Origin of the sequence: Bacteroides helcogenes P 36-108, from assembly GCF_000186225.1 — a bacterium.
Taxonomy (GTDB): domain Bacteria; phylum Bacteroidota; class Bacteroidia; order Bacteroidales; family Bacteroidaceae; genus Bacteroides; species Bacteroides helcogenes.
Genome location: NC_014933.1, coordinates 288,358 through 346,028, shown reverse-complemented (window position 1 = coordinate 346,028; position 57,671 = coordinate 288,358). Strand labels below are relative to the sequence as shown.

Below are 57,671 nucleotides of genomic sequence, written 5' to 3'. Positions count from 1 at the left end.
TGGCACAGAAAACGGCGGATTACCTGAAGCTTGAAGAAGGGTGTGATGCCGTCATCTGTTTGTCCCATTTGGGAATCCGCGGCTCCGGTGATGCCTGCGATGAAAATCTGGCAAGTAAGACACGTAACATTGATGCTATTTTAGGCGGGCACTCCCACACATTCATGCAAAAACCGGTGAATTATCTGAATGCCGACGGTAAGGACGTACCTGTATTTCATACCGGTAAGAATGGGGTGTATGTAGGAGAATTGACATTGACATTGACAAAGAAATAATAGTAAGTCGGTCATTATTTAAAAAGTGACAGAATAAATTCATGAAAAAATACACTTTCTTTCTATGGATAACGGGGCTCCTTCTTGTGAGCCCTTTAATTCATGTTCAGGCCTATCCCTCCTTGCTGCCTTCTGCTTCGGATGACCGAGGCTGTCAATGGGCCGACTCGGTTTTGTCTCGCATGAGCATGCAAGAGAAAATAGGGCAGTTGATTGTAGCCACTATTCCGGCAAAGGCTGATAAGGAGAATAAGAAACAGATACAGGAGTTGATCAGGAAATATAAAGTCGGCGGTCTGCTATTTGCGGAAGGCACACCCGAAGAACAAGCTATACTGACAAATATGGCTCAGAAAGCTGCCACTGTGCCTGTCATGGTTGCTTTCGATGGCGAACAGGGCTTGTCTGCATGGTTGAAGGGTGTTCCGGACTATCCTCGTAATGCAGCATTGGGATGTATTGAGGATGATAGCCTGATTGAAGAATATGGGCGTGAAAGAGCGCGCCAGTTTCGGGAATTGGGGATAAATATCAATTTGATTCCCGTTGCAGGTGTCAATGCGGATCCGTTGATTTACGTGCACCCTTTCGGCGAGAATTCCGGAAGTGCTGCCAGAAAGGCGGAGGCGTATGAACGTGGATTAGTAAGTGGCGGTATAATGGTGGGATATTCTTCTTTTCTTTCACCTGCTGTCGGCGAAAAGCGAAAGGAGGAGTCCGCCTCCGGGGAATTGACCTTTGCGAATGTGCAGGAAATGAAAGGGGTGTCGAATGCGGCTCGGATAACCGCTAAAGCATTGCTGGCAGGAAACGATATGCTGTTGACACGGTTTGATACAAAGAATGCCGTAGCCGGGTTGATGGAAGCAGTTCGTTCGGGAGTTCTCAGCAGTGAAATGCTGGATGCCAGATGCCGTAAGGTATTGATGTGTAAATATAAGCTGGGGCTGGCGGTTTGGTCTGGACTGCGTGTCAGTGGAATGAGCTACCGCATCAACACGGAAAGAGCACAATTGCTGGCTACGCGGTTGCGCCATTCGGCTGTGACGCTTCTGAACAATTACTTTGATGTTCTTCCTCTGTCTCCGAACTGCGGGAGCATTGCACTGCTGAGTTTGGGCGACGGGGGTGGGGACACCTCTTTTGGGGAAGCGATGAAGAAGCATGCGGATGTCAGTAACTTCTGTTTGTCTTGGAATGCGGACGAGACGGCGCGTGAAGAAGTGAGGCGCAAATTGATGGCTTACCGCAGGATAGTGATTAGTGTCACCGGTTCGGCTTACATCAGTGACAAGGATGTGAAGTTCTTGAACGAGCTGGAATTACAGGCTCCTTTGGTTTATGCTTTTTTCACCCCTTATCGTACGTTGTTGTCTTTGCTTCCGGCTTTGTCGAAGGCAAGCGCCGTTGTGCTGGCTCATTCTGCCGAAGCCGGTTTGCAGCAGTATGTGGCAGATGTGTTATTTGCCAAAGCCTCTGCCGTGGGAAAGACTTCCATGAGTATCGGCCGGACATTTCCTGCGGGAACAGGTTGTGATATCGTGCCGGGAATGAAGCCCGGAATCGCTGTCCCGGAGGATTACGGAATGAAATCGTATATCTTGCATGGTATTGACAACATCGCTTGCAGTGGAGTGGCGGCAGGTGCTTATCCGGGTTGCCGGATTATGATTCTGAAAGACGGACATACCGTGTATGACAAGGGATTCGGAACCCATTCGGATAAGGATACGACCACGGTACGCCCTGACGATCTTTTCGATCTGGCTTCACTGACCAAGACTACAGCGACTCTGCTGGCCGTAATGAAGCTCTATGATGAGGGAAAATTAAAGCTTGAGGACAAGGTTTCCGAATTCCTGCCTTTTTTGCGTGGTGGCAACAAGAAGGATATCACCATTCGCGAGTTGCTTTTACACGAATCCGGTTTGCCGCCTTACCTTCGCTTCTATGTAGATGCCATTGATCCGAATTCTGTTCATGGACCTTATTCGCAGAGTTGGATAGATGAATGGCATCGTACCCAAGTGAGCGAGCACAGCTATTATTGTTCGGACTTCAAGTTCAGGAAAGGCCTGATGTCAGATAAGCCAAGTGCCGTTTACTCTTTGCATGTGGCGGATGGTATGTGGCTGAATAAGGATTTTAAGAATACCATTCTCCAGCGTATAGCCCGATGTGAACTGGATGGCAAGCGCTATGTTTACAGCGACTTGGGCTTCGTGCTTTTGCAACAGGTAGTGGAGGCAATCGTGCAATTGCCGATGGATCTGTATCTTGCCAGGGAATTTTATGCTCCGATGGGGTTGCAGCGTACCATGTTCCTGCCTTTGCGCCGATTCTCTAAAGAGGAGATTATGCCGACGGCCTCCAATGACTTCCTGCGCCGGCAAGACCTTTGCGGCTACGTGCATGATGAGACGGCTGCCTGCATGGGCGGTATATCCGGCAACGCCGGTCTCTTCTCCACAGCCGATGAAGTGGCGAAAGTCTATCAGATGCTGTTGAATGGAGGTGAGCTGAATGGCAAACGTTTTCTTAGCGAGGCTACCTGTCGCTTGTTCACGACGGAAAGATCCTCTGTCAGCCGTCGCGGATTGGGCTTCGACAGACCGGATGTGTCGGCTGTGCAATACAGCCCCTGTGCGGCTTCGGCATCGGCGGGGGTGTATGGACATACCGGTTTTACCGGGACATGTGTCTGGGTGGATCCTGAAAACAAGACGGTGTACGTGTTTTTGAGTAATCATCTTTGTCCGAATGTATGGAGCACAAAATTGGGCGATATGAATATCCGTACCGATATTCAGGAACTGATATTTAAGAGTTGCACTGAAAATAGGGGACTAAATTGAATATTAAAGATGAAAAGAATATTTCTGTTTGCATCCATTCTTTTGTTTTGTTGCGGGCACATGGCTTTGGATGCGCGCCATATACCCGTGCCTCCTGCTCCCGTTCCAGCAGCGGAGCCTTCGTTGGTGCATGCTTTGCAAGATGATGCCCGCTGCCGTCAATGGGTGGACTCCGTGCTGAAGCGTCTTACTCTGGAAGAGCGCATCGGGCAACTTTTTATTTATACCATCGCTCCCCATCCCAATAAGGCTACCCGGAAGTTGTTGCGTACCGTGGTGGAAGACTATAAAGTGGGCGGACTGCTTTTCTCCGGAGGACTGATGTCGAACCAGGCTGTGCTGACAAATGAGGCGCAACGTATGGCGAATGTCCCTCTGATGATCACCTTCGATGGAGAATGGGGATTGTCCATGCGTTTGAGGGGTACACCCGGTTTTCCCCGGAACATGGTGTTGGGATGCATTCGGAATGACAGCTTGATTTATGAATATGGTCGTGAAATGGCTCGACAATGTCATGAGCTGGGGATACAGGTGAATTTCGCACCTGTAGCCGATGTGAATATCAATCCTCAGAATCCGGTGATTAATACTCGTTCTTTCGGTGAAAATCCCGTCAATGTGGCAAAGAAAGTGATAGCCTATTCCAAAGGGCTGGAAGATGGAGGAGTGCTTTCCGTGTGCAAGCATTTTCCGGGACACGGAGATACGGACGTTGATTCACATAAGGCACTACCTACTTTGCCCTTTACCCGTGAGCGATTGGACAGTGTGGAACTATATCCTTTCAAGGAAGCTATCCGGGCCGGACTTGGAGGTATCATGGTGGGGCATCTTGAGGTTCCTGTCTTCGAGGTGCATGGCGGACTGCCTTCTTCTCTTTCGCGCAGTGTGGTATATGATCTGTTGACGCGTGAACTCAAGTTTCAGGGACTCATCTTTACCGATGCCCTTGCCATGAAAGGGGTGTCCGATAATTCTACCGTCTGTCTTCAGGCATTGAAAGCCGGAAATGACTTGCTGCTTGTGCCACGCCGCATCAAGGAGGAAGTGGAGGCGATACTGGATGCAGTGAAACGGAGGGAGCTAAAGGAAAGCGACATTGAGGAAAAATGCCGTAAAGTGTTGATGTATAAGTATGCTCTGGGGCTGACCCGGAAACCTTTCATTCATATTTCCGGTTTGGGAACCCGCATCAATACCCCCCGCACACGTGAGTTGATACAACGTCTGAATCTGGCCGCAATCACAGTATTGGGCAATCAGGACAAAGTTCTTCCTTTGGATCCTGCCATAAAGGAGGTGGCTGTACTCAATGTCGGAGATTCCAGGGAGATACGACCTTTCATGAAGGAACTCTCCCAATTCACTTGTCCGGCAGAGTTTCAATTGGAGAAAAATCCGGGAGAGCAGTCTTGTAGATACTTGCAAGATACATTGGCACAATATAAGCGTGTTTTGGTATGTATCACGGAACACCGTTTGGCTCCTTACCAGACTTTTTTCGCAACTTTTGCACCGGACGTACCGGTGACTTATTTGTGTTTTATCCCCGGTAAACAGACATTGCAGATTCATCGTGGCATTTCGGCCGGTAAAGCTATGGTGTTGGCACATTCTTCCGATGATGATGTACAAAGGCAGGTCGCCAAGATCTTATATGGAAAAGCGGTGGCCGACGGACGGCTTTCTGCCGACATCGGTGGTTTGTTTGCCGCAGGTACGGGAGTGACTTTAGGCCCGAATAGCACACCGCATTTTATTCCTGAGGAATACGGTATGAACTCACGTATCCTTGCACAGATTGACGGGATAGTGGAGGAAGGACTGCGTGCGGGCGCTTACGCAGATTGTGCGGTAGCGGTGCTGAAGGATGGCAGAGAGATGTATAACAAGGCATTTGGTACGCATACCGGCGATGTATATGATCTCGCTTCTCTGACAAAGACAACGGCTACTCTGTTGGCTGTAATGAAATTATATGATAAGGGGCGACTTAGTTTGACAGACCGTGTATCGGATTATTTGCCTTTCCTGCAAGATACGGACAAGAAGAACATTACAGTGCGCGAGTTGCTGCTACATGAGTCCGGATTGCCCTCCACACTGTTGTTTTATCAGGATGCGATTGATAAAGGCAGTTATTCGGGCTCACTGTTCAAAGGCAAGGCGGACAAGGCCCATCCGGTACGTGTCGGCAGCCAGACATGGGGTAATTCCAAATTCCGTTTCCGTAAAGGGCTGACTTCGAACCTCCGTACGGCAGAGTGCACTTTACAGGTATCGGATAGTTTATGGTTGAACCGTTCTTTCAAACATGAATATTTACGGAAGATTGCAGAGACACCTTTGAAAGACAAGCGCTATCGTTACAGTTGTGTAGGGTTTATCGTATTACAACAGTTGGTTGAGGCGCGTGCAGGAATGCCGATGGATGAGTTTCTTGCTAAGGAGTTTTATATTCCTATGGGACTTAAGAGAACCGGTTTCTTACCATTACGCTTTCTGAAGAAGGAAGATATTATACCTTCTTCCATAGATTCTTTCCTGCGGAAGACAACGCTTCAAGGCTTTGTGCACGATGAAGCTGCCGCTTTTCAGGGAGGTGTTTCCGGCAATGCAGGGCTGTTCTCTACTGCCGGGGAAGTGTCGCGCATATACCAAATGATTCTGAATGACGGTGAGTTGGATGGAAAACGATACTTGAGTAAGGAAACCTGCAAGCTTTTCACTACAACTGTTTCCCGAATCAGTCGCCGTGGTTTGGGATTTGACAAGCCCGATGCCCGAAATCCTCAAAAAAGTCCTTGTGCAATTTCAGCGCCGGCTTCTGTATATGGACATACAGGCTTTACCGGAACTTGTGCTTGGGTGGATCCGGATAACGGGCTGGTTTATGTTTTCTTGAGCAACCGCATCTATCCGAATGTATGGAATAATAAACTGATGAGTCTGGATATACGGAAAAGGATACAGGAGACAATATATAAAGCAATGGAAAGCGGCAAGTGAACGGATTGTAGCTATAAAAACAAAGAGCATTTCCGGTTTATATCGGGTTTGCTCTTTGTTTTATTTAAAAGGTATATTGCAGTCCTACTTGCAGCCTGCGCCAATTGGCATCTATGATTCCTCTTCCCTCTCCAATAAGCGCACCTTCATGTTGCTTGTATGGAATGAGTATTATTGCATCCATGCAGAATATAGACAGCAAGGCTGCAAACATTAATGTTTTAGCTCTCATAATAGTTTTTCTTTTGAATTATTATTTAGATGAAGAAAATCCCTCCCCTCACCACAGATATTTGTAGCGAGAGGGGGGATTTAGGTGAAATGGGAGTCTTGGGACATCCCTGCTCTTATTATTCTATCGCACCTGCGCTGGCTTGTGTTGGCCAGTAAGGATTCTGGTAAATAACAGAGTTTTCGATGGTGTTGTCTGGCGAGGTAAGCTTCATGTCGTCAGTGGAAATAGGATATAAGTAGTGAGCCTTTTTCCAAGTATAACCATCCCAGACAGGATTATTTTCTTTGATGATACGATAAGGACGAAGATATTTGCTGTCTGCATGGTTAGAAACGTTAGCGTCACTCTTACCTGCTGCCTGTTCTATCAATTTAGACGTTCCGTCCTTTTCGTCTATGTAGCTTTCTGATTGATACATAGATGTCCAGAAGTTGACTCCTTCGGGGATGTATGCTCCCATGTTGCCTTCGAACAGTGCATCGTAGGCTCTCCAGCGGTGCAGGTCATCTTCACGGAAACCCTCGCCAATGAATTCGCAACGGCGCTCGCGGCGGATATTATACAGTGTCTTATCCACCAAGCTACTGCCCGAATACTTGGCCCAGTCCGGCTCTTGTGCCAGATCGGTAGCGTCAATCGTCTTTTGGAAATCGGTATCTATACCGGCACGTTCGCGGATGGTTTTCCAGTATGTAGTGGCCTTGCCGTCCAGCGTTCCGTTCTTAACGTATTCTGCTTCGATGTAGTTCAGGTAAGCTTCAACTGCACGGAATAAAACCAAGCCATTGGTTCCTACGACACCATTGCTGATTTGACTTTGGTCATAAGTGAAATGCTTGCGGATACGGAAGCCCGTGCGGTCACGGTGTTCGGTCAAGCCTACTACCAAAGGAGCTTCAAAGGTGGAATAGTTGTCGCCGTTGTTGTAGAGCAAGGTGCTTTCGCCGAACAAAAAGAGTTGCAAGCGTCCATCACGATTAGCCTTTTGCTGGTCGATGGTTGCGTCTCCTTTATAGTCTGAGCTGGCATATATGGGTAGGCCGCTTTCCATCAAGAAGGCATTCACATAGCTTTTGGTCATACCGTTATTTCCACCTTCCTGAATATAGGCATTCCATCCGTTAGTGATGCTTTCTGCAGAGTTATAGTCTCTCCACATCAACACTTCATCCACTGTGCTCGGATCGGGCATGCTGAACATGTTGTAGTACGGATTCCATCCGTCGATAACTCCCTTTTCGGGATTCATCACTCCATTATTCTTTGTCAGTTCGTGTGCGTCGGCTACCGTGGCAGCAGCAGTCATGGCCTTAGTCAGAAAATAATCAATTTCAGAGTCGATGCTGAAGGTTTTTCCACTGTTGTAGCTCATGTTTTTTCCCGGCCAAGTGTCATCACCCGGCACGCGTCCCGTTCCTTTATGATACTTCTCGAAAGTACCTTCATACAATGCCACGCGTGATATCAACAGGTTGGTCATCTCGCGGTTGATGCGTACTTTGTTGAATTTGTCTGTGGGATTGAGGTACGTAAGAGCAGTTTCAAGGTCACTGATAATGAAACGCGCCACTTCGTTGCGGGGGGCACGTTTGCTGGCTTCCATCAACTCTTCGGAATTGTCTTGCAATACCTTTGTGATGATGGGATAGTCACCAAATTGCTTCAACAGGTTGAAGTAGGTGATTGCGCGCATGACGTACATTTCGCCAATGTATTGCTTGATATTGGTTTCGTCACCCGAAATGGTTCCTGCTTCATATTTCGGCAATACTTGCTCGAAGAAATAGTTGCAGACACGAATCATGGAGAAATTTAAATTCTTGGCGGTAGGAACTAACCATCTGCCCTCTGAATAGAGTGATGTATTGGCTTCGCCCACTACCATGTTGTCTGTGTCACCGTCATCGTTGATGGGACCTGCATTGTAGCCTCCGTAATTGGAGAATACAGATGTGTAATATGCGATGGTGTAGGCACTCAACTCAGATTCGGCCTTGAAGTATTGTTCGGGTGTAATACTTGTAATCGGTTCCCGGTCAAGGAAGTCGTTGCAGGATGTTGTCATCAATACGCTTGACAAAGCTATTGCATATAGATGTATCTTTTTGGATTTCATATATCTTTGTATTTTAGAAGTTAACATTTAGTCCGATAGACAAAGTCTTGCACAAGGGGTATAGCTTACCGTCACCATAATCGCCGCCCAAAGTTTCGGGGTCGAATATGCCGGTGATATCAGAGATTGTCAACAAGTTGTCTCCGGACACATAAATACGTACGTTTTGCAAGCCTGCTTTTTTTACCCATGTCTTGGGCAGAGTATATCCCAATTGGATGTTCTTGAGGCGCAGATAAGCTGCGTTTTGCAAGTAGCCTGTCTGTACATATTGGTTTTTGACTCCGTCAAAGCTGGCACGTGGATAGTAAGCGTTAAGGTTGGCTCCCAAAGCATCACCTTCCGGACGCCAGAAATCCCAATGCTGTTTGAATCCGGCTGATTGCCACATACCGCCTGATGCTCCCCAAAAGTACGGGCCACTCAACCAATAGTCTCTCTTAGCAACACCTTGCCAGAACATGGAGAAGTCAAATCCTTTCCATGCGGCATCGAGAGTTACACCGAAATTATAACGGGGGGTAGAATTACCTATAACTCTACGGTCGCCCGGATTCTCTAAGGTATTGGCGCCGGTGCTTACTTTGCCGTCATTGTTTAAGTCGGCATACATGATGTCACCTGCACTCCATCCGGAACCCCAAGTAGGTTTGTTGTTCTTTAAGTGCTCGTCCATCTGGGCTTGAGTTTGTGCTATGCCTACAGTGGTGTATCCCCAAATCTCGTTCATCATTCGTCCGGCATAATACTTGTCTATATCGCCTGTTTCATTCGGATATCTCAGAATTTTGGATTGCCCGTCAGATAATACTAATTTCACGCCGTAGCTGAAGTCCCTGATGCGATCTCTCCAGCCCAATTCCAATTCCCATCCGTAAGCTTTCATGTCGGCGTTGTTCACTTTGGGGGCACTCGTTCCCAAGGCAGAAGCCAGAGTAGGAGCCGGACCTATCATGTCGTAAGTATAACGGGTGTACCAGTCGAATGAACCAGTCAGACGGTTGTTCAATAATGCCCAGTCGAGACCGATATCCCAAGTCTCTACTGTTTCCCAAGTCATGGCCGAACTTACGATGCCCGGAACATAAGCCGTATTTTGTTTGACACCGTTTACAAGCCATCCGCTGTTGGCGTTGCCTGTTTCTAATGTCTGGTAAAAAGGATACCATGCTTTTGTGTTAGTGTTTCCCAACTGTCCCCAAGAAGCACGTAGTTTCAATGTGCTGATTTTGTCAGCAAGCGGACTGAAGAACTCTTCACGCGCAATGTTCCAGCCGGCGGATACTGAAGGGAAGAATCCCCAACGCTTGTCGGCAAGGAAGCGGGATGAACCATCGTAACGGCCGTTCAGTTCCAGCATATAACGGTCTTTATAGTTGTAGTTGATACGTCCGAAGAAACCGGCGATGGCTGTATGCTCGCGGCCTCCGGATACACGGGCTTGGTCAGTTGTTTGGCTCAGCCACGGTGTACTGATGTCCAATAATCCGTCACCTCTGCCATTCATCGTGTCGTATTTTGTCAATTCGGCGTTAAACCCACCCATCACTTTGAAGTTATGGTCACCGAAGCTCTTGGAATAATCAGAATAGATGTTTGTAGTGAAGTAATCTTCTGTATAGCGATATTCATACACACGGCTTTGCCCGGGAGTGTAAGAAGCACCACCGTCCCAGCTTATGGCATAGGGATTTCCGTCCACGTCATGCGCATATACCGGCAACACTTCGTAGTGCTGGTTGTAGTTGTAGGTTCTCATATTACCTTCTACATTGATGTGCCAGTCTTTGAGAGGTTCGAAAACGAAGGCTAATTGCTGTGTATAATAGTTCTTCTTCTGTTGCTGAACACCACCGTCTTCCATCTGTATGAGTTCCATACCTTCCTGAATATAGCCATTGGGGTCGTATGCAGGACAGGTCGGCCAGCGGCGGGCGATGTTGTGGAAGAACAGGCCGGTCATGTAGGTAGGACGGCTGTAATCTTCACGCGTCCACTTACCTGTATAGTTCAAAGTTACCCAATCAGCCAGTTGCGCTGATATTTTGCTGTCTAAAGTGTAGCGTTGGAATTCATCTTTTCCGTGGCGAATCAAACCGTTCTGATCCATGAAACTGCCACTGATACGGTAAGTCAGTTTCTCATTGCCACCGCTGATACTCAGATTATGCTCGTGTGAAGGAACCCAGTCTTTGTAGTTTTCCTTGAACCAATCAGTGTTTGCGTTGGCGCCACTATAGTTAGCCCATTTATTATTGGTTTGATTCTTCACTGTGCCATAGCTGATCTCGCCATTCTGGTATTGCCGGATGCGTTCCATTACCTCGGCGCTGAATACAGCACTTTGTCCTGCATTGGCTGCTGCGGCATTGAAGTATTGAGCAAACTGATACGAGTCCATCATTTCCGGAACTTGAAGTGCGTCAGTGAAGCGTACATTTCCTGTATAGCTTACATTGGTTTTACCTTGTTTGCCACTCTTGGTTTTGATCAGAATGACACCGAAAGAGGCGCGTGCTCCATAGATGGAAGCTGAAGCGGCATCTTTCAGAACAGATACGCTTTCAATATCGTTGGGATTGATGGCATTCATGTTGCCTTCAATGCCATCAATCAGAATCAGCGGACTGGCAGATGAACCGTCACCGATAGAACCCGCACCACGAATGTTTACGTTCATGGTATTGTCCAGTGTACCACCATTGGTGTTTACCGAGAAGTTCAAACCGGGAATAACACCTTGTAAAGCTTGTGAAACATTCTGCACCGGACGGTTTTCGATGACATCGGCTCCTACCATGCTGACAGCACCCGTCAGGTTTGCCTTTTTTTGAGTTCCGAAACCTACAACTACTACTTCATCCAAAACTTTAGAGTCTTCCTTCAGGATGATGTTCAAAGGAGTTCCTTTCCATTGTACCTCTTGTGTAGTGTAACCTACGAATGAGATAACCAATGTACTTCCCTTAGAGACATTGCTTAAAGTGAAATCACCGTCGATTCCTGTGATAGTACCATTACCGGCACTTCCTTTTACTACTACAGATGCCCCGATGATGGTTTCACCTGTCCCGTCTTTTACAATACCGGTACATTTACTGCTTTGCTGTACGGCTTCCACACCCGCTACCTTTTCGCCGGATGATGCGTAAACAAATCCTCCGCACGTTGTCGTGAGGAGCATTAGCATACTAATTGACCTTAGATGTTTTAACATAAAAATACAGTTTAATTATTAGTAAAAAAACACTTAGAGTTTTAAAGAACTAAGTTCTTTGAGAACAGTGTATTGAACTTATATTTTTATGTAAAGGATATTATGGAACGATATATATGGAAATATTAAGTATTGGAGTTACCAATATGCTACTGTTTTGTTCTTGTTTTTTGTGGCAGGTGTTTCGGCAAAACGTAATTACCATTCTTTTCTTGGCATGTTTTATTTGATTCTGTTCAAGCTATTTTTTATTATATAGAGTTTTATTTGTAAAAAATACATTTAATTGTGTACTATTTGATTAAAAAACGTATATTTGCCCCGTCAATCTTAATTTCATTTAAATGAAAGGTTCTCAAAGAACTTGGTTATATGCAGGGATATAGTTTTTATCCATAATGAAAGCATATATTCAAGTCTCATAAAAGTTCTTCAATGAATGTTTTTCACCTCTTTTACAGTGCTTGAATATATGCTTTCATTTCTTCTTGCTTCAGAAAATAGAAATATGGTATTTCATGAATATTTCTGTATCATGTTACTTCTCTTTTATTATCCGTGCCGTCCATCCTCCTCCTGATGCCATGTATATGTCCAGTGTGTCATTTGCCGTAACGTTTCGTACTTCCTTTTTATAATCGGTAGCATCCCGGTCGGCATTGATGCCATCGGAGAATATTTCGGCTTTAAAGTTGCCTTCTCCGAGGAAAGAGAGGCCGATGGTGCAATGGCGTGGAGTCCAGTCTGTCATGGAAGCTATGTACCAGATATTACCTTTACGGCGTGCCAGTGTGATATATTCGCCTACTTCGCCGCCCAATGCTACGGTTTCGTCAAATACGGTGGGTACTTGGGCTATGAAGTCTGTGCATTCCTGTTCCTTCTCATATCTGCTGGGACTGTCTGCCAGCATTTGTAAGGGAGCCTCAAAGACTGTGTACATAGCCATCTGATGGACACGTGTTCCCTGGCTCATGGGATGGTCATTGACGGCCCGGAATGTTTTGCGGGTTGCATTTACCATGGCTCCCGGGGTATAGTCCATAGGCCCCGTCAACATACGGAGATAGGGTGCGGTAACGTCATAGCGTGGAAAATTGTGCAGGGGAGATCCGTTTGCGATGGGCTCCCATTTTGCATTCTCCAAACCTTTTACTCCTTCAAAGTTTACAACATTGGGATAGGCCCGCTGAATGCCACAGGGCTTCAATCCATGTAGGTCAAGTAGCATCTTATGCCTGGCGGCGCAGGCGGCAATCTGTTCTACGGAAGCAATCAACGGCTGGTCATCGCGGTCGAAGAAGTCTATTTTGAATCCTTTGACGCCCATCTCCGAATAGTGGCTGAATGCAGCTTCCGTCTCCTTGGCTGCATTGCGCCAGCTTGCCCACAGAATGACTCCAATCCCTTTTTGTCTGCCGTAGGTTACCAATTCCTCCAGGCAGATTTCCGGATTCAGTTCTTCCAGCAATGATTCTTTGCCACTCCATCCTTCATCGATGATAATGTATTCCAATCCGTTTGCAGAGGCGAAATCAATGAATGCTTTATAAGTCGGTGTGTTCATGCCGGCTTTGAAATCTACTCCGGTCAGGTTGCAGGTATTCCACCAGTCCCATGCTACCTTGCCCGGTTTTATCCATGAAGTGTCTTTGATGCGACAAGCGGGGGCGAGGCGCTGTGCCATGTCATTATCGGCAAGTTGCGTATCATTGGCAGTGACGAGAACTACACGCCAGGGAAAAGAACGGCTGTCCGGTATGCGGGCTATATAGTCGGCACGCCGGGTCGGTATCAGGTTCAGACTATTGTGTCCGCCAATGGCTTCTTCCAGCGGATAGGGTGCAAAAGCAGCTTGTAATCCCTGCTTTGTCTGTTGATTGACCGTGAGAAACATACCAGGGTAATTTTCTAATCCGGCTTCCATGACAACGACTTTCTTTCCTTTCTCCAAATCTATCATCAGTGGGGTGATGGCAAGCGAGTCCTGATACATTTCCGACAGTGATGTCTCATTGTAGTAAGATTCAAAAGAAAAGCAGTAGCGTTCGCCGTTGCGGTTGTCGTTTACATAAGGAATAAATGCCTTATAATCACGGTCAAAGTTGAATTCCGCCGTTTCACTTTCTATAATGAACGGCTCTTTCTGCCCGGAGATGAAACGGTAGGCAGCACCATCGTTATAGGTGCGGAACTGCACGCTGTATCCGCCACGGCACTTCAGTGTAAGTTGGTTATAGATGTCTGTTACATTGGCTTTTTTGTAAAAAGGCGTAGGGAAAGATGATTCCACCGACTTGCGTTCGGCATGGGTCACTTTCATGTTTTTGCCGAAGGTGATCTCTTTGCCTGCACTTTTCAAACTCCTTCCTTTCAGTGTTATAGCGGAAGGCTGGAGCACGGTTGTTCCGTCATGTTCTATCTTCCAGTTGAGTGTTTCTCCGGTTTTCACTGTGACGGTCAGTTTCCCGTCAGGGGAAGCCAGTTGGTATTGCTGTTGTGCGCGGGCGGTTTCCGGACATACGCACAGAAAACAAAACAGGTATATTACAATGCTTTTCATGTTTTGGTAATAGTTATAAAGGGTGGTTTATCGGACTATCATATTTATCTTTTCCACTTCTTCGGCAGAGAAATCCGTATTCTTGATAGCCTTCAGGTTATCCTCTAATTGTGTCACGGAACTTGCTCCGATAATGACGGAAGTCACCAAATTGTCTTTCAATATCCAGGCAAGTGACATTTCGGCAAGCGTCTGGCCGCGGTGGATGGCTACATCGTTCAGTGCTTTGATTCTTCTCAGGACGTCTTCTGTCAGTGCCTCTTTCTTCAAAGAGCCTCCCTTTGCCATGCGCGATTCTTGTGGGATGCCGTTCAGATAGCGGCTGGTCAGCAGGCCTTGAGCCAAAGGAGAGAAGGCGATAAAGCCGCAGCCGTTCTCTTGGGCTTGCCGGAGGATACCTTCTTCTTCCGGTTCACGGTTGAAGATGTTGTATTTGCCTTGATAGAGCAGGCAGTGCACGTCTCTCTCCGCCAGATAGCGGCAGGCGGTTTCGGTCTGCTCTTTGGGGTATCTGGAGATGCCTACGTAGAGGGCTTTGCCTTGGCGCACGATGTCCACGAGGGTTTGCAGAGTCTCCTCAATCGGAGTGTCCGGGTCGGGGCGGTGGGTGTAGAAGATGTCCACATAGTCCAGATTCATACGCTTCAGACTTTGGTCGAGACTGCTCATCAGATATTTGCGTGATCCCCAGTTGCCGTAAGGGCCGGGCCACATGTCATAGCCCGCCTTGGTGGAGATGAATAATTCATCCCGATAGGGCATAAAGGATTTTTTCATTATCATTCCGAAAGTTTCTTCGGCAGAGCCATAGGAAGGGCCGTAATTGTTGGCAAGGTCAAAATGCGTGATGCCCTTGTCGAAAGCATAATGGGCCATAGCCTGGGAGTTGGCGAATGTGTTCACGTCGCCGAAGTTATGCCATAGGCCTAAGGAGATTTCGGGCAGCAGGATGCCGCTTTTCCCGCAACGGCGATATTTCATGCCGTTGTCGTACCGTTGGGGCAGTGGGGAGTAAATGGGATTTATCATATCTGAATTATTTAGAGTGAATCTTCGGTAGTATCTTCTGTTGGGAGCAACGGGACAAATGTACGCAAAATCTTCAGAAAAAGTTTTCTCTTTGTTTATCTAAAACTGATAGATAACAACTTATGTGCTTGTCGAAAACAGAATGATACTATCATCGGATAAAATAATGCTACCGGATGTCTGGTGAACCCGTTATCTTTGCCCAAGCTTTAAATCAAGCCGGAACTTCCATATAAAACATACGTTCAATGAAAAACAAACTAATTTACAAAGACTCTGCGGCTCCCGTGAAAGATAGAGTGGAAGATCTTCTCGGACGGATGACGCCGGAGGAGAAAGTCGGTCAGATGAACCAGTTCGTCGGTCTGGAACATATCAGGGCAAACAGTGCCGTGATGACCGAGGCTGAGTTGAGGAACAATACAGCCAATGCCTTCTATCCTGGTGTTACGGACATGGACGTGGCCGCATGGATCGAACAGGGATTGATAGGTTCTTTCCTTCATGTGCTCACCCTCAAGGAGGCCAACTATCTGCAGTCCCTTGCTATGAAAAGCCGCCTGCAGATTCCTCTCATCTTCGGCATCGACGCGATTCACGGCAATGCCAATGCCCCCGACAACACCGTATATCCTACAAATATTAATCTCGCCTGTTCCTTTGATACGCTGATGGCTTACAGGATAGCCCGTGAGACAGCCAGAGAGATGCGTGCCATGAACATGCATTGGACGTTCAATCCGAATGTGGAAGTGGCCCGTGACGCCCGTTGGGGACGTGTGGGCGAAACCTACGGTGAAGATCCCTACTTGGCGGCACTGATGGGGGCACAGTCAGTAAGAGGATATCAGGGAAGCCTGAACAGCAGTGAGGACGTGCTGGCCTGCATCAAGCACTTTGTGGGCGGAAGCGAACCTGTCAACGGAACCAACGGCTCTCCGGCGGATTTGTCCGAACGAACGCTCCGCGAAGTATTCTTTCCGCCGTTTGAGGCCGGTGTAAGGGCAGGAGCCATGTCACTGATGATGGCGCATAACGAACTGAACGGTGTACCCTGCCACAGCAACAAGTGGTTGATGACGGATGTACTGCGCGGTGAATGGGAGTTTCCCGGTTTTGTGGTCAGCGACTGGATGGACATTGAGCACACTTACGACCTGCATGCCACGGCCGAGAATCTTAAGGAAGCCTTCTATCATTCCATCATGTCGGGCGTGGACATGCACATGCACGGCATTCATTGGAACGAGATGGTGGTGGAGCTGGTTAAGGAAGGCCGCATCCCCCAAGCCCGCATTGACGAGTCGGTACGCCGCATCCTCGGTGTCAAGTTCCGTCTCGGCCTTTTTGAACAGCCCTATGCCGATGAAGCTGAAACCATGAAGATACGTCTTTGCGGCGAGCACCGTGCCACGGCTCTGGAGGCCGCCCGCGACGGCATTGTCCTGCTGAAGAACGAGGGAGTGCTTCCTTTGGACGCTTCCCGCTACAAGAGGGTGCTGGTGACGGGCATCAATGCCGATGACCAGAATATCCTCGGTGACTGGAGTGCCCTGCAAAAAGAAGATAACGTCGTCACCATACTCGACGGGCTGAAGATGGTGGCTCCTCCCGACACGCTATTCGACTTCGTGGATCAGGGCTGGAACCCCCGCCACATGACTCCCGCGAAGGTGGACGAAGCCGCCACCCGTGCCCTGAGCGCCGACCTGAACATTGTGGTAGCCGGCGAATACATGATGCGTTTCCGCTGGAACGACCGCACGGACGGTGAAGATACAGACCGCAGCGACCTCGACCTGGTGGGCTTGCAAGAGGAGTTGATCCGGAAAGTGGCCGCTTCGGGCAAGCCCACCGTCCTGGTGCTGGTGGGCGGACGTCCTTTGAGCATTCGCTGGGCTGCCCGACATCTGCCTGCCATCGTAGAGGCATGGGCTCCGGGCATGCAGGGCGGCAGGGCTGTGGCCGAAATCCTGTATGGCAAGGTAAATCCCTCCGCCAAGCTGGCGGTTACCATTCCGCACAGCGTGGGGCAGCTTCAGATGATTTATAATCACAAACCTTCTCAATATTTCCATCCCTATGCGGCGGGCCGGCCCAGTACGCCACTTTATCCCTTTGGCTACGGCCTGTCTTATACCACCTATCGGTATGATGACCTGCAGTTGAGCCGGACGGAGATTGGCGTTGACGGCAGTGTGGATGTCAGCGTGCAGGTGACGAATACGGGCGGACGCGACGGTGTGGAAATTGTGCAGCTTTATATACGCGACAGGTTTAGTTGCGTCACTCGTCCGGTGAAGGAGCTGAAGGACTTTGCCCGTGTGCCTCTGAAGGCGGGAGAGAGCAAGGTGGTCAACTTCAGGATCACTTCTGACAAGCTTGCCTTCTATGACATCAGTATGAAGAAGATCGTGGAGCCGGGCGAGTTCATCGTCATGGTGGGCGCTTCTTCCGATGACAAGGATCTGTTGAAAAGTTCGTTCCGAGTGATGGAATAAGGTGTGTCATATAACTTTTTTTGCCATGAACAGAAATATATTTATCTTTCTCTTAGTTTTTCTTCCCTGCTGCCTTTCGGCGCAGCCGGTTCGCGAACGTATCTTGCTGGATGAGGGCTGGCAGTTTGCCTTGGGCAACGCTTCCGATCCTGCCAAAGACTTTGGTTGCGGCACAGAATACTTTAATTATTTGACGAAAGCCGCTTCTATCCATAACGCTGGCCCTTATTCCATGAAGTTCGACGCTTCGGGTTGGAAGAAGGTGAATCTTCCTCATGACTGGGTGGTGGACTTGCCTTTCGATGCCTCCGCAAGCCACAGTCATGGCTACAAAAAGGTGGGATATCAGTACCCCGAAACCAGTGTGGGGTGGTATCGCAAGCTGTTCTCCGTTCCTCAGTCGGATCGGGGCAGGCATCTTTATCTTCAGTTTGACGGCATCTTCCGCGACGCCCGCATTTGGGTGAACGGGTTCTATCTGGGACACGAGCCAAGCGGATATGCCACGCAGACGTATGACATCACCGAGTATCTGAACTATGGCGGAGACAACCTGATTACCGTCCGTGCCGATGCCACCCTCGAAGAAGGATGGTTCTACGAAGGTGCGGGCATCTACCGTCATGTTTGGCTCCACAAGACGGCGCCGCTTCATGTGGCTCCTTTCGGCACGTTTGTTTACACCACTTCCGCCGATATCTGCGAGGAAGCCCTTGTACATGTGGAGACGACGGTGGCCAACTCCGGATTGCTGCCTACTGCCGACTATCGCTTGCGCCACACGCTTCTCACCACCGCAGGAAAGCCGCTGGCGCAGACTGAGGTAAGGGGAAAAGGGCTGCTTGCCAAAGAAGAACATAGCACCGAGGCCTCCTTGCATATCAGCGCCGCCGCACGGGGGCGGGAGAAGAATGAGGACTATCATCTCTGGTCTCCCGACGCACCTTACCTGTACACCATGCAAACCGAGGTTTACTGTGGAGACAGCCTTGTTGACCGCTATTCCACCCCGTTCGGCCTCCGCCACGTCCGCTTTGATGCCGACCGGGGCTTTATACTGAACGGTAGGGCTCTGAAGCTGAAAGGCGTGAACATGCATCAGGATCATCCCGGCGTGGGTGTGGGCATTCCCGACGCCTTGCAGGCATACCGCCTCAGGCAGTTGAAGGCTTTCGGCTGCAACGCCTACCGTTCTTCCCACAATCCCATGACTCCCGAAATGCTGGATGCCTGCGACAGCCTTGGCATCCTTGTCATCGAAGAAAACCGCCTGACTGGTGTCAATCGTGAGCACATCCGCCTGCTGGATCGCATGATAAAGCGTGACCGTAATCATCCCTCCGTCATCCTTTGGAGTGTGGGAAACGAGGAGTGGGGCATTGAGTGGAAAGAAAGCGGAACCCGTATTGCCGCGTCCATGCGTGAGTATTGCCATCGTCTCGATCCCACGAGGCCGATGACCGTGGCCTCCAGCGGCGGCCCCGCCATACTGCTTCCGGCAGATGTGGCAGGCTACAACTATATCCTCCAGAATCCGGTGGAGCAGCATCGCAAAGACTATCCCGCACGCTGTGCGCTTGGTTCGGAAGAAACATCTGGCTGCGGAACACGCGGCGTCTATTTCGACCTTCCTGCATTCTCCGGCCGAATGGTGGCCCATAACCGCAAGCCGAACGGACCGGACAGCCTCCTGAACTGCATAGAACGCGGCTGGAAGTTCTACGACGGGCGGCCATATCTGGCGGGGCTTTTCTACTGGACGGGGTTTGACTACCGTGGAGAGCCCAATCCCATGAAATTTCCCGCCACCGGTTCGCAATTCGGCATTCTGGATTATTGCGGTTTTCCCAAGGATGAGGCTTTCTATCTGAAAGCCTGGTGGACGGATGAGCCTGTGCTTCATCTGCTTCCCCACTGGAATCTGCGGGGACACGAGGGTGACAGCATCGACATCTGGGCATATAGTAACTGCGATGAAGTGGAGCTTGCCGTAAACGGCAGAAACTTGGGACGTAAGCCCATGCCTGAGAACGGTCACCTTTCCTGGAAGGCCGTTTATCATCCCGGCGCGCTGAAAGCCACGGGTTACAGAAGTGGAAAAAGGGTGCTTGTGCGCAAAGTGGAGACGGCCGGTGAGCCTGCCCGTATTCTTCTTGAGGCCGACCGCACGGTCATTAAAGCCGATAACCGTGACGTGGCGGTGGTTCGCATTGAACTTCGGGACAAAAAGAAGCACTTTGTTCCCGATGCCTGCGATGAACTGACTCTCACGGTCTCCGGTCCGGTACGCATTATCGGAGTAGGGAACGGTGATCCTGCTTACCGGGACACGGAACGTCCTGCGGATGCCGATGCCCGTACTTGCCGGGTGAAGACCTTCAACGGACTTGCGCAAGTGTTGCTGCAAAGTACCGGAAAGGCGGGAGAAGCTACGCTGACGGCAGGCTCGGAAGCCTGTCCGGAATCTTTTCTTGTCTTGAAGCTGCAAGAGTAATGTTTGTCTGCCGGAGAGTATGTCTTTCATCTGTCCGGGCATAACTTTTCTTCTCTTATCCCATAGCCTCCCGGTGCATGAGATGCACGTCTCGTATAGCTTGAGATGCACATCTCGTGATGTATGAGATGTACATCTCGTGTACAGCCGGGCTATGGTTGCGGCTGTCGGGCAGGCTACCTGCGCTGTGCGGAGCCTGTCTTTTCCGGGATGTAGCCTTGATTTATAACAATTACTACCCCTATTTGCAACAAATAATGCCATGTGGAGATAGAAGAAAGTACGTATCTTTGCAATATGATACTTTTTTAACCAATCATTATGGAGAACCAGAATTACATCATGAGGGAGATTACCCCGTTGTCGGACCGGGATTGCTTCTACATTGCCGACCGTCATAAAACAGAGTTTACCTATCCTATTCACTGCCATGTCGAGTACGAACTGAACTTTACCGAACACGCTTCGGGCGTGCGGCGCGTAGTGGGAGACTCGGCCGAGGTAGTGGGAGATTATGACTTGGTGCTGATTACCGGCAAAGATCTGGAACATGTATGGGAACAACATGATTGTGTGTCCAAGGATATCCGTGAAATCACCGTCCAGTTCTCGCCCGACATGTTTTCGGGATGTCTCATCAACAAAAATCAGTTTGACAGCATCCGCCGGATGCTTGAACGCGCCAGGTGCGGGCTTTCTTTCCCCATGCAGGCCATAATGAGAGTCTATAACCGGCTTGACAAACTGGCTTCCGAGGAGCAAGGATTCTATGCGGTGATAGACTTCCTTAAGATACTTTATGAATTGTCTCTGTATGACGATGCACGGACACTTTCTTCCTCTTCTTTTGCCAAGATTGAAACTTTCTCGGACAGCCGCCGGGTACAGAAAGTGCAGCGTTACATCGCAGAGCATTACCAGGAAGAAATCCGTTTGGGGGTCTTGGCCGATATGGTGAGGATGACACCTGTATCCTTCAGCCGCTTCTTTCGTTTGCGCACCGGCAAGACGCTCTCTGATTACGTCCTGGATATCCGTCTGGGATTCGCCACCCGGCTGCTGGTTGACTCCACACGTACGATTGCCGAGATATGCTACGAGTGCGGATTCAACAATCTTTCCAACTTCAACCGCATGTTCAAGCGTAAAAAGGAATGTTCGCCGAAGGAGTTCCGTGAAAACTACCGGAAGAAGAAGGTCCTGGTGTGATAATGACCGCAATGTGATAATATAGTATTGGTATTCCTCGTACCAAGAGGCTACTTTTGCCACGAAGCAAGGAATTTCCGTATTGTAGAACTTATACTTAAAATTGATATCGTGAAAAGACTATTTGCATCTTTACTGTTTGTCTTGTGCATGCTTGCGGCATCTGCACAGATCCGTGGAAATGAAATCCGCGTGCTCGTTTCTCCCGACCGTGCCGACTGGAACTATCGTCCGGACGAAAAGTGTACGTTTACCGTCCGGGTACTGAAAGCGCAGAATCTTCTGCCCGGAGTTACGGTTGACTACGAACTGGGCCCCGAAATGTATCCTGTGGAGACAAAGAAAGCGGTTGTCCTGAAAGACGGCACGCTGAAGTTGCAGGCAAAACTGAAAACACCGGGCTTCCTTCGCTGTAAAGTCAAGGCATACGTGGACGGACATACCTATGAAGGACTTGCCACTTCGGGCTATGCCCCCGGACAACTGCAACCCGTCACGGAACTTCCCGCCGACTTTCGCGATTATTGGGAAAAAACTCTGGAAAATGCACGGACCACTCCATTGAATCCGGTGATGACCCTGCTTCCCGAACGCTGTACGGAGACGGACAATGTCTATCAGGTCAGTTTCCGGACAAAGGCTTGGGGCGGGCGTTTTTACGGCATTCTCAGCATACCCAGGAAAGAGGGAAAATATCCGGCCTTGCTGCGCGTGCCCGGCGCAGGTGTGCGTCCCTACACGGGCGATACTTATACGGCTCCGGGCAAGGTGATTACGCTTGAAGTGGGTGTACACGGCATTCCTGTCACCATGCAGCAGTCTGTATATGATGCTTTGGCGGACGGTGCGCTGAACAATTACTGTACGTTCGGCCGTGACAACCGGGATGCTTTCTATTATAACCGTGTCATTGTCGGTGCTTTGCGTGCAGTGGACTTTATATGTTCCTTGCCCCAGTATAACGGCAGGGCGTTGGGTGTCACCGGTTCCAGTCAGGGAGGTGCGCTTTCCGTAATCACGGCCGCCCTTGACCCGCGTGTCACTTTCTTTGCGGCTGTACATCCGGCTCTGTGCGACCACGAAGCCGCTTTGAAGAAGCGTGCCTGCGGCTGGCCCCATTATTTCTACTGTAACGGGGCTCCCGATGAAAAAGAACTTGAGACGGTGCGTTACTATGATACGGCCAATTTTGCCCGCCTGCTGAATGTGCCGGGATGGTTCAGTTGGGGATACAACGATGAAGTTTGTCCGCCCACTTCCATGTATGCCGCCTACAATGTGATTACTTCTCCCAAAGAGCTGCATCCCTATCTTGAAACCGGACACTACTGGTATCAGGAGCAATGGGACGAGTGGCTGGAATGGCTGAGAAAACAACTTCAAAATCTTTAATACCAATAATATGAAGCAATACATTTTCCTTTTGGCCATTCTGCCGGCTCTTTTCATGGCATGCGCTTCGGGGCCGGAACATCCGTTTATAAAAGTAAATGCCGAAGGTAGGCTGATCCGTGACGGCAAGCCCTATTACTTTATTGGGGCCAACTTCTGGTACGGGGCCATTCTCGGTTCGGAAGGTGAGGGCGGCAATCGGGGGCGCTTGCACAAGGAACTGGATTTTCTGAAAAGCATTGGTGTTGACAACCTGCGCGTTCTGGTGGGGGCCGATGGCGGAAATGGCGTGAAAACCCGTGTGGAGCCTTCTTTGCAGACAGCTCCCGGCGTCTATAATGATACCATACTGGCCGGGTTGGATTATTTTATGAACGAACTGCGCAAACGCGACATGACAGCCGTGCTCTATCTCAATAATTCTTGGGAGTGGAGTGGCGGTTACTCCGTTTACCTGCAATGGTCGGGGCATGGTGATGCCGTGGTTCCTGCCGTGGATGGCTGGCCGGCCTATATGGAATACGTGAGGCAGTTTCATCAATCAGACAGTGCGAAGGCCTTGTTTGCCGATCATGTCAAATATATTGTCACGAGAACAAATAGGTATAATCAGATAAAGTATGTGGACGATCCCACCATAATGTCTTGGCAGATAGGCAACGAGCCTCGCGCTTTCTCTGACGCCAACAAGGAGCCCTTTGCCCGCTGGATGGCCGAGGTGGCCGCACAGATAAAATCTCTCGATCCCAATCATCTGGTTTCTTCGGGCAGTGAAGGGGCATGGGGATGTGAAGGGGATATTTCTCTCTATGAGAGGATTCATGCGGATGCCAACATTGACTATCTGAATATTCATATCTGGCCATACAATTGGGGATGGGTGAAGGCAGACAGCCTGACGGAACTTCTTCCGCAGGCCGAAGAGAATACAAGGAAGTACATTGACGAACACATGAAGATAGCCGTAAAGTATCACAAACCCATTGTGCTCGAAGAATTCGGATTTCCCCGCGACGGATTCAGCTTTTCCAAGGATGCCTCCACCACTGCACGCGACGCCTATTATGGCTATGTATTCGACCTCATCCGTAAGGAACGTGAGAAGGGCGGACTCTTTGCCGGATGCAACTTCTGGGCATGGGGAGGCTTTGCCGGACAGACTTCCGGGCATGTGTTTTGGGAGAAAGGAGATGACTATACCGGTGATCCTGCACAGGAAGAACAGGGCTTGAATTCAGTATTTGCCACCGATGGTACGGTTGAAATAATAAAGAAGGAAAATGGAATGCTGAAATAGCCGGTTATCGGGAAATGCTTTTTGGCACACTTGTTGGCGGATGTTAAGGAAGTATCATTATGAGATAAAATAATGTCTGTTTATTCTTGACTGAAAGCTTACATTTGCATATCCCAACGAAATGAAAGATAATAACTAATAGTGTTTAACCAATTAAAAGAATCTAAGAAAGCCTATGAGAAAGGAATGATTTCGATATTCTACTCACCTCTATAATTAAGGTATGGTAATTTCCTTGAAGAAGAATTGTTCGACCTTATAAAAAAACAATGGCAGTTGCCTTTTTCCGAGGCAATGCTAAAACATTAATCTAAGAAAAATACAAGTATGAATTTGAGTTTCAGAAAAACAGCACTGCTTGTGGGTATTTGTTCAACTGTCAGTTTGACCTATACTCCACGGCTTTTCGCCGCATCATCCGATGCAGTTGAATCTGTACAACAAGCAAAAAGAATCACAGGTACTGTAACGGATGCATTGGGCCCGGTTATCGGAGCCAATGTACTGGAGAAAGGGACAACGAACGGTGTCATAACCGATATTAATGGCAATTTTACCTTGAATGTACAACCGGGTGCTACTCTCGTAGTCTCTTTTATTGGTTATCAGCCACAGGAAATAGTGGTAGGCAATCAGTCGAAATTTAATATCCAATTGAAAGAGGATACTGAAATGCTGGATGAAGTAATCGTAGTGGGTTATGGTGTCCAGAAGAAGAAGTTGGTGACCGGGGCTACGGTTGAAGTGAAAGGTGAAGATATTGCGAAGCTGAATACCACCCAGGCTTTGGGCGCGTTGCAGAGCCAGTCTCCCGGCGTAAACATTCAGGCGGTGTCCGGGCAGCCGGGCGACGGATTTAAGGTAACTATCCGTGGTGCGGGTACTAATGGTGACACCAAGCCGCTTTATATCATTGATGGTGTGGGCGGTGACATTAACAATCTGAATCCGGCGGATATTGAGCGTATTGATGTACTGAAAGATGCCGCATCTTGTGCCATTTATGGTGCTGCCGCTGCCAATGGCGTTATTTTGGTAACCACCAAGCAGGGCAAAGAAGGCAAGATTCAAGTAAGCTATGACGGCAATATCGGTTGGCAGAATGTATATAAGATGCCCGATCTGCTGAATGCAAAGCAATACATGGAGGTGCAGGATATGGTGCGTTTCAACAGTTCGTCGGAACCACGCGACTGGTCCAAATATATAGACACTGATTTGTTGGCGGCTTATAACAATGGTTCTAATGCCGGAACAAACTGGCTTGAGGCCATCCGCAACAAAAATGCAGTGACTACCAGTCATGCATTGAATATCACCAGTGGAACGGATCGTACCAAATTTTCTACGGGTCTTGGTTATCAATATCAAGATGGCGCGTTCGGTAATATGGTTAAATCAGATTTTCGCCGTTTTACGCTACGCATAAATTCAGAGCATGTAGTTTATCGTAATGATGATAAACTGGATGTAGTTAAGATCGGTGAAAATATATACTATCAGCACTCGCAGAAACAAGGTCTTGATAATGGCAATCAGTATGGTAACATGATTTCTAATATGCTTCGTGCCAATCCATTGGTTCCCCTTTATAATGCTAATGGCGATTACTTTGGTTACGAAGACTTGAAGAATTCCGGAACTGAAGGATGGTTTAACTACAATTCGTACACGACCAATCCGATTGCTTCTATGATGAACTCTCAAAGCGCCAACAACAAAAGTGTAAACTTCAAATTGAATGCGACAGGCTATTTGGAAATACAGCCCTTTAAAAATTTAATATATCGCGGACAGCTTAATTATAACCAAAGTTCATGGTCGTGGCGTTGCTATCTTCCTGCATACAAGCTCAATGATCAAGGTGACAGCCGTGCGGCAGATGAAGCTACTAATAAGACTGGTTTAGGTTGGGGATGGAGCACCACTAATACGTTGACTTATAAATTTGATCTTGCGGAGAAAAATCATTTTGATGTATTGATTGGTACGGAATACGGAGAATCTCGTCCTGATTTTGGATTTGAACTGGAAGGTAGGGCCTCTAATTCTGTATTTGGAGATATGAATCATGCCTACATGAATTTTATGAAAGACAATACAGCTAAAGCTACGGTATCTGGCAAGCCTTATGGTGATTCAAGAAGTATGTCTTATTTCGGTCGTTTGAATTATGATTTCAATGAAACATATATGTTTTCGGCCATTATCCGTGCCGATGGTTCTTCTGTGTTTGCACCGGGTAAGCGCTGGGGATATTTCCCTTCATTCAGCGCAGGTTGGGTAGTGTCTAATGAAAAATTTATGGAAAAGACCGCTGATTGGTTGAGCTTTTTGAAGATTCGTGCCGGTTGGGGACAAAATGGAAATAAGAATGCAGTGGACAATTTTGCTTATCAGGCTACATTTGCTTATGATGCATATAGCAACTATTCTTTTGGCAACAATAAAGATGGTTATACTTCCGGTGCTTCCCCTTCCCGTCTGGCCAATGAAGACATTACATGGGAAACTTCGGAGCAGACTAATATAGGCCTTGATGCCCGCTTCCTCAATAACCGTTTTGGGGTAACGTTCGATTGGTACGAAAAGAAGACCAAAGATTTATTGCTCAAGGTTCCTGTAACTCCTACAACGGGCTTTTCCGAACAGTTGAAAAATGCCGGTACTGTACGAAACAGAGGAATTGAACTTGCGCTTAACTGGAATGACAAGATTGGTAAAGAGTTTAATTATGGTGTAAGTTGGAATATGGCTATGAACAGTAATAAGGTGACAGAGGTTAATAGTACCCGGAAATACAACAATGGCGGAAGTGATTTGCTTTCTCAGGGAACCGGTTATATGGCTCGTTTTGAAGAAGGTCATCCCATTGGTTACTTCTGGGGGTATAAGACAGACGGCGTCATCCAAAATCAGGCTGATTTGGCTGCTTATGTTGCTACACTGAAAGATGGAAATGCTGCTAATTCCAAGCAGGGGGCCAACCTTAAACCTGGTGATTTGAAATTCGTGGACTTTAACGGTGATGGTGTTATCAATGATGAGGATAAGACCGATCTTGGTAATCCGCATCCGGATGTTACTATGGGAATCAGCTTGAATGCTTCTTATAAAGGATTTGATGTTTCGGTAACAGGCTTTGCGGCTCTCGGACAGCAGGTGGCTCGTTCTTATCGTAAATTTACAGACGGTGAACAAGAGAATTATACTACTGAAGTCTATGAATATTGGCATGGAGAAGGCACTTCCAATAAATATCCGCTGATTGCCCGCATGAATGAAGGCGCTAACTGGCAGACCATCTCTGATATTTATGTTGAGAACGCAGATTATTTCCGTCTGCAGAATTTAACTGTCGGCTATGACATCAAAAAGTTATGGAAGTCTTGCCCGTTCCAGCAATTGCGTATATATGCGGCTGCTCAGAATCTGTTTACCATTACCGGTTATAAAGGTATGGATCCCGAAAATGGCAGGGCTATCAATGATAAAGAGCCTTGGATTACCGGTGTTGATTTGGGCAACTATCCCCAACCCAGAACTTACATGTTGGGTGTTAATATTAAATTCTAATTGGAGAGAACACAATGAAAAAAATATCATATTTATTAGCGACTACTTGTGTTGCACTGAGTTTAGGCTCTTGCGATATTAATAACGTGGAGAATATGGGAGAGCTTTCAACCGAAAACTTTCCGGTTTCGGAGGCTGATGGTATTGCTGCATTGGCCGGTATTTATCAGAATCTGAATGCAGTACATGCTTATCCGCACGAGTCATTCTTGTTTTATGCCATGTTGGCAAGTGATGATGCTCTTGGTGGAGGCGGAACCAATGATAAATTGGTGCAGGCGATGGATTTGATTACCAATTATAATGCTGATATGACCAATCATTTTTGGGAACTCCGTTATCAAGGTATTAACCGTGCCAATACATTGATTCAGGCATTGCCAAACACGGCCATGTCCGAAGAAACCAAGGCACAGATATTGGGTGAAGCTTTATTCCTCCGTGCTTTCTATCATTATGAACTGGCTTCCATGTATGGCAATATTCCTTTGATGACCGTTCCTACGGGAGAACTGGTTAGACAAGGTGACGTCAAGGTGCTTTGGGGACAGATTCTTCAAGATTTGCGTGATGCGATAAAAATGATGCCCAATGTGCGTAAAACGGATGGCCATGTGGACAAATATACAGCAGAAGCCATGTTGGGACGTGCGTGGCTGTTTTATACTGGTTTCTATTGCAATGGAGAAACTCTTTCAGATCTTACCAGCACCAATTATAGCCCGCTTACAGAAGTGGCCATGCCTGACGGGACATCATTGAACAAACAAGAGGTTATAGGTTATATTGATGATTGTGTAACTAACTCAGGTTATTCTTTAGTTTCTGATTTCCGCAATTTGTGGGCATATACCAATAAATTCACAGTAGAGGATTATGAATATACAAAAGGTAAAAATCTGAAATGGGCGGAAGATGACAATGCGGTTAATCCGGAATCCATGTTTGCTATCAAGTTCAATAAGTTGGCAGATTGGCAGACAACCATTGGTTATGCCAATGGCATTGCATTATACTTTGGTGTTCGCGGTGGACAGGATTATGCAAATACATTCCCTTTTGGTCAGGGATGGGGAGCCGGCCCTGTGGCTCCTAATCTTGTAAATGACTGGAAAAGTGCCGACCGTGACGGTAAGGATGTACGCAGAGAGGCAACGGTGCAAGACTGGACTGCAAGTTCCAGTTATACCTATGGTGGCTGGAGTGATTTTGTGCAGGAAACAGATTACTATGGAAAGAAAATATCACCGATTTCTTGTGTGAATGATGGATCCCAAGAAGCGCAGATTCCCGTGAAAGATAATCCATACGTATGTTGTTTTGAAAACTTGATGTATGGAACTGATATTTGGTTGCAGAAGCCTAATAATATGCAACTGAATAATATTCACGATCTCGTCCTCATCCGCTTTGCCGATGTACTGTTGATGCAAAGTGAGTTGAAGGAAGATGTGGCTGGCATTAATAAGGTTCGTGAGCGTGCTGGTTTGGCGCCTGTAGCTGCCTATTCGCTGTCTGCTTTGCAGAATGAGCGCCGTTGGGAGTTGGCTCTTGAAGGCATTCGTTGGAATGATATACGGCGTTGGCATATTGCGGCTGAAACTCTTGAGAGGCAGCTAAACCAGCCTGTTTACTATTGTGGTAATGCGGAGAAGAATACACCGCATAATGGTGGATATGCTACCCGCTACAATGCAACTGCCGGATTCCAGAAAATGCCTGAAAGCCAAGTCGCTATCGGTAGTGTAGAGCAGAATGCCGGTTGGACAGGGGCTGACTCTGAGTATCAGGGCTGGAAATAATCATGTTTAATATTAACAACGAGAAAATATGAAAAAGATATTATTTGCGGTATCGTTATTTGCCGTGTTGTTTGTGGCATGTGACCCGGCCATTGACGAAATTGCTATGGACGCCAATGTGACCGCAGAAGAATTAACTAATAGCTTTCAATTGGTTCCGAAGAATGCAGGAAACAATAATATTACAGTGAATTTGAACACTACCCGTTATGTGAAGGTGTACTCGGCGGATAATGATGCTCTTATTGTAGAAGGAACTCAGCCCAAAATTCAGGTTGTACCTCCTGCTCGTGAAGTGAGCTATTATATCTCTACCATTAATCAGGATGGTTCTGTCATAAAGTCTTCTTCTAAGTCGGTTCAGGTAACAGAGTTTACGGATTTGCCAGCAATTTATTATCAGATATTTGGCGCAGATTTAGGAACTACTACTTGGACTTGGGATGACGGACTTGACCGCTATTGGGGAAATAGTGGTTGGGGAAGTGGTAATACCGGCCCTTCTTGGTGGGGAGCGCCGGATAACACGACTATTGATGAACAGGCTGTTGGCAAAGGTATGCCTAATGATGGTCTCGGCGCATGGTTCTCTATAAGTTTAAGTGAAGGTGTTAATACAAGTCGTGGCGAGAAAGGAACAGTCAGTGTTTCTGCGGATGTTGCTGCTGCCGATTGGGATTTGGGTACGATGAAGTTTTCGGGAACAGTACCTTTGTTGGGCGTATTACCTAATGATAATAATCAGCGTTGCTATACTTATCAAATAATAAAGGCTGATGGTGACCATCTGGTTTTGGCTGCTGCATCATCATCTGGTTGGGAAGGTTGGTTCTTCTGCTATAAGAAGATTTCCAATAAATAGCTTTTAGTAAGTAAACAATAATTGCTGTTTACATTTTAGGGGTTGTTTGTGATGCTGGGGCACTGTAAATAACCGGATAGCATAGTTGTTTAATGATTGAATCAAAGAAAGGCGGATCGTGAGATTCGCCTTTCTTATGAATAAAACTTAAAAGAAAGTATTATCTTTTGTTTGTCTGATACTGAAGTAATTGATTATAAACGATTATCTTTGGCAAAGCTTTGATCTGTATGGTGGCGAAGACGCTTGGCAGGAAATAAAAAATGGAATCGGGAATGGAATCTTTTTTACGAAATATATGGAAAGCTGGTTTGTCGTGTCTTTTGGGTGCGGCGGCATTCTTTTTTTGGTGTAATGTTTATCCAGCTCATCTGTCTTATCAGGAGCAGTTTCAATTGTTTTTGTTTGATGCGGATTATTGGCAGGAAAGAGTGGCTGTTCCGGGTGGAGTGGCGGATTATGTTGCGGAGTATCTGACCCAGTTTTATTATCATGTTTGGGCTGGAGCGTGCATCTTGTCCATCCTGTTCATGGGTATGCAGCTTTTGGTGTGGAGGCTGATGAAAGAGCTGGGTGCTGTTGACGTATATTATCCTTTAAGTTTTCTGCCTGTCATAGTCCTGTGGCGCTTTATGGGAGATGAGAATGCCATGTTGTCGTTTGTTATTGCCCTATTGATGGTTTTGGTGGTTGCTTGTATTTATTCCGGTCTGAAAGGAAATCGTATTCGTCTCTTTTATATATTGATTGTCCTTCCATTGCTTTATTGGGTGGCAGGAGCCGTACATTTCATTTTTATGACATGGGTGATGGTTGGCGAATTTACGGACAGTTCAAAGAGGAAGAGTATTCTGAACGGTGTGGGGATGGTTTGCTGCATTGGATTGCTTGGAGTGGCTTGCCCATTGCTGGCAAGCGTATGGGTGCAATTCCCCATATACCGTTTGATGGGAGGCATCAACTATTATCGTTTCCCTATTGTTTTTCTTTGGCTTGAGATAGCGATTTCTATATTATTGGCAGCGTTACCTTTTGTAGTGGTGGCATTGCCTGTGGTGAAGAAAAAGATATTCCGGAATGTTGCTTTGCAAGTGTTGATGCTGTCGGCAGGTGGCTATTTTTTTATACTTGCCGGTTGCGATATGGATAAGGAAGAAGCGTTGGACTATGATCGTTTGGTGCGTAATAAGCAATGGCGGAAAATTATAGAAAAGGCAGAGATGAAAACTCCAACCTCACCATTCAGTGTGACTTGTTTGAATCTTGCTTTGGGGAAGACCGGACAACTGGGTGACAGGATGTTTGAATTCTATCAAAATGGGACAGAGGGATTATTGCCTGGATTTCAGAGAGACTTTACATCCCCTTTACCTGCAAGTGAGGCATTTTATCATTTAGGAATGATAAACACGGCACAGCGTTTTACATTTGAAGCTATGGAGGCAATTCCTAATTTTCGTAAAAGCGTTCGGTGCTTCAAACGTCTGGCGGAGACGAATTTGATTAATGGACATTATGAAGTGGCGGCAAAATATTTGCGTGCTTTGAGGAAGACATTATTCTATAAAAAATGGGCGGAAGATACAATGACTTATCTATATAATGAAAATAAAATCAATACACACAAGGAGTGGGGCTGGTTGAGGCAGGTGCGATACACCGAGGATTTTTTATTCAGCGATCGCGAGGTGGATATTATGCTGGGGCTGCTGTATCGGCATAACCATCGAAATCGGATGGCATTTGAATACATGTTGGCGTATGTAATGCAGCAACGTGATATAGATCGTTTTATGAAATATTATCCTCTGGGTAAAGATGCCGGTTATGACCGTATTCCGCGCAGTTATCAGGAGGCATTGGTATATGTATGGACGCAGACACATAAAAATTTTCATGGTATGCCGTGGAGCATATCTCAGCAAGTAATGCGGGATGTCACGGAGTTTGCACAGATTTATATGTCCAGGCAGGATGCACAAAAGACATTGCAGCTACGGTTTGGCGGTACGTATTGGTACTATTTGTTGTTTAAAAAGTGAGAGTGAAAATGAAGAAGATAATTGTTTGCATACTATTGGGATTGTGGTTGGCGTCCTGTGGTGATTCGGTGACTTCACCTGAAATTGTGGATGAATGGCCGGATATTTATCCTGACTATATAGGGGTAACAATACCCGCTACCATTGCCCCGATGAATTTTGATTGCATCGATGGAGAGTATGATGGCATAGATGTATCAGTGGTCGGAGGAAAGACTGGTAAGATACATTTGAATGATAAAATTATATCATTTCCCAGAGATGCATGGCATAAACTTCTGGATGAGAATCGTGGCGATAGCCTTCTGTTTGTGGTAAGTGTCAAGCAAGGTGGAAAATGGAAACAATACCGTCCTTTTCCCATGTATGTCAGTCCTTATCCCATAGATTACGGGATTGTATATCGCAAAATAGCTCCGGGATATGAGGTTTACAGCAAAATGGGAATTTATGAACGGAATCTTTCTACTTTTGAAGAACGACCTCTATTGGAAAACACAATGGTTACGGGTATGTGCTTGAATTGTCATGCCTTCAATAAAACAAATCCTGATCATTTGAGCTTGCATATACGGGGACGGAATGCTGCTACCTTGATGCAGGTAGAGGGGAAGTGTGAACTTCTGAATACAAAGACTGATTCTACACTTTCAGCATGTGTCTATCCTTATTGGCATCCGGGTGGAAAATATATTGCATATTCGGTAAATAATACACGCCAGGCTTTTCATTGTGCCAAAGAGGAACGCATCGAGGTGCTGGATCTGGCATCGGATATTTTGGTGTATCATCCTGAAACACATGAGTTGTTGCGTTCTCCGTTGTTGCAGAAAAAAGAAGCTTTTGAGACTTTTCCTGTATTTTCTCCCGATGGAAGAAAATTGTATTTCTGTTCGGCTGAAGCCAAGCCGATACCAGAACGGTATAAAGAGATACGTTATAGCCTGTGTAGTATAGAGTTCAATTCTCAAGACGGCACGTTCGGAGAACAGGTGGATACATTGGTCAATGCGGAGGTGGTGAAGAAAAGTATATCTTTTCCAAGGCCTTCCTATGATGGTAAATACATTATGTTCACCTTGTCTGATTATGGTAATTTCTCGATTTGGCATAAGGAGGCTGATCTATGGCTGCTGAATTTGCAGGATGGCTCAATGCGTCCAATGAAGAATGTGAATAGCGATGATACGGAAAGTTTTCATAATTGGAGTAGTAACTCACGTTGGTTCGTGTTCGGCAGTCGTCGGGGCGATGGCTTATATACTCGCTTATATCTGGCTTGTATTGATGAGAACGGACAAACCGGCAAACCGTTCTTACTGCCTCAAGAAAATTCCTGGGAGTATTATGACCGTTCGCTTTATTCATATAATGTACCTGAGTTTACGAGTGAACCCGTCAAGTTGGAAGGACGGAGAATAGAGCGTGGCATTGTTTCAGACAAGCGTATTGGGATAAAGGTGAGGTGATGGGTTGTTTTTCGTGTTTTTCTTTTTTATATAGTAAAGGGATAAAATCATATCATTCTCGTGTGTCTCGATCGCTTATCTTTGCGTCATTATTAAATACTGTTTATGAAAAGCATGGATATGAAAAAGATTGGTGTTGCGGTTGCAATGGCAGCGACCGGTTTGTTGACCGCTTGCACCTCAAGTTCAAAGCGACAGATGACAGAAGGCTATCTGACTGCGGCACGTACATCAGAAACGGGGAAGCTGTTGGCTAATTTGAAGCAATCCTGGGCAAAGGGCATTATGTTCGGGCATCACGATGATACGGTGTATGGAATAGGTTGGGAGGGCGATGAAAAACGCTCGGACGTGCAGAGTGTATGCGGTGATTATCCGGCAGTTATCAGTTTCGATTTAGGAGAGTTGGAACTGGGCGGTGATACTAATCTGGATAAAGTGCCTTTCGATAAAATCAGAAAAGAAATAGTCTATCAATATCAGCGTGGCGGTATGATTTCACTGAGTTGGCACGCTTGCAATCCCAAGACGGAGGGCGATGCCTGGGATGTGAAGGACTCGGCGGTTGTTAAGTCGGTATTGCCGGGTGGAATCAATCATGTAAAGTTTGCCGGCTGGCTGGAAAAGGTGGCTGACTTCATCAATTCGCTGAAAACAACCGATGGTGTGAAAGTTCCAGTTCTTTTCCGTCCGTGGCATGAACATACGGGAAGCTGGTTTTGGTGGGGTGAATCACTGTGTACTCCCGAAGAGTACAAGGGCCTGTGGCACATGACAGTAGATAGCCTTCGTGCACATGGAGTAAATAATGTCCTTTATGCCTATTCGCCGGGAACTGAGCCGAAAGATACCACAGAATATTTGAAAAAGTATCCGGGTGATGGATTGGTTGATATTGTAGGCTTCGATATTTACCAGTTTCACCGTGATGTTTTTCTGACCGGGCTCGATAAATCTCTTTCTATTGTAGATAGTGTGGGCAAAACACATGACAAGGTGATTGCCGTTACGGAAGCAGGCTATGAAGGTATTCCTGATGCGAGGTGGTGGACGGGAACTTTGCTTCCTGCCTTGGAACGATATCCGGTGGCTTATGTATTGGTGTGGCGCAATGCCCGTGAAAAGATCACCCATTACTATGCTCCCTATCCGGGACAGATTTCTGCGGCAGATTTTGTGGAATTCTACAAGAGCCCTAAAACGCTGTTTGCGGCAGACGTGAACTTATATCAATAACAAACCTGATAATGACATGGAATTATTTAAAGAGAAAATAGCGGAACTCTTTCGGAAGCATGAGGAGTTAGTTACGAGAAAGAATGTTGCAGTGGAAGATGGGAATGGTATATTTACACGTTATAAATATCCCGTAGTGACGGCAGCTCATACACCCGTATTCTGGAGATACGATCTGGATGAGAAGTCAAATCCTTATTTGGTGGAGCGTATCGGAATAAATGCGGCAATGAACTCGGGCGCTATCAAGTGGAATGGAAAATACCTTCTGATGGTACGTGTGGAGGGAGCCGACCGCAAGTCTTTCTTTGCAGTGGCAGAAAGTCCCAATGGAGTGGATAATTTTCGTTTTTGGGATTATCCGGTGACGATGCCCGAAAATGTGGTTCCGGCAACCAATATCTATGATATGCGCCTTACCGCACACGAGGACGGTTGGATTTATGGCATTTTTTGCGCGGAACGCCATGATGACGGTGCGCCTGCAGGTGACCTGTCTTCTGCCACGGCTACGGCTGCTATTGCCCGTACCAGAGATCTGAAAAATTGGGAGCGCTTGCCGGATCTGAAAAGCAAGAGCCAGCAGCGTAACGTGGTGTTGCATCCTGAATTCGTTGATGGGAAGTATGCATTATATACCCGTCCGCAAGATGGCTTTATTGATGCCGGAAGTGGCGGTGGTATCGGTTGGACACTGGTGGATGACATGACCCGTGCCGAAGTAAAAGAAGAAACAATCATTGACCGACGCTATTACCATACCATCAAAGAAGTGAAGAACGGTGAAGGGCCACATCCCATCAAGACTCCGAAAGGCTGGCTGCATCTGGCGCATGGAGTTCGTGGTTGTGCCGCCGGTTTGCGTTATGTGCTCTATATGTATATGACCTCATTGGAAGATCCGACCAGGCTGATTGCGTCTCCTGCCGGTGCTTTCATGGTTCCCGAAGGTGAAGAACGGTTGGGTGATGTAAGTAATGTACTTTTTACCAACGGATGGATTGCCGATGAGGATGGAAAGGTTTTTATCTATTACGCTTCTTCGGATACGCGGATGCATGTGGCGACTTCTACTGTTGACAAATTGGTGGATTACTGCATGAATACTCCTGAAGACGGATTGCGTTCGTCGGCTTCTGTGGAGACACTGAAGAAGTTGATAGACAAGAATCTTAAAATAATGATTAACCGCTGATCATTGAACGATATGCCAACATTGAAAGAGAAAGTGGGTTATGGGTTCGGGGATATGTCTTCCTCTATGTTTTGGAAGATATTTTCTTATTATTTGCCGTTCTTTTATTCGAATATATTCGGTCTGAGTCTGGCCGATGCGGGGGTGCTGATGCTGGTCACTCGTGTTTGGGATGCAGTGTCCGATCCCATGATGGGGATTATTGCCGATCGCACTGATACGCGTTGGGGTAAATACCGCCCTTATCTGTTATGGATTGCCGCTCCCTTTGCCCTTGCGGGAATATTGCTTTTTACAACTCCCGATATGGGGGTGACGGGCAAACTTGTTTGGGCCTATGCCACTTATATCCTGATGATGACTGTATATACGGCAGTCAATGTGCCTTATGGTGCAATGTTGGGTGTGATGACCGATGATTCAGACACGAAAACGGTCTTTTCCTCCTACCGCATGTTTTTTGCCTACGGAGGCAGTTTCATCGCTTTGGGCGCATGGGAGCCGCTTTGCAACTGGTTCAGATCCATGAAATGTAACACTGCGGAGAGTTGGCAATATGCCATGATGATCATTGCCATGCTCTGCTTCCTTGGCTTTCTGCTTTGTTTCTTTACGACGCGTGAACATGTCAAGAACGAAGCCGCCAAATCAATAGGGAAGGATGTGAAGTCACTTGTCCGCAATTCGCCCTGGTGGATACTGAACGGGGCAGCTTTGCTATCCAATTTCTTTAATACGGTGCGCGGCGCCACTGCTGCATATTTTTTTAAGGATTATATCAGCGAGGATGCCTTTCTTAGCTTCGGTATTTTCAACATCGTGCTTTATGCCGGACTGTTCCTCATGGTGGGCGAAGTCTGTAACATGATCGGAGTAGCATTGGCTGTTCCCTTTTCTCTGAAGTTGGGTAAGAAGTCAGCCTATATCATTTCATTGGTTTCTTTGGTTATGTTCAGTGTATTGTTCTTCTTTGTGCCCAACAATGGTTTTGGTTGGTGGCTGATGATGGCTTTCCAGGCATTGATTTCTATTTGCACGGGCATCATTTCTCCGCTTGTCTGGAGCATGTATGCCGATGTGGCGGACTATGCCGAGCAGAAGGATGGCACTGCATCGACTGGGCTGATTTTCTCCTCTGGTTCGATGGCGCAGAAATTTGGCGGCGCATTTGCGGGTTGGGCTGTGATGTCCTTGCTGGCATATTTCGGTTACGATACTGCCGAGAATGCCGTGCAGACACCCGAAGCGTTGAATGGTCTGAAATATTTGATGAGTTTTATTCCTGCAGCCATTGCTGTACTTTCCATTTTGGTCTTGTTCATTTATCCATTGGATAAGATGCGGATGGAGACAATCAGTGCGGATTTGAAGGCAAGAAGAAAAAGAGTAAATAGAGAAGTATAATGGATGTACAGAAAATGAAAAAAGAGATGGAAGAAGAATTGACGGACAATATTCTTCCATACTGGATGACGGAAATGACAGATAAGGAAAACGGAGGTTTCTATGGGCGCATCACCGGACGGGAGATTTTGATACCGGAAGCTGAAAAAGGGGCTGTTCTGAATGCACGTATCTTATGGACATTTTCGTCTGCCTATCGTATATTGAATAGAGAGGAGTATCTTGCCACGGCAACGAGGGCAAAGCGCTATGTTATTGATCATTTTTATGATAAGGAGTTCGGCGGGGTTTTCTGGTCACTTGATTGCAAAGGGCATCCGTTGGATACCAGAAAGCAGATTTATGCTTTGGGCTTTGCCATCTACGGTCTGAGCGAATACCATCGGGCTACCGGTGATAAGGAGGCTTTGGACTATGCCATCCGTCTTTTCGAAAGTATCGAGAAGCATAGTTTTGATTCTGTGAAGAACGGTTATTGCGAGGCGTTGACTCGTGATTGGAAGGAAATTGCCGATATGCGCCTGAGTGATAAGGATGAGAATGAACGCAAGACGATGAATAGTCACTTGCACATTCTGGAACCTTATACTAATCTGTTTCGGGTGTGGAAAGACGAGCGTCTGGAAAAACAGATCCGCAATCTGATAGACATTTTTACGGACAGGATATTGAATGTCAAGACCGGACATCTCGAACTGTTTTTCAATGACGATTGGGTGAGCAAATGCCGAACTGTTTCTTATGGGCATGATATTGAAGCTTCATGGCTGATTCACGAAGCTACCTTGGTTTTGGGTGACAGGAAGATGTTGGAGAAGGTGGAACCGTTGGTGGAGTACATGGCAGCGGCTGCCGATGAAGGCCTGACAGACGAGGGAGGTTTGGTTTACGAAACCTTTCGGGACAGAGGGCTGACCGATGCTGACCTCCATTGGTGGGTGCAGGCGGAGAATGTGGTGGGATATGCCAACCTGTATCAATATTTTGGTGATGAAATAGGCATGCAGAAAGCGTTCCGCTGCTGGGAATTTATAAAACGGCGTCTTATAGACCATAAAAACGGTGAATGGCATTGGAGCATACGTGCGGACGGAACGGTGAATACGGATGATGACAAGGCGGGCTTTTGGAAATGTCCGTATCATAACGGGCGTATGTGTATGGAGATAATCGAACGTTTTTCATAAGTAATATTGTAACAGGCATGAAACGATTGGTGAGTTTTGGAATTGTTTTTTGGATAGGAACTGCGTTGTATGCACAGTCTCTCTGTCCGGATTTTAGTAAAATGAATTTCGGGTGTGACGGGAATAGCATTACGGCAGGCAAACAGTGGTCCGAAACGGTAGTCAGTTTATTAGGTTTTGCCACTCATCATAACGTTGCAGTAGGTTCTGCGACATGGGCGTGTCATGCGGACACGCAGGACTACGGGAGCAAGGATTTTGCAGGTATCTCTGGTGGCTGGCAGCCTACGGAGGACAGGCGGGAATTGCAAATGCGGCATAACAATGTGGCGAAAGTGCATATCCAGAAGTTTTTGGCCGAAGTGGAAAGTGGTGTCTATCCCGTACCCGATATATTTGTTTTCTCAATGGGAACGAATGACAGCAATCCGGGCAGTGCCGAAGAAGCTTTGAAAGGAAAGACGCTGGACGAGGTGGACGTCACCACGATGGCAGGCGGTGCACGTTGGGCTATCCAGACCATCTTGCAGCACTATCCGGGATGCCGGGTTTTTGTATGCACACCGATACAGACCGGAGACGTGGAGCACAACAAGAAGAATTTGCGGAAGATAACCGTTCTGCGTGAAATCTGCCGGGCGTTGTCTGTACAATTGATAGACTGCTACTCCAATAGCGGCATAACCGAAAAGATGGAGATGCCTTCCGGACGCGGCCGTTACCTGCGCGATGGGCTTCATCCCGACAGGGAGGGACAGGTTTTGATGGGTCGCTACATAGCCAAGGAAATAAGGAATAACTTCTTTTAGAGCCTGCTACCTGTAAAAGTTTAAAGGACGTGCCGTTGGTTTCTGTGAAAACAGCTATATTTGCACACTCCTGTTTTTACCGTTTGTCACTTTAAACTTATGATAGAAGATGAATAGGATACTGATCATTGATGATGAGGTGCAGATTCGTACTCTGTTGGCACGCATGATGGAACTGGAAGGCTATGAGGTATGCCAGGCTGGCGATTGCGGTTCTGCTTTGCGGCAGTTGGAAAAGCAAAAGCCGGATGTAGCCTTATGTGACGTCTTTTTGCCCGACGGCAACGGAGTGGACCTGGTGTCGTCCATAAAGAAGGCTGCTCCTGGTGTGGAAGTGATTCTGCTGACTGCACATGGCAATATCCCGGATGGAGTGCAAGCCATCAAAAACGGTGCTTTTGATTATATTACCAAAGGAGACGACAATAATAAGATAATTCCTTTGATAAGCCGTGCGGTAGAAAAGGCACAGATGAATGCACGGTTGGGGAAGCCGGGAAAGAAAGCGGGACTGATGTACTCTTTCGATTCCATTCTCGGAGAATCCAAGGCTTTGAAAGATGCCGTTATGCTGGCCCGGAAAGTGGCGGGTACGGAAATTCCCGTATTGCTGACAGGAGAAACAGGTACGGGCAAGGAAGTATTTGCCCAAGCCATCCATTGTGACAGCAAGCGTGCCGGGCAGAATTTTGTGGCGGTAAATTGTTCGTCGTTCAGTAAGGAACTACTTGAAAGCGAGATGTTCGGATATAAGGCAGGTTCTTTCACGGGGGCTTTGAAGGACAAAAAGGGGCTGTTTGAAGAAGCTGATAACGGTACTATGTTTCTGGATGAAATAGGAGAGATGGCTTTTGAACTTCAGGCCAAACTACTGCGCATTCTTGAAACGGGAGAGTATATAAAGGTAGGAGATACGAAACCAACCCACGTCAATGTACGTATTATTGCCGCAACCAACCGAAATCTGTACGAAGAAATTGCTTCCGGACGTTTCCGTGAGGATTTATTCTACCGTTTGTCTGTCTTTCAGGTTCATTTGCCACCGTTGCGTGAGCGTACGGGTGACATACGGATTTTAGTAAGAACCTTTGTAGAAAATTTCTCTTCCCGGTTGCAAAGGCCGACAGCGGAAATTTCCTTGGCTTTTCTTGAGACGCTGGAGCACCAGCCGTGGAAAGGAAATATCCGCGAACTGCGCAATGTGATAGAGCGCAGCCTGATTGTCTGCGAAGGAGAACGGTTGGGCGTGGAGGATTTGCCTCTTGAGATACAGAATACTCATTATGGACAGTCCGATGAGACATCTCCTGACAGCCTTGAACTGTCTGCTATGGAACGCCGCCATATTGCCCGTGTACTGGCATATACCAAGGGCAACAAAACAGAAGCTGCACGGCTGTTGAAGATTGGGCTGACTACTCTTTACCGGAAGATCGAAGAATATAAGATATAAGTCTGATTCCACAATGAATTATCATTTATGCCGGAATCACTGCCGATAGAGTCCCGATATTATCTTCTTTCCTCCCTTTCATTTTGGTAATTCCCTCTTTTCATTTTGGAAAGGTTTCTTTTCTTTCCTTTTTTCAGTGTTTTTTCTATAAGGTTCATGGTCAGATTGTTGTATCCGCATGTCTGTTTCTGGCACACATTTGGTATATAGATAGCAGATAAAGACGGACAATAATTTTTTAAAAGGTAAAAGAATATGGGAACAATGTTATCATTTATTTTCTGCTTGTCGAACGGTTTGTTCGCTTTCTGGCTCTTCGGGAAATTTGTGGATTGGTTTGGCAGGATTTAAAGCGAGGGAATATGTACACGATTTTGTTTGTACTGGGTATTGCAGTGTTCGGGTACTTGATATATGTACTCGTGGAACCTGGGAAGTTTTAAATACTTGAACGAGATGAATACGGAAATTTCAGGTGTGGTTTTGCAGATTCTTTTGATGGTGGCATTGTCTTATCCACTGGGAAAGTATATTGCAAAAATATATAAAGGAGAGAAGACATGGTCGGACTTCATGAAGCCGATGGAGAAATTGATTTTTAAAGCAGGGGGCATTGACCCTGAGGAAGAGATGGACTGGAAGCTGTTCTTGAAAACTTTTTTGATGTTGAATGCTTTCTGGTTTGTCTGGGGTATGTTGTTGCTGGTTACCCAACACTGGCTGCCCCTGAATCCGGATGGAAACAGTTCTCAGACTCCCGGTCAGGCGTTCAATACATGTATCAGTTTCTTGGTAAACTGCAATTTGCAACACTATTCGGGTGAGAATGGCGTGACGTATTTCACTCAACTATTTGTTGTCATGTTGTTTCAGTTCCTCTCCGCCTCTGCGGGTATGGCCGCTATGGCGGGCGTCATGCAGTCTATGGCTGCCAAAACTACAAAGACCATAGGCAACTTCTGGAAATTCATGGTGCTGAGTTGTACGCGCATTTTATTTCCGCTTTCGTTAGTTGTAGGCTTTCTTCTTATTACGCAGGGAGTTCCGATGGGATTTGACGGAAAGATGGAGGTGACTACTCTGGAGGGGCAACGACAGATGGTTTCGCAAGGACCGGTGGCGGCCATTGTGTCCATCAAACAGTTGGGAACGAACGGTGGCGGCTATTTCGGCGCCAACTCATCGCATCCTTTGGAAAATCCCACCTATTTGTCTGATGTGATAGAATGCTGCTCCATCATGCTTATCCCGATGGCAATGGTGCTGGCTGTGGGCTTTTATACGAAGCGGAAGAAGTTGGCCTATTGCATTTATGGAGTGATGCTCTTTGCCTGTTTGTCCGGAATTTGTATAAATATTTGCCAGGAAATGCAGGGTAACCCATGCCTTGATGGACTGGGTATTGCGCAGGACAATGGGGCGATGGAAGGCAAGGAAATTCGCTTTGGGACGGCTTCCACTGCGTTGTGGAGTATTGTCACTACAGCTACCTCCAATGGTTCGGTCAATGGTATGCACAGCTCGATGATGCCCCTGTCCGGTATGATGGAAATGCTGAATATGCAGGTCAATACTTGGTTTGGCGGAGTAGGGGTGGGATGGATGAACTATTATACGTTTATCATTCTTGCAGTGTTCATCAGCGGCTTGATGGTGGGACGTACCCCTGAGTTCCTGGGTAAGAAGGTGGAAGCGCGGGAAATGAAGATTGCAACGGTAGTAGCTTTGCTTCATCCGTTTGTGATTTTGACTGGAACCGCTTTGTCCTGCTATCTGCTGGTGCATCATCCGGAATTTGTGGTTGGTGAGGGCGGCTGGTTGAATAGCCAGGGTTTTCATGGGCTGAGTGAGCAGCTCTACGAGTTTACTTCATCTGCAGCCAATAACGGCTCTGGATTTGAGGGTTTGGGTGATAATACGCTTTTCTGGAACTACGCATGCGGATGGGCACTTATTCTGTGCCGTTTCATTCCAATTGTAGGACAGGTGGCCATCGCAGGTTTACTGGCAGAAAAGAGGTTCATACCCGAAAGCTCCGGCACGCTTAAGACCGATACGCTGACATTCGGTGTAATGACTTTTGTGGTTATTTTTATTGTGGCTGCTCTGGCATTTTTCCCGGTTCATGCCTTGAGCACGATTGCCGAACATTTTTCGATAAATCGATGATGAGTCGTATGCTGTCGGTGAAGTGCTTGTACCCGGAGGGGCAGCTTCAGGGATTTAGCTTGTAAGACTATACTGCTGAAAGATGAAAACATGGGGCGTTTTCTGAAAAAGGTTCCAGGTGTTGTAATCACTGCGTATAGGAGTGAAAAGAATAGAGTCCTGATGAGACTGGTGATAGGCACAGGGCTTTCAGGTACGTCATATTTATGTCTATATAATGAGGTATGAAAGATAAGAAATCAGCTTCTTTGTTTCAGAAGGAGCAAGTAATGGAAAGTTTGAAGCAGTCGTTCGTGAAATTGAATCCGCGAGTGATGGTAAAGAATCCGATAATGTTTACGGTGGAGATTGTGACGGTTGTAATGCTCGTTGTTTGCCTTCTTTCGGTGGTAGTTGCGTCGTACGGTGGATTTGGATATAATCTTGTGGTGTTCGCCATTCTGTTTGCCACTATGCTGTTCGCAAATTTTGCCGAGGCTATTGCCGAGGCGCGCGGCAAGGCGCAGGCAGATAGTTTGCGTAGAACCCGTGAAGATACTCCTGCCAAGGTATGGGTAGAAGGTAAAGTACGTACTGTCAGTAGCTCACACCTGAGAAAAGGTGACTGCTTTGTTTGCGAGGCTGGTGATACGATTCCTGCTGACGGCGAGATTGTGGAAGGTCTGGCTTCTATTGACGAGAGTGCCATAACGGGTGAATCTGCACCGGTAATCCGCGAGGCTGGCGGTGACAAGAGTTCGGTGACGGGTGGTACGAAAGTGCTTTCTGACAAGATAAAGGTATTGGTCACTCAGCAGCCGGGTGAAAGTTTCCTCGACAAGATGATAGCGCTGGTGGAAGGGGCTACCCGACAGAAGACACCAAATGAGGTGGCATTGACTATTTTATTGGCCGGTTTTACGCTTGTGTTCGTTATCGTGTGCATGACATTGATACCGTTTGCGGACTATACTGATGTGGATCATCCCGGAACATATATTTCCATCGCATCTGTTATTTCACTGTTTGTTTGCCTGATACCTACTACCATCGGTGGCTTGCTTTCTGCGATAGGAATTGCAGGGATGGACCGTGCGCTCCGTGCCAATGTAATCACGAAATCGGGCAAGGCAGTGGAGACGGCGGGAGATGTTGACACTCTGCTGCTGGATAAGACTGGCACAATCACTGTCGGCAACCGCAAAGCCACGAAGTTTCATATTCTTCCCGGTACTGACGAGGACGCGTTTGTGGAGTTCTGCTTACTTTCCTCGCTTTCGGACGAAACACCGGAAGGAAAATCCATCATAGAGTTAGGTTGCGGATGGGGTCGCCGCATCCGCGACCTGAATGCATCCGTAGCCCGAATGGTGAAGTTTACAGCCGAAACCAAATGTTCCGGTGTTGACTTGCAAGACGGGACACAAATTCGAAAAGGAGCGTTCGATGCGATCCGCAGGATTGTGGAAGAGGCAGGAAACGACTTTCCGAAGGAGGCCGATGATGTAATATCCGCGATTACCGGCAGCGGTGGCACTCCGTTGGCAGTCTGCGTCAACCGCAAGGTGGCCGGTGTCATCGAATTACAGGATATTATCAAACCGGGTATTCGCGAACGCTTTGAGCGCCTCCGAAAAATGGGTGTGAAGACAGTGATGGTGACGGGAGACAATTCGTTGACTGCTGAGTATATTGCCAACAAGGCGGGTGTGGATGACTTTATCGCCGAAGCCAAACCGGAGGACAAGATGGAGTATATCCGGAAAGAACAGCAGGGCGGCAAGCTGGTAGCTATGATGGGTGACGGCACGAACGATGCCCCCGCACTGGCACAGGCGAACGTGGGCGTGGCGATGAACAGTGGCACGCAGGCTGCCAAGGAAGCTGGAAACATGGTTGATCTTGACAATGATCCAACAAAGCTGATTGAAATCGTGGAAATAGGCAAGCAGTTGTTGATGACACGCGGCACGCTGACCACTTTCTCCATAGCAAACGATGTTGCCAAATATTTCGCTATCATTCCGGCATTGTTTATGGTTGCTGTTCCCCAATTGGCTCCGTTGAATGTGATGAGGTTGCATAGCCCTGAAACGGCCGTTCTATCAGCAATCATTTTCAATGCCATCATCATTCCTGCCTTGATACCTTTGGCTTTGAAGGGAATCCGTTACAAACCAATAGGGGCGGGTGCTCTGCTTCGCCGCAACTTGCTGATTTATGGTGCGGGCGGTGTCATTGTCCCGTTTATCGGCATCAAGCTGATAGATATGGCGGTCAGCTTATTTTTCTGAGTAAGTGCGCTGCAAAATAATGATACATATATTCCCGTTATATACTAAACTGTTTTAAAAAAAGGAAAATGAAAACCCTTTGGAAATCGATTAAAGTCACACTCGCATTCTGCGTATTCTTTTTCGTGTTCTATATTTCTTTTTTGTGGACATTTGCATTCTTTGTCGGGACCGGAAAAGGCAATGCCAGAGTGGCTGTCCTCGACGGTAAGGTGGTGGGAGCCATCAATGTGGGCCAGATGTTTACAAAAGATGTTTATTTTTGGGGACGACCATCTGCTGGTGGTTATGCCGCCGATGCTTCAGGAGGTAGCAACAGGGCTCCTACGGATGATCGATACATCGCAGAGATAGAAGCCCGCATAGACCACTTTTTGCTACATCACCCTTATCTGTCCCGCAAGGATGTGCCTGCTGAAATGGTTACTTCCGGCGGATCAGGCCTTGATCCGGACATCACTCCTACCTGTGCTTATATCCAGGTGAAGCGGGTGGCGCGAGCACGGGGGATGAAAGAGGCGGACGTAAGGGCTGTTGTTGAAAAGGCAGTGGAACGACCGTTGCTTGGACTGTTTGGTACGGAGAAAGTGAATGTGCTGAAACTGAATATTGCTTTGGAGGAAGCAGGGCGATGAGCAGGGAAGAAAATGTCCGGCACTTCCTCGACCTGATAAGAGAATCACGACGAGGCAAGTTCAAAGTTTATATTGGCATGATTGCAGGGGTAGGCAAGTCCTACCGTATGCTTCAGGAGGCGCATGACCTGCTGGACAATGGAGTCGATGTAAGGATAGGATATATCGAGACGCACGGACGTGCCGGTACGGATGCACAACTGGAAGGGCTGCCCGTCATCCCCCGCCGCAAAATCTTTTATAAAGGCAAGGAACTGGAGGAAATGGATTTGGATACCATCATTCTGATGCATCCCGAAATAGTGGTCGTGGATGAACTGGCGCATACCAACGTGGAAGGCAGCCGTAATGAAAAGCGCTGGCAGGATGTGATGGAACTGCTTGAAGAGGGAATTAATGTAATTTCCGCAGTCAACATACAGCATATTGAGAGCGTCAACGAAGAAGTGCAGAGCATTTCGGGTATTGAAGTGAAAGAGCGAATTCCGGACAGTGTGTTGCAGAAAGCGGATGAGGTGGTGAATATAGATTTGACCGCTGAAGAACTGATAGCACGTTTGAAAACGGGCAAGATATACAAGCCCGAAAAAGTGTCCGTAGCTCTGAATAATTTCTTCAGGACGGAGAATATTCTTCAGTTGCGCGAACTGGCACTGAAAGAAGTTGCCATGCAGGTGGAAAAGAAGGTGAAGAACGAAGTGGTGGCTGGTGTGGGAGTTCGCCATGAGAAATTTCTGGCATGTATCAGCAGTCACGAGAAGACGCCGCGGCGTATCATCCGTAAGGCGGCGCGCTTGGCTACACGTTACAATACATCGTTTGCGGCCCTCTATGTGCAGACACCACGCGAGAGTGCCGACCGCATCAACTTGGCGAGCCAGCGTTATTTGCTGAATCATTTTAGGCTGGTGACCGAATTGAACGGGGAAGTGGTTCAAGTGCAGTCGGGGAATATACTGGACGCTATTGTCACGACTTGCAAAGAGAGGCAGATAACGACAGTGTGCATGGGCGGTCCCTCTTTTCCTCTTTTGCGATCCTTGTTTATGATATTGAAATACAGAAAATTTATGGATGATTTGGCACAGGAAAACATAGATTTGATTATACTTGCATAAATTTCTAAAGTACTTGGGACATTATGAATATTCGTACGAAATTGATACTTGGTGTGGGATTGTTGACAGGGATGATTATCTTACTTGTTGCTCTTTCCGTTGTGAATCTCCAGATATTGACGGCCACGGAGCCGGACAGTCCCGCGGCTATGCCCGGACTACAACGCGCTCTGCTGTGGATTTCCGTAACGGGAGGGGTCTGTATTTTTGCCAGTATCGTGTTGCTGTTTTGGCTTCCGCGCTCTATTAGCAAGCCCATTCAGGAATTGACGCATGGCATCCTTGAAATAGCCAATCATAATTATGGGAAGCGACTGGACATGAGTGGACATGAAGAGTTCGATGAAGTGGCCGGTAGCTTTAACCGCATGGCGGAACGGCTGGCCGAATATCGTGCCAGCACTTTGAATGACATCCTTGCCGCAAAGAAGTTCCTTGAGGCGGTGGTCAACAGTATCCATGAGCCTATCATTGGGCTGAATCGTGAATATGAGATTCTTTTTATCAATAACGAGGCACTGACAGTGCTGAATCTGAAACGTGAAGAAGTGATCCGCCGTTCTGCCGAAGAGCTTTCGCTAAAGAATGATCTTCTGCGCAGACTGATACGGGAATTGATCGCTCCAAGTGAAAAGAAAGAGCCTCTGAAAATTTATGCAGACAACAAAGAGAGTTACTTTCAGGCGGCTTATATCACCATTATGAATAAGGATGAGGATATGGACGAAATTCAAAATCTGGGTGAAGTTATCCTGCTGAAAAATATCACCGAATTTAAGGAATTGGATACAGCAAAGACTACTTTCATCTCTACCATCTCCCATGAACTGAAAACACCGGTTTCTGCCATTCTTATGAGTTTGCAATTATTGGAGGACAGGCGTGTAGGAACATTGAATGATGAACAGGAACAACTGTCAAGGAGTATCAGGGACAATGCAAACCGCCTGCTGGGCATTACAGCCGAACTTTTGAACATGACGCAGGTAGAAGCGGGCAAACTGCAGATGATGCCGAAAATAACAAAGCCGATTGAACTTATTGAATATGCTATTAAGGCCAATCAGGTGCAAGCAGACAGATTTAACATACATATAGAAGTGGAATATCCCGATGGGAAAATTCCGAAACTGTTCGTTGACAGTGAAAAGATAGCCTGGGTGCTGACTAACTTGTTGAGTAACGCCATTCGCTATTCCAAAGAAAACGGACGTGTAATCATTGGTGTCAGCCATGAAGACGATTTTATCGAAATGTATGTGCAGGATTTTGGCAAAGGCATTGATCCTCGCTATCATCAAAGTATCTTCGACCGTTATTTTCGGGTTCCTGGAACAAAGGTGCAGGGAAGCGGTCTTGGTTTGTCTATTTCCAAAGATTTCGTTGAAGCGCATGGAGGTACGTTGACTGTCCAGAGTGAGCCAGGTAAAGGCAGCCGCTTTATGCTTCGACTGAAGACCTGAAGGGGCATAAATAAAAAAAGACCGCCAAGAGTGGAAGCCTCCCAACAGTCTAAATCCTTATCAGTAGCGGGACCCGGGATTGAACCGGGGACCTCATGATTATGAATCATGCGCTCTAACCAGCTGAGCTATCCCGCCATCATTTCTTGATTGCGGGTGCAAAGATATAGCTTTTATTTTAACTACCAAAAAAATATAGGGATTTTCTGTTGCTTGTTGTGCTTACATAAAAAAGGCCACAAAAGATGGATGCTTTAATTGTTTGTTTTTTTGTGTACATTATCAATGAGTTATAACTGTTGCATGAGGTTTATCCAAATAAATTTAATGAATTATTTTTTCTAATTAGAAAAAAGTATTTACCTTGGCTGACGCAATAAAAAGCAGAATAGACTATGGAAAGAAAGAAAGTACATTTGGAATATCTCTTGAATGCGACTTCTAAAAGTATTCTTTGGACAGCAATAAGCACTCCCAACGGCTTGGAGGCCTGGTTTGCAGACAGGGTACAATCAGACGATAAAATCGTCACTTTTTTTTGGGGTAAGACTGAAAAGCGTGATGCTGAGATTATAGCTGTACGTGCTTATTCTTTTATCCGTTTCCGCTGGCTGGATGATGAGAACCCACGCGAATATTTTGAATTAAAGATGACAAATAGTGAGTTGACGAATGATTTCGTATTGGAAATTACGGACTTCACTGATGAGGAGGAAGTTGCCGATTTACGTGAATTATGGGAGTCACAAGTCGATACTTTGCGTAGAACGTGTGGTTTTTAGTTAACTTTCAATTAAATATTTCCCGTACTCCCTTTTTTGTGCTACTTTTGTATCCTTATTGCATGAAAAGAGTAAAATGCTGCGTATAAAAAAGTTAGATATATTTGTTTTAAAGAGCTTCTGTATGCTCTTCATGGGAACCTTTTTCATTTGTCTTTTCATCTTCATGATGCAATTTTTGTGGAGATATGTAGATGAATTAATCGGGAAAGGATTGGAAATGACTGTGCTGGCACAGTTTTTCTTTTATTCGGCGCTGACGCTGGTTCCTGTCTCACTGCCATTGGCTATTCTGCTGGCTGCTCTTATAACTTTCGGAAATTTTGGAGAACGTTTTGAATTGCTTGCTATGAAGGCCGCTGGTATCTCATTGCTCAAAATCATGCGTTCCCTCATAGTCTTTATCGCTCTTGTAAGCTGTGTTTCCTTTTATTTTCAGAATGTCATAGGGCCGCAGGCACAGACAAAGTTGTGGACCTTGCTGTTGTCCATGAAGCAGAAGTCTCCGGAAGTGGACATTCCGGAAGGTGTGTTCTATGATGAAATAGAAGGCTATAATCTGTATGTGAAGCATAAAGACCGCAAGACAGGTATGCTCTATGATGTGCTGATTTATAATTTTGAAAAGGGATTTGAGAATGCACAGATTATCAAGGCTGATTCCGGAAAACTGGAAATGACGGCGGATAAGCAACATTTATATCTGCATCTGTTTAGCGGTGAGCAGTTTGAAAATCTGAAGTCTCAGAACATGAACCAGCAGAATGTTCCTTATCGGCGGGAAGCTTTTCGTGAAAAACATGCCATCATTGAATTTAACTCTGATTTCAATATGGTGGATGCCGGTATCATGAGCAATCAGTCCAGTAGTAAGAACATGAGGATGTTGCAGGCAAGCATTGACTCTATGACGGTTTTGAGTGACAGTGTGGGGAGAAGTTTCTATAAAGAGGCGATGGCGGGAACCTATAATGCGGCATCCGGTCTGAGCAAAGAAGATACTATTAGAGTGGAGAAGGCTCGTTTGGGCGATTATAATGTGGACAGTTTGTTTAACATAGCCACGTTGATGCAGAAACAGAAAATAGTCTCTGCTGCGGTCAGTCGTGCGGAGAGTGCCGGAAATGATTGGAATTTTAAAAGTGTCAGTATCTCTCAGACAGATGACAGTCTTCGCCGCCATTACCTTTCTTGGCACGAGAAGCTTACGCTCTCATTTGCATGTCTTATCTTTTTCTTTATAGGTGCTCCGCTTGGCGGTATTATCCGTAAAGGCGGTTTGGGTATGCCGGTGGTGGTATCCGTCTTGATATTTATAATATATTATATCATTAATAATACGGGCTATAAAATGGCTCGTGACGGCAAGTGGATTGTTTGGACAGGAATGTGGACCAGTACTGCGATATTGGCGCCGTTAGGAGCTTTCCTTACCTATAAATCCAATAATGACTCAGTGGTGCTCAATGCCGATGCTTACGTCAACTGGTTTAAAAAAACAGTAGGCATTCGCAGTATCCGCCACATGTTTCGCAAGGAGGTTATTATTCATGATCCGGATTATGCGCGCTTGCTCGGTGACTTGCAAGTGTTGTCTGCAGATTGCCGTGCCTATGCGGAGAGGAAAGCTTTGAAACGGGCTCCTAACTATTTTTATTTGTGGATGAACGAAGCGCAGGATATTGAAATGGAGGAAATCAGTGAACGTATGGAGGGGCTGATTGAAGAAATGTCCAATACGAGGTCGGTTCCTCTGTTGATGACATTGAATAATTATCCCGTCATTGCTGTTCATGCACATGTGCGTCCTTTCCGCAATTATTGGCTGAATTTGCTCTGTGGAGTGGTCGTTCCGGTAGGCTTGTTTTTCTATTTCCGTATTTGGGCATTTCGTATTCGTTTAGATAAAGATATGGAAAGGATAGTCAAGACGAGTGGAGATATAATCAAAATTATAGAAGACAATCAGAATAAATAAAAAAACAGATATAATTATGGAAAATGTAAAGTTGGATACAATAGAGGGAGCCATTGAGGAATTCAAGGCCGGTAACTTTGTGATTGTGGTTGACGATGAAGATCGTGAGAATGAGGGTGATTTGATTATTGCGGCAGAGATGATTACGCCTGAAAAGGTTAATTTCATGTTGAAACATGCACGTGGCGTGCTTTGTGCTCCGATAACAGTTTCACGTTGCAAAGAACTTGATCTGCCGCATCAAGTGACAGACAATACATCCGTACTGGGTACTCCCTTTACTGTGACTGTTGATAAATTGGATGGTTGCAGTACGGGTGTTTCTGCAGCCGATCGTGCGGCAACTATCCGGGCATTGGCAGATCCCGCCTCTACTCCTGCTACGTTTGGCCGCCCAGGGCATATCAATCCGTTGTATGCGCAGGAAAAAGGTGTATTGCGTCGTGCAGGACATACGGAGGCGGCTATCGATATGGCGCGTTTGGCAGGGCTTTATCCGGCGGGTGCGTTGATGGAGATTATGAATGAAGACGGAAGCATGGCACGCTTGCCCGAACTGCGTAAAATGGCCGATGAATATGGTTTGAAGTTGATTGCTATCCGTGATTTGATAGCTTATCGTCTGAAACAGGAATCCATCGTAGAGAAAGGAGTTGAAGTTGATATGCCTACGGAATACGGACATTTTCGTCTGATTCCTTTCCGCCAGAAATCCAATGGTCTGGAACATGTGGCTTTATTTAAAGGAACCTGGGCATCGGATGAACCTATTTTGGTACGTGTACATTCTTCTTGTGCAACGGGTGATATTTTCAGTTCCAAGCGCTGTGATTGCGGAGAACAGTTGCACAAGGCTATGGAAATGATTGAGAAAGCGGGGAAAGGTGTAGTTGTTTATTTGAATCAGGAAGGACGCGGTATAGGCTTGATGGAAAAGATGAAGGCTTATAAATTGCAAGAAGATGGTTTGGATACAGTGGATGCTAATATTTGCCTCGGTCATTTGGCCGATGAACGCGATTATGGTGTAGGTGCTCAGATCCTTCGCGAAATAGGTGTCCATAAAATGCGTTTGATGACTAATAATCCGGTAAAGCGTGTGGGCTTGGAGGCTTATGGTCTGGAGATAATGGAAAATGTGCCCATTGAGTCAACTCCAAATCAATATAACGAACGTTATTTGCGTACAAAGAAAGAACGTATGGGGCATACACTCCATTTTAATAAGTAACTGTCTTTTTGTTTTATTATATCAGAGAAATTTGCTTATTTTGTAACCAGATTTGCATAACAACCATTAAACAGTAATAAAATGAACCAATTATCAGATCGTTTGAACAGTTTGTCATCTTCTGCGACGCTGGCTATGTCTCAAAAGAGCGCGGAGCTGAAAGCCCAAGGCGTAGATGTAATTAACCTGAGTGTGGGTGAACCCGATTTCAACACCCCTGATCACATTAAAGAGGCGGCGAAAAAGGCGATAGATGACAACTTCTCTCGCTACTCTCCGGTTCCGGGCTATCCGGCTCTACGCAACGCTATCGTAGAGAAATTAAAGAAAGAGAACAGTCTGGAATATACGGCTGTGCAAATATCTTGCGCTAATGGTGCAAAACAATCTGTTTGTAATGCTGTTTTGGCATTGGTGAATCCGGGTGATGAAGTGATTATACCTGCTCCCTATTGGGTCAGTTATCCCGAAATGGTGAAGTTGGCAGAAGGTATTCCGGTTATTGTGGCTGCAGGCATTGAACAGGATTTCAAGATTACTCCCGAACAGTTGGAAGCGGCTGTCACTCCAAAGACAAAAGTCTTGATTCTTTGTTCTCCATCCAATCCGACAGGTTCTGTATATAGTAAGGAAGAATTGGCTGGATTGGCCGTTGTATTGGCTAAATATCCGCAGATTATTGTTATTGCCGATGAGATTTATGAACATATCAACTATATCGGCAAGCATCAGAGCATTGCACAGTTTCCCGAAATGAAGGAACGTACGGTTATAGTAAATGGTGTCTCCAAGGCTTATGCCATGACAGGTTGGCGTATTGGTTTTATAGCCGGACCGGAATGGATTGTGAAAGCATGTAATAAACTGCAGGGGCAATATACTTCAGGCCCTTGTTCTGTGTCACAGAAGGCAGCAGAAGCTGCTTATACAGGTTCACAGGCTCCCGTAGAGGAAATGCGAAAGGCATTTGAGCGTCGTCGCGACCTGATAGTGAAGTTGGCTAAGGATGTTCCGGGATTTGAAGTAAATGTGCCGGAGGGTGCTTTTTATCTGTTTCCGAAATGTAGCTCTTTCTTTGGGAAGTCTGCTGGTGATCGTAAGATCGGAAATTCGGATGATTTGGCTATGTATCTGTTGGAAGTAGCTCATGTAGCATGTGTGGGTGGTACATCTTTCGGTGCTCCCGAATGTATTCGTATGAGTTATGCTACCAGTGACGAAAATATTATAGAGGCTATTCGCCGCATCAAGGAAGCGTTGGCTGAACTTAATTAAAAATAAGTACTGATAAGAAATTGTTAGAGTTTTCTTATCGGTATTGTATTGAAATCATCCCTTAAAAAAAGTAGAAAGGCTCGGTTTTTAAAAACCGAGCCTTTCTACTTTTTTTAAGGGATGATTTATTATTCTCCCGGATGAATTGCTTCAGACGGACAAACATCTGCGCAAGTACCACACTCTGTACAAGTTTCAGGATCGATAGAATAGATATCGCCTTCAGAGATAGCGCCTACTGGACACTCGTCAATGCAAGTACCGCAAGCAATACAATCGTCACTAATTACGTAAGCCATTTTTTAATTTTTTAATTATTAGTACTAATTCGTTCGGCAAAAATAGTGGTTTTCTTAATTAGTTGTTATCAATCTTGATTAAAAACGTTTAATTTGTATGGTGTCTAAATAAGAGGTTACGAAATCTGTTATAAATGAGGTGGTTGTTTGCCTTCAGGCAGTGTTGGGTAGGTGAAAGTAATGGCTTCTATTTTATTATTACTATTCTTTTCCATTTTATATGTTCCTCCGAAATGCGCAAAAAACAGTTGGTTTATCTTTTGGCGTGTAAGAACCTTTTGGTTGGTGAATTGGGAATTTGCCATAGGAATGTTTTCAATCCGGCAGGTAATGAGGTTATCTTCGGGCTGATAAACTAAACTCATCCTCGCTTCATACGGTTCTTTGCAATCATCAGGAGAGAGCAGCATACCTGATACGATTTGGGTCAGTCGATTTATGTCTGCATGTATACGTGCGTCTCCGGTTTCGGCATCAAGCTGCAACTGTACGGTTTCTCCGCCGTGCATCTGCACGGTGTATTTAAGGTCATTGCACCAATCTGCTACATTGCAATCCTGTAATTGAAACTTCATCATGTTGGCTTCCAGACGGGAGAGGTCGAGGACATCGTTCACCAGTTGAATTAATTCGGTAGAATTGGTTTGTATGATTTCAGAGTACTCATTCCGTTCTGCTTCACTTAGATTAGTGTCCGTGGACAACAGTTGTGAGAAGCCTACTACATTGTTTAGCGGGATACGTATGCTGTAGCTCATATTGGAAAGAAAACGGCTTTTGGCTTCATTGGCTTCTTCTGCAATACGGGTGAGGTTGCGCATTTCTTTTTCATCTCGTTCCAGATGTTTGCGACTGCTATACATGCGGATGTTGAAAAGTAGGAGCACGATGATGACAATGATGAATGTAATCAGACAGATGCGGTGGAACATGGTTCGCCGTTGTTCTTTCTGAAATATCAGTTTGTCCATGTTATACATACTTTGTATCTGTTCTATCTGTGAAGCAGAAAAAGCAGTGTACAGCGAATCTTTGGACTTGGTTATCTGTTTATAGAGAGGAAGTGCTTCGTCCGGGCGTTTCATTTTTACCAATAAGTCTGCTTTCTGAATGCCATAAATTTGGGCGTCCTCCGGTGAGATGGGAGCTATGAGTTGGATAGCTTCATCCAGACAATTTAAAGCTTTCTCGTATTCTTTGGTCAGTTGGTAATATTCCGCATAAGCTCCTAATCTCAGCAGTCTGTAAGGCAAGAAAGAAGAAGTAGTCAGATATTTGTCTGAATTTTGCAAATGTTCCCATGCTTCTGCCGGGTGTTGGATACGTGTGTAGTAGAAAGCATATTGAATTTCTATCAGCAGATAGAGATTAAGGTAACCGTTTGTCATGCCGCTTGTTTTTGCCAATATCCTTTTGATGCTATCCAAATCTGTCAGAGAATGATATAATTTATCGTTGTCACGCAGGTATGAATATGCCAGTACGGCTTTGGTCAGCAAGTCCATCTTGTCCAGAAAGGTGTCATCAGGTTCTGCCAGTTCAAAGGCTTTGTTCAGTGCAGCCATCCCCTCTTTGTAGCGTAGTGTGTTGAAGTATCCCGTCGATAGGCAGAGACAGGCTTCACGCATGCCGTTCCGGTTGCTGAGTTTTTCGGCCTTATCATACATGTCCTGAGCTTCTTTAAGTGCCTGTTCTATTTTCTGACTGATGATATAGAATTCAATCATCATCTTTTTCCCTTTGAAGTAGTGGTTGTAGAAGCAATTTTTTTCTGCTATCAGTTCAAGTCTGTGCATCCATTGTTCTGCGTGTTTTTGATCCAGCTTGTTGTAGTAATATACTACATGTCCATAAATTGCAGCACTTTGGAAAAGAATGTTCTTTTGGGCAACAGCTTCTTCCAGCAATTTGTTTTCGTAGTAGATGAATGTGGGGGATATTTGATCCAGCAGTGCTATACTGTACAAAAGCTTCAGTCTGGTGGTATCGGGTGAAGAGGTGAGATAGAGATGCAGCAGACTATCTTTGGTTTGTTGACCCGGATTCTTAGCGTGTAGTGAGGGAGATAGCCAGCAGATGGAGAACAGTATTATAAAGAATATCCTTTTCATATCTCTGTCTCCTTTCTTTCGCTTGTGCATGTTTGGTTGATGGGATGAGTGAAGCAGAATCGGGAGCCTTGTTTGTAATCGGGATCAATCCAGATTTTACCGCCGATATGTTCGATGATAAGCTGGCAGATGGAAAGTCCCAAACCGCTGCCTTGCATATTCTCATTCAATTTCTCAAATCGTTGAAAGATGGTGGCTTGTTTGTTTTGTGGAATGCCACATCCAGTGTCTGTTACAGAAAAGAAAATCATATTTTCTGCTTCTTGTTTCAGTTCTAAAACGATGCTACCCTCCGGAGTAAACTTAGTCGCATTTATCAGCAGGTTTATCAATACCTGCTGTAAACGCGAGTCGTCCGTTTCTATGATCATCTCTTTCAGGTTTGTGGCAAACGACACTTCGGCTTGTGTTTGTTTTACTTTGCTTACGGTATCTACTACATTTTGGCAGATGCATATCGCGTCATGTCTTTTTATGCTGAACTGTAATTTTCCGAATTCAAGGCTTGACAGGTCTATAACATCATTGATGAGTTTCAGTAACAGTTCGGAATTTTGTTGGATTACCTCGTTGCATTGACGGCGGGTTTCTGAATCAAGGCCGTCTTCCATCAGTAATGAAGAGAAACCGGACAATGCATTGAGTGGTGTACGTATCTCATGGCTCATATTCGAGAGGAATACGCTTTTGGCACGTGTCGCATTTTCAGCATTGGCCCGCGAGAGAGCCAGCTTTCGGGTAGATAGAACCACTTTTTCCCGTTGTGTTCTGAGTCGGACGGCTAATAGGGAAAATAATACCAATATAATTATGCTGCCAATCGTAATGCTGCTCACAATCTTGTTGTACTCTTCATTGCTGGCAACTGCAAGCTTGTCAACCTGGTATTTTGCCTTTATGGCATTGATTTGCCGTATATAGCTTTGTGCAGCAAGTGTATCTATCGGAGGGTATAGCTCTTGATAAATGTGGCAGGCTTCCATAGACATGCCCTGTATTTTATAGAGGTAGATTTTTTCTAATGATGTCCAACGGTAATAGGTGGAACGTTTGTTGTTGGCATATTCTTCTTGTAATTTGGAATAAATATTCAGGGCCTTTTCC

The 57,671-nt window shown here is 46.3% G+C and carries 36 protein-coding genes and 1 tRNA gene (2 of these 37 only partly in view); 28 read left to right on the top strand and 9 right to left on the bottom strand.

Annotated features, from left to right (window positions below):
- The 3 genes in view from BACHE_RS01285 to BACHE_RS01275 are tightly spaced (at most 41 nt apart) and all read left to right on the top strand, a layout consistent with a single transcriptional unit that may run on beyond the window.
- A protein-coding gene (locus BACHE_RS01285; RefSeq protein WP_013545893.1) for a bifunctional metallophosphatase/5'-nucleotidase crosses the window boundary here: on the top strand, positions 1–278 show its final stretch. The gene continues 565 nt to the left of window position 1, outside the view; only the last 278 of its 843 coding nucleotides appear in the window; its start codon lies beyond the left edge, outside the window; its stop codon occupies positions 276–278.
- A 41-nt stretch (positions 279–319) separates the two neighbouring features.
- The gene (locus BACHE_RS01280; RefSeq protein ID WP_013545892.1) at positions 320–3,133 is read left to right on the top strand and encodes a serine hydrolase; all 2,814 of its coding nucleotides are present in this window, start codon (positions 320–322) and stop codon (positions 3,131–3,133) included.
- 9 nt (positions 3,134–3,142) lie between these two features.
- Positions 3,143–6,145 carry a serine hydrolase domain-containing protein gene (locus BACHE_RS01275; RefSeq protein ID WP_013545891.1) on the top strand — a complete coding sequence of 1,001 codons (3,003 nt, stop codon included), beginning with the start codon at positions 3,143–3,145 and terminating at the stop codon, positions 6,143–6,145.
- Positions 6,146–6,209: 64 nt separating this feature from the next.
- Here the strand turns inward: BACHE_RS01275 and BACHE_RS17475 are convergent, their stop codons facing one another.
- From BACHE_RS17475 to BACHE_RS01255, 5 genes are all read right to left on the bottom strand, one after another.
- The gene (locus tag BACHE_RS17475; protein ID WP_013545890.1) at positions 6,210–6,377 is read right to left on the bottom strand and encodes a hypothetical protein; all 168 of its coding nucleotides are present in this window, start codon (positions 6,375–6,377) and stop codon (positions 6,210–6,212) included.
- Between the two features lie 118 nt (positions 6,378–6,495).
- Complete coding sequence (locus BACHE_RS01270) at positions 6,496–8,496, bottom strand: RagB/SusD family nutrient uptake outer membrane protein (RefSeq protein ID WP_013545889.1); 2,001 nt, start codon at positions 8,494–8,496, stop codon at positions 6,496–6,498.
- Positions 8,497–8,509: 13 nt separating this feature from the next.
- Positions 8,510–11,713 (bottom strand): SusC/RagA family TonB-linked outer membrane protein, encoded by a 3,204-nt coding sequence (locus tag BACHE_RS01265; RefSeq protein WP_041579096.1) that lies wholly within the window; start codon positions 11,711–11,713, stop codon positions 8,510–8,512.
- Positions 11,714–12,251: 538 nt separating this feature from the next.
- Positions 12,252–14,276: a retaining alpha-galactosidase gene (locus BACHE_RS01260; RefSeq protein ID WP_013545887.1), complete on the bottom strand. Its 2,025-nt coding sequence runs from the start codon at positions 14,274–14,276 to the stop codon at positions 12,252–12,254.
- Between the two features lie 27 nt (positions 14,277–14,303).
- A complete protein-coding gene (locus BACHE_RS01255) occupies positions 14,304–15,305 on the bottom strand; it encodes an aldo/keto reductase (protein ID WP_013545886.1) in 1,002 nt (333 codons plus the stop codon).
- 248 nt (positions 15,306–15,553) lie between these two features.
- Here BACHE_RS01255 and BACHE_RS01250 point away from each other — a divergent pair, with 248 nt between their 5' ends.
- The 21 genes from BACHE_RS01250 to BACHE_RS01150 all read left to right on the top strand — a co-directional run bounded on the left by BACHE_RS01250 (position 15,554) and on the right by BACHE_RS01150 (position 48,891).
- Positions 15,554–17,806 carry a glycoside hydrolase family 3 N-terminal domain-containing protein gene (locus tag BACHE_RS01250; protein ID WP_013545885.1) on the top strand — a complete coding sequence of 751 codons (2,253 nt, stop codon included), beginning with the start codon at positions 15,554–15,556 and terminating at the stop codon, positions 17,804–17,806.
- Positions 17,807–17,831: 25 nt separating this feature from the next.
- Positions 17,832–20,300 (top strand): beta-galactosidase GalA, encoded by a 2,469-nt coding sequence (gene galA, locus BACHE_RS01245; RefSeq protein ID WP_013545884.1) that lies wholly within the window; start codon positions 17,832–17,834, stop codon positions 20,298–20,300.
- Positions 20,301–20,621: 321 nt separating this feature from the next.
- The gene (locus BACHE_RS01240) at positions 20,622–21,509 is read left to right on the top strand and encodes a helix-turn-helix domain-containing protein (protein ID WP_013545883.1); all 888 of its coding nucleotides are present in this window, start codon (positions 20,622–20,624) and stop codon (positions 21,507–21,509) included.
- Positions 21,510–21,659: 150 nt separating this feature from the next.
- A complete protein-coding gene (locus BACHE_RS01235; protein ID WP_013545882.1) occupies positions 21,660–22,901 on the top strand; it encodes an acetylxylan esterase in 1,242 nt (413 codons plus the stop codon).
- 10 nt (positions 22,902–22,911) lie between these two features.
- The gene (locus BACHE_RS01230; RefSeq protein ID WP_013545881.1) at positions 22,912–24,198 is read left to right on the top strand and encodes a glycoside hydrolase 5 family protein; all 1,287 of its coding nucleotides are present in this window, start codon (positions 22,912–22,914) and stop codon (positions 24,196–24,198) included.
- Positions 24,199–24,525: 327 nt separating this feature from the next.
- Positions 24,526–27,774, top strand: coding sequence for a SusC/RagA family TonB-linked outer membrane protein (locus tag BACHE_RS01225; protein WP_013545880.1), 3,249 nt, complete (start codon positions 24,526–24,528; stop codon positions 27,772–27,774).
- A 14-nt stretch (positions 27,775–27,788) separates the two neighbouring features.
- Positions 27,789–29,576: a RagB/SusD family nutrient uptake outer membrane protein gene (locus tag BACHE_RS01220; RefSeq protein ID WP_013545879.1), complete on the top strand. Its 1,788-nt coding sequence runs from the start codon at positions 27,789–27,791 to the stop codon at positions 29,574–29,576.
- Positions 29,577–29,604: 28 nt separating this feature from the next.
- On the top strand, positions 29,605–30,438 hold the full coding sequence (locus BACHE_RS01215; RefSeq protein ID WP_013545878.1) for a hypothetical protein: 834 nt from the start codon (positions 29,605–29,607) through the stop codon (positions 30,436–30,438).
- 275 nt (positions 30,439–30,713) lie between these two features.
- Positions 30,714–32,480 (top strand): DUF6057 family protein, encoded by a 1,767-nt coding sequence (locus BACHE_RS01210; RefSeq protein WP_013545877.1) that lies wholly within the window; start codon positions 30,714–30,716, stop codon positions 32,478–32,480.
- An 8-nt stretch (positions 32,481–32,488) separates the two neighbouring features.
- On the top strand, positions 32,489–33,949 hold the full coding sequence (locus tag BACHE_RS01205; RefSeq protein ID WP_013545876.1) for a TolB family protein: 1,461 nt from the start codon (positions 32,489–32,491) through the stop codon (positions 33,947–33,949).
- Positions 33,950–34,069: 120 nt separating this feature from the next.
- The gene (locus BACHE_RS01200; protein ID WP_041579545.1) at positions 34,070–35,185 is read left to right on the top strand and encodes a glycoside hydrolase family 26 protein; all 1,116 of its coding nucleotides are present in this window, start codon (positions 34,070–34,072) and stop codon (positions 35,183–35,185) included.
- A gap of 16 nt (positions 35,186–35,201) precedes the next feature.
- On the top strand, positions 35,202–36,380 hold the full coding sequence (locus BACHE_RS01195; RefSeq protein WP_013545874.1) for a glycoside hydrolase family 130 protein: 1,179 nt from the start codon (positions 35,202–35,204) through the stop codon (positions 36,378–36,380).
- Between the two features lie 12 nt (positions 36,381–36,392).
- On the top strand, positions 36,393–37,784 hold the full coding sequence (locus tag BACHE_RS01190) for an MFS transporter (protein ID WP_013545873.1): 1,392 nt from the start codon (positions 36,393–36,395) through the stop codon (positions 37,782–37,784).
- Positions 37,784–38,971, top strand: a complete 1,188-nt coding sequence (locus BACHE_RS01185; protein WP_013545872.1) for an AGE family epimerase/isomerase — start codon at positions 37,784–37,786, stop codon at positions 38,969–38,971. The genes BACHE_RS01190 and BACHE_RS01185 overlap by 1 nt, the downstream gene beginning before the upstream one ends.
- A gap of 17 nt (positions 38,972–38,988) precedes the next feature.
- Complete coding sequence (locus tag BACHE_RS01180) at positions 38,989–39,780, top strand: SGNH/GDSL hydrolase family protein (RefSeq protein ID WP_013545871.1); 792 nt, start codon at positions 38,989–38,991, stop codon at positions 39,778–39,780.
- Between the two features lie 109 nt (positions 39,781–39,889).
- Entirely contained in the window at positions 39,890–41,233 is a 1,344-nt protein-coding gene (locus BACHE_RS01175) for a sigma-54-dependent transcriptional regulator (RefSeq protein ID WP_013545870.1), read from the top strand.
- A 456-nt stretch (positions 41,234–41,689) separates the two neighbouring features.
- The gene (kdpA, locus tag BACHE_RS01170) at positions 41,690–43,402 is read left to right on the top strand and encodes a potassium-transporting ATPase subunit KdpA (RefSeq protein WP_013545869.1); all 1,713 of its coding nucleotides are present in this window, start codon (positions 41,690–41,692) and stop codon (positions 43,400–43,402) included.
- A gap of 224 nt (positions 43,403–43,626) precedes the next feature.
- Complete coding sequence (kdpB, locus tag BACHE_RS01165) at positions 43,627–45,675, top strand: potassium-transporting ATPase subunit KdpB (RefSeq protein ID WP_013545868.1); 2,049 nt, start codon at positions 43,627–43,629, stop codon at positions 45,673–45,675.
- 68 nt (positions 45,676–45,743) lie between these two features.
- On the top strand, positions 45,744–46,310 hold the full coding sequence (locus BACHE_RS01160) for a K(+)-transporting ATPase subunit C (RefSeq protein WP_013545867.1): 567 nt from the start codon (positions 45,744–45,746) through the stop codon (positions 46,308–46,310).
- Entirely contained in the window at positions 46,307–47,428 is a 1,122-nt protein-coding gene (locus tag BACHE_RS01155; RefSeq protein ID WP_013545866.1) for a sensor protein KdpD, read from the top strand. The genes BACHE_RS01160 and BACHE_RS01155 overlap by 4 nt, the downstream gene beginning before the upstream one ends.
- A gap of 23 nt (positions 47,429–47,451) precedes the next feature.
- Entirely contained in the window at positions 47,452–48,891 is a 1,440-nt protein-coding gene (locus BACHE_RS01150) for a sensor histidine kinase (protein WP_013545865.1), read from the top strand.
- Between the two features lie 64 nt (positions 48,892–48,955).
- Here BACHE_RS01150 and BACHE_RS01145 read toward each other — a convergent pair.
- Positions 48,956–49,029 (bottom strand) — tRNA-Met (locus tag BACHE_RS01145).
- Positions 49,030–49,286: 257 nt separating this feature from the next.
- Between BACHE_RS01145 and BACHE_RS01140 the strand changes: the two genes are divergently transcribed.
- The 4 genes from BACHE_RS01140 to BACHE_RS01125 all read left to right on the top strand — a co-directional run bounded on the left by BACHE_RS01140 (position 49,287) and on the right by BACHE_RS01125 (position 54,157).
- On the top strand, positions 49,287–49,673 hold the full coding sequence (locus tag BACHE_RS01140; RefSeq protein ID WP_013545864.1) for an START-like domain-containing protein: 387 nt from the start codon (positions 49,287–49,289) through the stop codon (positions 49,671–49,673).
- A 76-nt stretch (positions 49,674–49,749) separates the two neighbouring features.
- On the top strand, positions 49,750–51,651 hold the full coding sequence (locus tag BACHE_RS01135) for an LptF/LptG family permease (protein ID WP_013545863.1): 1,902 nt from the start codon (positions 49,750–49,752) through the stop codon (positions 51,649–51,651).
- 16 nt (positions 51,652–51,667) lie between these two features.
- Complete coding sequence (locus BACHE_RS01130) at positions 51,668–52,882, top strand: bifunctional 3,4-dihydroxy-2-butanone-4-phosphate synthase/GTP cyclohydrolase II (protein ID WP_013545862.1); 1,215 nt, start codon at positions 51,668–51,670, stop codon at positions 52,880–52,882.
- A gap of 81 nt (positions 52,883–52,963) precedes the next feature.
- Positions 52,964–54,157 (top strand): pyridoxal phosphate-dependent aminotransferase, encoded by a 1,194-nt coding sequence (locus BACHE_RS01125; protein WP_013545861.1) that lies wholly within the window; start codon positions 52,964–52,966, stop codon positions 54,155–54,157.
- A gap of 128 nt (positions 54,158–54,285) precedes the next feature.
- Here the strand turns inward: BACHE_RS01125 and BACHE_RS16795 are convergent, their stop codons facing one another.
- From BACHE_RS16795 to BACHE_RS01115, 3 genes are all read right to left on the bottom strand, one after another.
- Positions 54,286–54,456 carry a DUF362 domain-containing protein gene (locus BACHE_RS16795; protein ID WP_004292360.1) on the bottom strand — a complete coding sequence of 57 codons (171 nt, stop codon included), beginning with the start codon at positions 54,454–54,456 and terminating at the stop codon, positions 54,286–54,288.
- Positions 54,457–54,584: 128 nt separating this feature from the next.
- Positions 54,585–56,567: a sensor histidine kinase gene (locus tag BACHE_RS01120; protein WP_013545860.1), complete on the bottom strand. Its 1,983-nt coding sequence runs from the start codon at positions 56,565–56,567 to the stop codon at positions 54,585–54,587.
- Positions 56,564–57,671 carry the 3' portion of a tetratricopeptide repeat-containing sensor histidine kinase gene (locus BACHE_RS01115; RefSeq protein ID WP_013545859.1) on the bottom strand. It continues 785 nt past the right edge of the window, so only the last 1,108 of its 1,893 coding nucleotides appear in the window; the start codon falls outside the window, past its right edge; its stop codon occupies positions 56,564–56,566. The genes BACHE_RS01120 and BACHE_RS01115 overlap by 4 nt, the downstream gene beginning before the upstream one ends.

Excerpts from the sequence above, each read along its gene's own strand:
- BACHE_RS01280 (WP_013545892.1), top strand. The coding sequence starts at position 320 with ATGAAAAAATACACTTTCTTTCTATGGATAACGGGGCTCCTTCTTGTG.
- BACHE_RS01275 (WP_013545891.1), top strand. The coding sequence starts at position 3,143 with ATGAAAAGAATATTTCTGTTTGCATCCATTCTTTTGTTTTGTTGCGGG.
- BACHE_RS17475 (WP_013545890.1), bottom strand. The coding sequence starts at position 6,377 with ATGAGAGCTAAAACATTAATGTTTGCAGCCTTGCTGTCTATATTCTGC.
- BACHE_RS01270 (WP_013545889.1), bottom strand. The coding sequence starts at position 8,496 with ATGAAATCCAAAAAGATACATCTATATGCAATAGCTTTGTCAAGCGTA.
- BACHE_RS01265 (WP_041579096.1), bottom strand. The coding sequence starts at position 11,713 with ATGTTAAAACATCTAAGGTCAATTAGTATGCTAATGCTCCTCACGACA.
- BACHE_RS01260 (WP_013545887.1), bottom strand. The coding sequence starts at position 14,276 with ATGAAAAGCATTGTAATATACCTGTTTTGTTTTCTGTGCGTATGTCCG.
- BACHE_RS01255 (WP_013545886.1), bottom strand. The coding sequence starts at position 15,305 with ATGATAAATCCCATTTACTCCCCACTGCCCCAACGGTACGACAACGGC.
- BACHE_RS01250 (WP_013545885.1), top strand. The coding sequence starts at position 15,554 with ATGAAAAACAAACTAATTTACAAAGACTCTGCGGCTCCCGTGAAAGAT.
- galA (WP_013545884.1), top strand. The coding sequence starts at position 17,832 with ATGAACAGAAATATATTTATCTTTCTCTTAGTTTTTCTTCCCTGCTGC.
- BACHE_RS01240 (WP_013545883.1), top strand. The coding sequence starts at position 20,622 with ATGGAGAACCAGAATTACATCATGAGGGAGATTACCCCGTTGTCGGAC.
- BACHE_RS01235 (WP_013545882.1), top strand. The coding sequence starts at position 21,660 with ATGCTTGCGGCATCTGCACAGATCCGTGGAAATGAAATCCGCGTGCTC.
- BACHE_RS01230 (WP_013545881.1), top strand. The coding sequence starts at position 22,912 with ATGAAGCAATACATTTTCCTTTTGGCCATTCTGCCGGCTCTTTTCATG.
- BACHE_RS01225 (WP_013545880.1), top strand. The coding sequence starts at position 24,526 with ATGAATTTGAGTTTCAGAAAAACAGCACTGCTTGTGGGTATTTGTTCA.
- BACHE_RS01220 (WP_013545879.1), top strand. The coding sequence starts at position 27,789 with ATGAAAAAAATATCATATTTATTAGCGACTACTTGTGTTGCACTGAGT.
- BACHE_RS01215 (WP_013545878.1), top strand. The coding sequence starts at position 29,605 with ATGAAAAAGATATTATTTGCGGTATCGTTATTTGCCGTGTTGTTTGTG.
- BACHE_RS01210 (WP_013545877.1), top strand. The coding sequence starts at position 30,714 with ATGGAATCTTTTTTACGAAATATATGGAAAGCTGGTTTGTCGTGTCTT.
- BACHE_RS01205 (WP_013545876.1), top strand. The coding sequence starts at position 32,489 with ATGAAGAAGATAATTGTTTGCATACTATTGGGATTGTGGTTGGCGTCC.
- BACHE_RS01200 (WP_041579545.1), top strand. The coding sequence starts at position 34,070 with ATGAAAAAGATTGGTGTTGCGGTTGCAATGGCAGCGACCGGTTTGTTG.
- BACHE_RS01195 (WP_013545874.1), top strand. The coding sequence starts at position 35,202 with ATGGAATTATTTAAAGAGAAAATAGCGGAACTCTTTCGGAAGCATGAG.
- BACHE_RS01190 (WP_013545873.1), top strand. The coding sequence starts at position 36,393 with ATGCCAACATTGAAAGAGAAAGTGGGTTATGGGTTCGGGGATATGTCT.
- BACHE_RS01185 (WP_013545872.1), top strand. The coding sequence starts at position 37,784 with ATGGATGTACAGAAAATGAAAAAAGAGATGGAAGAAGAATTGACGGAC.
- BACHE_RS01180 (WP_013545871.1), top strand. The coding sequence starts at position 38,989 with ATGAAACGATTGGTGAGTTTTGGAATTGTTTTTTGGATAGGAACTGCG.
- BACHE_RS01175 (WP_013545870.1), top strand. The coding sequence starts at position 39,890 with ATGAATAGGATACTGATCATTGATGATGAGGTGCAGATTCGTACTCTG.
- kdpA (WP_013545869.1), top strand. The coding sequence starts at position 41,690 with ATGAATACGGAAATTTCAGGTGTGGTTTTGCAGATTCTTTTGATGGTG.
- kdpB (WP_013545868.1), top strand. The coding sequence starts at position 43,627 with ATGAAAGATAAGAAATCAGCTTCTTTGTTTCAGAAGGAGCAAGTAATG.
- BACHE_RS01160 (WP_013545867.1), top strand. The coding sequence starts at position 45,744 with ATGAAAACCCTTTGGAAATCGATTAAAGTCACACTCGCATTCTGCGTA.
- BACHE_RS01155 (WP_013545866.1), top strand. The coding sequence starts at position 46,307 with ATGAGCAGGGAAGAAAATGTCCGGCACTTCCTCGACCTGATAAGAGAA.
- BACHE_RS01150 (WP_013545865.1), top strand. The coding sequence starts at position 47,452 with ATGAATATTCGTACGAAATTGATACTTGGTGTGGGATTGTTGACAGGG.
- BACHE_RS01140 (WP_013545864.1), top strand. The coding sequence starts at position 49,287 with ATGGAAAGAAAGAAAGTACATTTGGAATATCTCTTGAATGCGACTTCT.
- BACHE_RS01135 (WP_013545863.1), top strand. The coding sequence starts at position 49,750 with ATGCTGCGTATAAAAAAGTTAGATATATTTGTTTTAAAGAGCTTCTGT.
- BACHE_RS01130 (WP_013545862.1), top strand. The coding sequence starts at position 51,668 with ATGGAAAATGTAAAGTTGGATACAATAGAGGGAGCCATTGAGGAATTC.
- BACHE_RS01125 (WP_013545861.1), top strand. The coding sequence starts at position 52,964 with ATGAACCAATTATCAGATCGTTTGAACAGTTTGTCATCTTCTGCGACG.
- BACHE_RS16795 (WP_004292360.1), bottom strand. The coding sequence starts at position 54,456 with ATGGCTTACGTAATTAGTGACGATTGTATTGCTTGCGGTACTTGCATT.
- BACHE_RS01120 (WP_013545860.1), bottom strand. The coding sequence starts at position 56,567 with ATGAAAAGGATATTCTTTATAATACTGTTCTCCATCTGCTGGCTATCT.